This is a genomic window from Xanthomonas sp. SS, from assembly GCF_014236835.1.
Lineage (GTDB): Bacteria > Pseudomonadota > Gammaproteobacteria > Xanthomonadales > Xanthomonadaceae > Xanthomonas_A.
Genome location: NZ_CP051190.1, coordinates 1084329 through 1141999 on the forward strand (window position 1 = coordinate 1084329; position 57671 = coordinate 1141999).

46 protein-coding genes and 1 pseudogene (2 of these 47 cut by a window edge) are annotated in these 57671 nt (G+C 68.1%); 26 read left to right on the forward strand and 21 right to left on the reverse strand.

What is annotated here, in order from left to right; all coding sequences use genetic code 11:
• The 5 genes from HEP74_RS04580 to HEP74_RS04600 all read left to right on the forward strand — a co-directional run.
• Positions 1 to 318: the 3' portion of a RidA family protein gene (locus tag HEP74_RS04580; protein ID WP_185815390.1), read on the forward strand. The gene continues 66 nt to the left of window position 1, outside the view; the window shows 318 of its 384 coding nt (coding positions 67-384); its start codon lies off the left edge, out of view; the stop codon is at positions 316 to 318.
• 9 nt (positions 319 to 327) lie between these two features.
• Positions 328 to 2484 carry an ATP-dependent DNA helicase RecG gene (recG, locus tag HEP74_RS04585; RefSeq protein ID WP_185815391.1) on the forward strand — a complete coding sequence of 719 codons (2157 nt, stop codon included), beginning with the start codon at positions 328 to 330 and terminating at the stop codon, positions 2482 to 2484.
• Between the two features lie 132 nt (positions 2485 to 2616).
• Positions 2617 to 3555, forward strand: a complete 939-nt coding sequence (locus HEP74_RS04590; protein ID WP_185815392.1) for a nucleoside hydrolase — start codon at positions 2617 to 2619, stop codon at positions 3553 to 3555.
• Positions 3556 to 3717: 162 nt separating this feature from the next.
• Positions 3718 to 3960 (forward strand): type B 50S ribosomal protein L31, encoded by a 243-nt coding sequence (locus HEP74_RS04595; RefSeq protein ID WP_046977672.1) that lies wholly within the window; start codon positions 3718 to 3720, stop codon positions 3958 to 3960.
• 289 nt (positions 3961 to 4249) lie between these two features.
• The gene (locus HEP74_RS04600) at positions 4250 to 5539 is read left to right on the forward strand and encodes a citrate synthase (protein WP_185815393.1); all 1290 of its coding nucleotides are present in this window, start codon (positions 4250 to 4252) and stop codon (positions 5537 to 5539) included.
• A gap of 375 nt (positions 5540 to 5914) precedes the next feature.
• On the opposite strand, the gene HEP74_RS04605 is transcribed toward HEP74_RS04600, so the two are convergent.
• The 3 genes from HEP74_RS04605 to HEP74_RS04615 form a co-directional block, all read right to left on the reverse strand.
• Entirely contained in the window at positions 5915 to 6733 is an 819-nt protein-coding gene (locus HEP74_RS04605) for a DMP19 family protein (RefSeq protein ID WP_185815394.1), read from the reverse strand.
• A gap of 64 nt (positions 6734 to 6797) precedes the next feature.
• Positions 6798 to 7445, reverse strand: coding sequence for a hypothetical protein (locus HEP74_RS04610; protein ID WP_185815395.1), 648 nt, complete (start codon positions 7443 to 7445; stop codon positions 6798 to 6800).
• A gap of 210 nt (positions 7446 to 7655) precedes the next feature.
• On the reverse strand, positions 7656 to 10085 hold the full coding sequence (locus HEP74_RS04615; protein WP_185815396.1) for a penicillin-binding protein 1A: 2430 nt from the start codon (positions 10083 to 10085) through the stop codon (positions 7656 to 7658).
• A 217-nt stretch (positions 10086 to 10302) separates the two neighbouring features.
• Here HEP74_RS04615 and pilM point away from each other — a divergent pair, with 217 nt between their 5' ends.
• The 6 genes and pseudogenes from pilM to HEP74_RS04645 all read left to right on the forward strand — a co-directional run bounded on the left by pilM (position 10303) and on the right by HEP74_RS04645 (position 16378).
• Positions 10303 to 11361: a pilus assembly protein PilM gene (gene pilM / locus HEP74_RS04620; protein ID WP_343203498.1), complete on the forward strand. Its 1059-nt coding sequence runs from the start codon at positions 10303 to 10305 to the stop codon at positions 11359 to 11361.
• Complete coding sequence (locus HEP74_RS04625) at positions 11361 to 12128, forward strand: PilN domain-containing protein (RefSeq protein ID WP_185815398.1); 768 nt, start codon at positions 11361 to 11363, stop codon at positions 12126 to 12128. The genes pilM and HEP74_RS04625 overlap by 1 nt, the downstream gene beginning before the upstream one ends.
• Positions 12125 to 12799, forward strand: coding sequence for a type IV pilus inner membrane component PilO (gene pilO / locus HEP74_RS04630; protein WP_185815399.1), 675 nt, complete (start codon positions 12125 to 12127; stop codon positions 12797 to 12799). Before HEP74_RS04625 ends, pilO begins: the two co-directional genes overlap by 4 nt.
• On the forward strand, positions 12796 to 13335 hold the full coding sequence (locus HEP74_RS04635) for a pilus assembly protein PilP (RefSeq protein WP_185815400.1): 540 nt from the start codon (positions 12796 to 12798) through the stop codon (positions 13333 to 13335). The genes pilO and HEP74_RS04635 overlap by 4 nt, the downstream gene beginning before the upstream one ends.
• A 20-nt stretch (positions 13336 to 13355) precedes the next feature.
• Positions 13356 to 15248, forward strand: coding sequence for a type IV pilus secretin PilQ (locus HEP74_RS04640; RefSeq protein WP_185815401.1), 1893 nt, complete (start codon positions 13356 to 13358; stop codon positions 15246 to 15248).
• A 354-nt stretch (positions 15249 to 15602) separates the two neighbouring features.
• Positions 15603 to 16378, forward strand: a pseudogene (locus HEP74_RS04645) (IS5 family transposase).
• Positions 16379 to 16391: 13 nt separating this feature from the next.
• Here HEP74_RS04645 and HEP74_RS04650 read toward each other — a convergent pair.
• A complete protein-coding gene (locus HEP74_RS04650; protein ID WP_185815403.1) occupies positions 16392 to 16922 on the reverse strand; it encodes a hypothetical protein in 531 nt (176 codons plus the stop codon).
• 1494 nt (positions 16923 to 18416) lie between these two features.
• Here HEP74_RS04650 and HEP74_RS04655 point away from each other — a divergent pair.
• The 6 genes from HEP74_RS04655 to HEP74_RS04680 all read left to right on the forward strand — a co-directional run bounded on the left by HEP74_RS04655 (position 18417) and on the right by HEP74_RS04680 (position 25551).
• Entirely contained in the window at positions 18417 to 19436 is a 1020-nt protein-coding gene (locus tag HEP74_RS04655) for an AAA family ATPase (protein WP_185815404.1), read from the forward strand.
• A 119-nt stretch (positions 19437 to 19555) separates the two neighbouring features.
• Entirely contained in the window at positions 19556 to 20488 is a 933-nt protein-coding gene (locus HEP74_RS04660) for a DUF58 domain-containing protein (protein ID WP_255427887.1), read from the forward strand.
• Positions 20485 to 20940 carry a DUF4381 family protein gene (locus tag HEP74_RS04665; protein WP_185815406.1) on the forward strand — a complete coding sequence of 152 codons (456 nt, stop codon included), beginning with the start codon at positions 20485 to 20487 and terminating at the stop codon, positions 20938 to 20940. The genes HEP74_RS04660 and HEP74_RS04665 overlap by 4 nt, the downstream gene beginning before the upstream one ends.
• Positions 20937 to 21968 (forward strand): vWA domain-containing protein, encoded by a 1032-nt coding sequence (locus HEP74_RS04670; protein WP_185815407.1) that lies wholly within the window; start codon positions 20937 to 20939, stop codon positions 21966 to 21968. Before HEP74_RS04665 ends, HEP74_RS04670 begins: the two co-directional genes overlap by 4 nt.
• A complete protein-coding gene (locus tag HEP74_RS04675; protein WP_185815408.1) occupies positions 21965 to 23779 on the forward strand; it encodes a vWA domain-containing protein in 1815 nt (604 codons plus the stop codon). Before HEP74_RS04670 ends, HEP74_RS04675 begins: the two co-directional genes overlap by 4 nt.
• Positions 23776 to 25551 (forward strand): BatD family protein, encoded by a 1776-nt coding sequence (locus HEP74_RS04680; protein WP_524540764.1) that lies wholly within the window; start codon positions 23776 to 23778, stop codon positions 25549 to 25551. The genes HEP74_RS04675 and HEP74_RS04680 overlap by 4 nt, the downstream gene beginning before the upstream one ends.
• A gap of 643 nt (positions 25552 to 26194) precedes the next feature.
• On the opposite strand, the gene HEP74_RS04685 is transcribed toward HEP74_RS04680, so the two are convergent.
• On the reverse strand, positions 26195 to 27184 hold the full coding sequence (locus tag HEP74_RS04685) for a hypothetical protein (RefSeq protein ID WP_185815409.1): 990 nt from the start codon (positions 27182 to 27184) through the stop codon (positions 26195 to 26197).
• Positions 27185 to 27935: 751 nt separating this feature from the next.
• On the opposite strand from HEP74_RS04685, the gene HEP74_RS04690 reads away from it, so the two are divergent.
• The gene (locus HEP74_RS04690; protein ID WP_185815410.1) at positions 27936 to 29249 is read left to right on the forward strand and encodes a dicarboxylate/amino acid:cation symporter; all 1314 of its coding nucleotides are present in this window, start codon (positions 27936 to 27938) and stop codon (positions 29247 to 29249) included.
• Positions 29250 to 29381: 132 nt separating this feature from the next.
• Positions 29382 to 31382, forward strand: a complete 2001-nt coding sequence (tkt, locus tag HEP74_RS04695; protein WP_185815411.1) for a transketolase — start codon at positions 29382 to 29384, stop codon at positions 31380 to 31382.
• 194 nt (positions 31383 to 31576) lie between these two features.
• Here tkt and HEP74_RS04700 read toward each other — a convergent pair whose 3' ends face one another.
• The 9 genes from HEP74_RS04700 to HEP74_RS04740 form a co-directional block, all read right to left on the reverse strand.
• Positions 31577 to 32302 carry a DUF2894 domain-containing protein gene (locus HEP74_RS04700; protein WP_185815412.1) on the reverse strand — a complete coding sequence of 242 codons (726 nt, stop codon included), beginning with the start codon at positions 32300 to 32302 and terminating at the stop codon, positions 31577 to 31579.
• On the reverse strand, positions 32292 to 32942 hold the full coding sequence (locus HEP74_RS04705; protein ID WP_185815413.1) for an OmpA family protein: 651 nt from the start codon (positions 32940 to 32942) through the stop codon (positions 32292 to 32294). Before HEP74_RS04705 ends, HEP74_RS04700 begins: the two co-directional genes overlap by 11 nt.
• Positions 32939 to 35275: a DUF802 domain-containing protein gene (locus HEP74_RS04710; RefSeq protein WP_185815414.1), complete on the reverse strand. Its 2337-nt coding sequence runs from the start codon at positions 35273 to 35275 to the stop codon at positions 32939 to 32941. Before HEP74_RS04710 ends, HEP74_RS04705 begins: the two co-directional genes overlap by 4 nt.
• A gap of 10 nt (positions 35276 to 35285) precedes the next feature.
• On the reverse strand, positions 35286 to 36017 hold the full coding sequence (locus HEP74_RS04715; RefSeq protein ID WP_185815415.1) for a DUF3348 domain-containing protein: 732 nt from the start codon (positions 36015 to 36017) through the stop codon (positions 35286 to 35288).
• A 304-nt stretch (positions 36018 to 36321) separates the two neighbouring features.
• Positions 36322 to 37032 carry a M23 family metallopeptidase gene (locus HEP74_RS04720; RefSeq protein ID WP_185815416.1) on the reverse strand — a complete coding sequence of 237 codons (711 nt, stop codon included), beginning with the start codon at positions 37030 to 37032 and terminating at the stop codon, positions 36322 to 36324.
• Positions 37033 to 37036: 4 nt separating this feature from the next.
• Positions 37037 to 37996, reverse strand: coding sequence for a L,D-transpeptidase family protein (locus HEP74_RS04725; protein WP_185815417.1), 960 nt, complete (start codon positions 37994 to 37996; stop codon positions 37037 to 37039).
• A gap of 174 nt (positions 37997 to 38170) precedes the next feature.
• Positions 38171 to 40894, reverse strand: coding sequence for a TonB-dependent receptor (locus tag HEP74_RS04730; RefSeq protein ID WP_185815418.1), 2724 nt, complete (start codon positions 40892 to 40894; stop codon positions 38171 to 38173).
• A 135-nt stretch (positions 40895 to 41029) separates the two neighbouring features.
• A complete protein-coding gene (locus HEP74_RS04735) occupies positions 41030 to 42199 on the reverse strand; it encodes a phosphatidylinositol-specific phospholipase C1-like protein (RefSeq protein ID WP_185815419.1) in 1170 nt (389 codons plus the stop codon).
• A 205-nt stretch (positions 42200 to 42404) separates the two neighbouring features.
• Positions 42405 to 44351, reverse strand: a complete 1947-nt coding sequence (locus HEP74_RS04740) for an acetyl-CoA hydrolase/transferase C-terminal domain-containing protein (RefSeq protein ID WP_185815420.1) — start codon at positions 44349 to 44351, stop codon at positions 42405 to 42407.
• A gap of 112 nt (positions 44352 to 44463) precedes the next feature.
• On the opposite strand from HEP74_RS04740, the gene HEP74_RS04745 reads away from it, so the two are divergent.
• The 3 genes from HEP74_RS04745 to HEP74_RS04755 are packed head-to-tail and all read left to right on the forward strand — an operon-like array spanning position 44464 to position 46944.
• Complete coding sequence (locus HEP74_RS04745; RefSeq protein ID WP_185815421.1) at positions 44464 to 44832, forward strand: BlaI/MecI/CopY family transcriptional regulator; 369 nt, start codon at positions 44464 to 44466, stop codon at positions 44830 to 44832.
• Positions 44822 to 46354 carry a TonB family protein gene (locus HEP74_RS04750; protein ID WP_185815422.1) on the forward strand — a complete coding sequence of 511 codons (1533 nt, stop codon included), beginning with the start codon at positions 44822 to 44824 and terminating at the stop codon, positions 46352 to 46354. Before HEP74_RS04745 ends, HEP74_RS04750 begins: the two co-directional genes overlap by 11 nt.
• Positions 46354 to 46944, forward strand: coding sequence for a hypothetical protein (locus HEP74_RS04755; RefSeq protein ID WP_524540765.1), 591 nt, complete (start codon positions 46354 to 46356; stop codon positions 46942 to 46944). The genes HEP74_RS04750 and HEP74_RS04755 overlap by 1 nt, the downstream gene beginning before the upstream one ends.
• A 211-nt stretch (positions 46945 to 47155) precedes the next feature.
• On the opposite strand, the gene HEP74_RS04760 is transcribed toward HEP74_RS04755, so the two are convergent.
• The 7 genes from HEP74_RS04760 to HEP74_RS04790 form a co-directional block, all read right to left on the reverse strand.
• Entirely contained in the window at positions 47156 to 47713 is a 558-nt protein-coding gene (locus tag HEP74_RS04760) for a flavin reductase family protein (protein WP_185815423.1), read from the reverse strand.
• 68 nt (positions 47714 to 47781) lie between these two features.
• Positions 47782 to 48399 carry a molybdenum ABC transporter ATP-binding protein gene (locus HEP74_RS04765; protein ID WP_185815424.1) on the reverse strand — a complete coding sequence of 206 codons (618 nt, stop codon included), beginning with the start codon at positions 48397 to 48399 and terminating at the stop codon, positions 47782 to 47784.
• 85 nt (positions 48400 to 48484) lie between these two features.
• A complete protein-coding gene (modB, locus tag HEP74_RS04770) occupies positions 48485 to 49180 on the reverse strand; it encodes a molybdate ABC transporter permease subunit (protein ID WP_185815425.1) in 696 nt (231 codons plus the stop codon).
• A 10-nt stretch (positions 49181 to 49190) separates the two neighbouring features.
• Positions 49191 to 49967, reverse strand: a complete 777-nt coding sequence (gene modA, locus HEP74_RS04775; protein ID WP_185815426.1) for a molybdate ABC transporter substrate-binding protein — start codon at positions 49965 to 49967, stop codon at positions 49191 to 49193.
• A gap of 115 nt (positions 49968 to 50082) precedes the next feature.
• The gene (locus HEP74_RS04780) at positions 50083 to 50916 is read right to left on the reverse strand and encodes an MBL fold metallo-hydrolase (RefSeq protein ID WP_185815427.1); all 834 of its coding nucleotides are present in this window, start codon (positions 50914 to 50916) and stop codon (positions 50083 to 50085) included.
• Positions 50913 to 51263, reverse strand: coding sequence for an ArsR/SmtB family transcription factor (locus HEP74_RS04785; protein ID WP_185815428.1), 351 nt, complete (start codon positions 51261 to 51263; stop codon positions 50913 to 50915). Before HEP74_RS04785 ends, HEP74_RS04780 begins: the two co-directional genes overlap by 4 nt.
• A 5-nt stretch (positions 51264 to 51268) precedes the next feature.
• Positions 51269 to 51631: a rhodanese-like domain-containing protein gene (locus tag HEP74_RS04790; RefSeq protein WP_185815429.1), complete on the reverse strand. Its 363-nt coding sequence runs from the start codon at positions 51629 to 51631 to the stop codon at positions 51269 to 51271.
• Positions 51632 to 51767: 136 nt separating this feature from the next.
• Here HEP74_RS04790 and HEP74_RS04795 point away from each other — a divergent pair, with 136 nt between their 5' ends.
• The 4 genes from HEP74_RS04795 to HEP74_RS04810 form a co-directional block, all read left to right on the forward strand.
• Positions 51768 to 52850, forward strand: a complete 1083-nt coding sequence (locus HEP74_RS04795; RefSeq protein WP_185815430.1) for an efflux RND transporter periplasmic adaptor subunit — start codon at positions 51768 to 51770, stop codon at positions 52848 to 52850.
• Between the two features lies 1 nt (position 52851).
• A complete protein-coding gene (locus tag HEP74_RS04800) occupies positions 52852 to 56076 on the forward strand; it encodes an efflux RND transporter permease subunit (RefSeq protein ID WP_185815431.1) in 3225 nt (1074 codons plus the stop codon).
• Positions 56077 to 56328: 252 nt separating this feature from the next.
• Positions 56329 to 56553, forward strand: a complete 225-nt coding sequence (locus tag HEP74_RS21885; protein ID WP_255427888.1) for a hypothetical protein — start codon at positions 56329 to 56331, stop codon at positions 56551 to 56553.
• 250 nt (positions 56554 to 56803) lie between these two features.
• Positions 56804 to 57671, forward strand: partial view of a trypsin-like serine peptidase gene (locus HEP74_RS04810; RefSeq protein WP_185815432.1) — the 5' portion only. The gene runs 128 nt beyond the window's last position; 868 of the gene's 996 nt are visible here — the first part of the coding sequence; its start codon is at positions 56804 to 56806; its stop codon lies off the right edge, out of view.

Sequence of the window (57671 nt, forward strand, 5' to 3'; positions counted from 1 at the left end):
CGTGCCGGCAACACCGTGTACTTCTCCGGCCAGATCCCGCTGGACCCCGCCACCGGTGAGGTCGTGCCGGGCGATATCGGCGCGCAGGCGCGCCGCGCCTTCGACAACCTCAAGGCGGTGGCCGAGGCGGCCGGCGGTTCGCTCGACCGGATCGTGCGGCTGGGCCTGTACCTGACCGATCTGTCGCAGTTCGCCCAGGTCAATGCGGTGATGCAGGACTATTTCCAGGCGCCGTTCCCCGCGCGTTCCACCATCGAAGTGTCCGGCCTGCCGAAGGGCGTCGGCTTCGAGGTCGATGCGGTGATGGTGCTCGACTGACCCTCGCCCGTGCCGCGCGTGCAGGTTCCGGCGCCGGCGCTGTCGGCGGCAGGCGAGGCGCCGTTGTCGGCGCTGCCGGGCGTCGGCCCGAAGGTCGCCGAGAAGTTCGCCGCGCGCGGCCTGCTGACCCTGCAGGACCTGTGGCTGCACCTGCCGCTGCGCTATGAGGACCGCACCCGGCTGACCCCGGTGGCGGCGCTGCAGCCGGGCGTCCCGGCGCAGGTCGAAGTGCGGGTGGAGGCGGTGGATCGCGGCTTCCGCTACCGGCCGATGCTGCGCGTGGCGGTGGCCGACGACTCGCGCGCCACCCTGGTGCTGCGCTTCTTCCAGTTCCGCGCCGCGCAGGTGGCGCAGTTCGCGGTGGGCGCGCGGCTGCGCGCGTTCGGCACGCCCAAGCCGGGCCAGCACGGCCTGGAGATCGTGCATCCGAGTTACCAGATCCTCGCTGGCGATGACCTCGCAGGTCTGGACGACAGCCTCGACCCGGTGTATCCGGCGGTCGAAGGCATCGGCCCGGCGACCCTGCGCAAGCTGATCGGGCAGGCGCTGGACCGGCTGCCCGACGAAGCGTCGCTGGAACTGTTGCCGGCCGCGATGCTGGCCGAACTGGGGCTGCCGTCGCTGCGCAGTGCGCTGCTGATCGCGCACCGGCCGCCGCCGCAGGCCGACCTGGGCGCGCTCGCCGCCGGCCTGCATCCGGCGCAGCAGCGGCTGGCGCTGGAAGAATTGCTTGCCCACCATCTGAGCCTGCGCCGCCAGCGCATCGCGCTGCAGCGGCAGCGTTCGCCGTCGTTGCGCGGGCGCGGCCTGCTGGCCAAACGCCTGCAGCAGTCGTTGCCGTTCCAGCTCACCGGCGCGCAGCAGCGGGTGTTCGCGCAGATCCGCGCCGACCTGGAAAAGCCCTCGCCGATGCTGCGCCTGGTGCAGGGCGACGTCGGCAGCGGCAAGACCGTGGTCGCGGCGCTGGCGGCGATGCTGGCGGTGGACAAGGGCAAGCAGGCGGCGCTGGCGGCGCCGACCGAGCTGCTCGCCGAACAGCACCTGGCGAACCTGCGCGCCTGGCTGGAGCCGCTGGGCATCCGCGTCGCCTGGCTGGCCGGCAAGGTCACCGGCAAGGCGCGCGCCGCGGTGCTGGCGCAGATCGCCTCGGGCGAGGCGCAGGTGGTGGTCGGCACGCATGCGCTGATGCAGGCGGCGGTGGCGTTCCACGACCTGGCCCTGGCCATCGTCGACGAGCAGCACCGCTTCGGCGTGCACCAGCGCCTGGCGTTGCGCGACAAGGGCGCCACCGGCGCCGGCGTGCCGCACCAGCTGGTGATGACCGCCACCCCGATCCCGCGCACGCTGGCGATGGCCGCGTACGCGGACCTGGACGTGTCGGCGATCGACGAGCTGCCGCCCGGGCGCACCCCGGTGCAGACCATCGTGCTCAGTGCCGAGCGCCGCCCGGAGCTGGTGCAGCGCATCCGCGTGGCCTGCGCCGAAGGCCGCCAGGCGTACTGGGTGTGCACCCTGATCGACGAGGCCGAGGACAGCGACAAGCCGGCGCAGGGGCAGAGTGGCGGCGCGGGCAACCGCATCGATGCCAGTGCCGCGCAGGCCACCTACGAAGCCTTGTCGGCGCAACTGCCGGAGTTGAAGGTGGGGCTGGTGCACGGGCGCATGAAGGGCGCCGAGAAGCAGGCGGCGATGCGCGCGTTCAAGCAGGGCGAGATCGACCTGCTGGTCGCCACCACGGTCATCGAGGTCGGCGTCGACGTGCCCAATGCCTCGCTGATGATCATCGAGAACGCCGAGCGGCTGGGCCTGGCGCAGCTGCACCAGTTGCGCGGCCGGGTCGGGCGCGGCGCGGCCGCGTCGAGCTGCGTGCTGATGTACCAGGCGCCGTTGTCGGCGATGGCGCGGCAGCGGTTGCAGACCATGCGCCAGACCAACGACGGCTTCGTCATCGCCGAGAAGGACCTGGAACTGCGCGGCCCCGGCGAATTGCTCGGCACCCGCCAGACCGGCCTGGCCGCGTTCCGCGTCGCCGACCTGGCGCGCGATGCAGGCCTGCTGCCGCGGGTGCATGCGCTGGCCGAACGGCTGCTGGCCGAATCGCCGGGGCTGGCCGATCGCATCGTCGCGCGCTGGGTCGGCGGCGCGGCGCGGTTCGCGGGGGCGTAGCCGTGGCTGGCGCCACGGCTGGGATTCGGGATTCGGGATTGGGGATGCGCCAGAGCCGTGGAAGCCCCGGCTTTCCACGGCCGCGCCGCGGTGCCAGACTCGGCGGCCGAACGGACTGACGAAGAATCACGCATGAGCGACAAGATTCCCCTGCTGATCGACACCGATCCCGGCGTGGACGATGCCCTGGCCCTGCTGATGGCCTTCGCCGACGAGCGCCACGACGTGGTCGGCCTGACCATCGCCGCCGGCAACGTCGGCCTGCAGCACACCGTGCGCAATGCGCTGAAGCTGTGCGAAGTGGCCGGGCGCGAGGACGTGCCGGTGTTCGCCGGCTGCGCCGATCCGCTGCTGCATCCGGCGGTGGACGCCGCCCACGTGCACGGCCTGGACGGTTTCGGCGATGTCGGCCTGGCGCCGGCGGCGCGCGGCGCCGAGTTCGAGCATGCGGCGCTGGCGATCCTGCGCCTGTCGCACCAGTACGCCGGTGCGCTGTTGCTGGTCGCGCTCGGCCCGCTGACCAACATCGCGCTGGCGCTGAAGCTGGATCCGACCCTGCCGCAGCGGGTACGCCGCTTCGTGGTGATGGGCGGGGCGATCACCTGCCACGGCAACATCACCCCGGCCGCCGAGTTCAACATCGCCTTCGATCCGGAAGCGGCGCACATCGTGTTTTCCGGGTTCCCGCACATCGAGGTCGCCGACTGGGAGGCCACCGTCGCGCATGGCCTGCCGCACCGCGAGGTCGAGCAGTGGCTGGCCGCGGACGCCGACAAGGCACGCTTCTACGAGGAGATCTCGCGCAAGACCCGGCTGTGGTCGGAGGATTCGCGCGGCGAGCACTGGTATGCCGCCGATGCGCTGGCGATGGCCTGGGCGCTGCAGCCCGAGGGTGCGCTGGAGGTGCAGTCGCGGCCGCTGCAGGTCGAACTGGCCGGGGTCCACAGCCGCGGCGCCACCCTGGTCGACTGGAACCGCCAGCTCGGCCTGGCCGACAACGCGACCATGCTGATCCGCTACGACCAGACCCGTTTCCAGGCGCTGGCGTGCGCGGCGGTCGGCGCCGGTTGAGCCGGGCAGGGGCGGCGGCCCGGGCGCGGGCCGCCGTGGTCGGGGCCGCTGCGTCCACGCTTCGGCGGCGGACGTGAATTCGGCGCAAGTTGTTCTTGCGTGCAGGCCGGGTGAGTTGCTATAGTTTCCCTCTTGTCCAGCAGCCCCCTACGGTGCGAGCCCATGAAGGCCGACATCCATCCCAAGTACCACAACGTCGTGTTTCACGACGTCACCTCCGATTTCAAGATCCTGACCCGTTCGACCATGTCCTCGAAGGACAAGGTCAAGTGGGAGGACGGCGAAGAATATCCGCTGGTCAAGGTCGAAATTTCCTCGGCTTCGCACCCGTTCTATACGGGCAAGCACAAGGTCATCGATACCAGCGGCCGCATCGACAAGTTCCAGAAGCGCTACGCGCGCTGATCGAGCGGTCGAAGTGATAAAGAAGGCCGCGCCCTGCGCGGCCTTCTTTTTTTGGCGTCCCCGATGCATCGATTCCCGGCCGTGATGCCGGCGTAGATTCTCCCGTCCTGGCGGCGGCGAGGATGCAACGCTGTGTCGCCGCCGCGCCCTCGCTCTACGACTTCAGTACGAGCGACTACTCAAATGTTGCTGTGCGATAATGGCGCGATCCGTGGTAATTGCCGTGGACTTCCTTCACGCGTCTGTTCGCAAAGCACGGACAGGCGCCTTCCACTGAGGAGCGCACACTGTGTCCGATCTTGATCAGGTCACGCTGAATGCCGGCGACAAGTCGGTCGTTCTGCCGGTACTCAAACCCACCTTGGGCAACGATTGCGTCGACATTTCCAAGTTGACCAAAGAAACCGGTCTGTTCACCTACGACTCGGGCTTCACCGCGACCGCCAGCTGCAAGTCGGCGATCACCTACATCGACGGCGACAACGGCGTGCTGCTGTACCGCGGCTACCCGATCGAGCAGCTGGCCGAGAAGTCCAACTTCCTCGAAGTGGCCTACCTGCTGATGAACGGCGAGCTGCCCACCGCCGACGAATTCAAGACCTTCGACCACGAAGTGACGCATCACACGATGATGCATGAGTCGCTGAAGAACTTCCTCGGCGGCTTCCGCCACGACGCGCACCCGATGGCGATGATGGCCGGCACCGTGGCCTCGCTGTCGGCGTTCTACCACGACACGCTGGACCTCAACGATCCGGAACAGCGGCGCCTGGCCGCGATCCGCCTGATCGCCAAGGTGCCGACGATCGCCGCCGCGGCGCACCGCTATTCGATCGGCTGGCCGATCCGCTACCCGCGCAACAACCTCGGCTACGTCGACCGCTTCCTGCACATGATGTTCGAAGTGCCGAGCGAGCAGCTGGAGATGAATCCGGTCGTGGCCAAGGCGCTGGACCTGCTGTTCATCCTGCACGCCGACCATGAGCAGAACGCCTCGACCTCGACCGTGCGTCTGGTCGGTTCCACCGGCGCCAATCCGTACGCTTCCGTCGCCGCGGGCATCACCGCGCTGTGGGGCCCGGCGCACGGCGGCGCCAACGAAGCCGTGCTGAAGATGCTGGAAGAGATCGGCACCGCCGACAACGTCGAGAGCGCCGTGGCCAAGGCCAAGGACAAGAACTCGAGCTTCCGCCTGATGGGCTTCGGCCACCGCGTCTACAAGAACTTCGATCCGCGCGCCAAGATCATCCGCGAGATGACCCACAAGGTGCTGGGCGAACTGGGCGTCAACGATCCGCTGCTGGAAGTGGCGCTGAAGCTGGAAGAGGCCGCGCTGAAGGACGACTACTTCGTGCAGCGCAAGCTGTACCCGAACGTCGACTTCTACTCGGGCATCATCTACAAGGCGCTGAACATTCCGGTGGAGATGTTCACCGTGATGTTCGCCATCGCGCGCACCGCGGGTTGGGTGTCGCATTGGCTGGAACAGCAGGTCGATCCGGAAATGAAGATCGGCCGTCCGCGCCAGATCTACACCGGCTACGACAAGCGCGACTACAAGGCCGACGGCCAGCGCTGAGTGCGCTGCCGCTGTTCTGTCGCAATCGAACGCCCCGCTTTGCGGGGCGTTTTTTATGGGCTGACCACAGGGCGGCTGCCTTTCCAGAGGCCTCGCGTCGCGGCTGATGATCTTAGGCCGCCCCGAGTCGCTCCCACAAACATGTATGCATTCACCGCGCTGAAGCGCTTTTCATGTGGGAAGGGTTTCAGTCCCGACAGTATCTGCAGCCGGAAGGTCTGCCGCTTCGTTCGTCGCGGCTGAAGCCGCTCCTACAGAGACTCGCGGCCAACTCACTGGATGCACCGTGGGAGGGACTTCAGTCCCGACGCTTTTCCGCAGCCGCGCCGCGACGCTGGCCGGATTCGGAATTCGAATTCATTGCCGAGAAGCCCGCTAATGCTCGGCCGGCACTTCGATCTGCGCCACCAGCGCATGGCTGTCGGCGTCGTGCATGCGCGCGATGCCGTCGAGGTCGAGCAGGTAGAAGTGGCCGCGGTCGGTCAGGAAATGCCAGGCCAGCACCTGGCTGCCGTTGTGTTGGTGGCTGGGGTCGCCGGCGGTGATGCGGTCCAGCGTGTGCCCGCTGTCGGCGCACAGGCGGCGGATCAGTTTCATGTAGCGCGGCTCGTTTTGCAGCGCTGCGGCGATGCGTTCGAGGCGATCGGGCAGGGCGGCGCCACGGCGCTCGACCTCGGCCTGCATCTGCTCGATCGACAGCGCCACCAACCGCGGATGCGCGCGCAGCCAGGCCGAATTCAGGGCGATCAGGTCTTCCTCTTCGGCCAGCGCGAAGAACGCATCGCCATGCCGGTCGAGCGCGTCACGCGCGGGGTTGTCGCCGAAGTAGTCGCCGTCCATGAATGCCTGCAGCGTGTCCTCGTCCATCTGTTCGAGCAGCGCGCGGCTGGCCGCGTACAGCGCTGCATGCCGCGGCGCCTGCATCGCCTGCAGGCCGCGCCCGACCTGGTCCAGTACCAGCGGATCGGCGTTGCAGTTGTAGACGAACTGGGCGAAGCCGCCGTTTTCTACCTGCGCCACGTAGAAGTCGACGTAGTAGCTGCACATCGCATCGGCGGCGATCTCGTCCGGACGCAGCCACTGGTCGAGCTGGGCGTTGATGAAGCTGATGTTGGACTGGATCGGCGCGTACGCGTCGTCGCTAGCGAGACTGTTGCGCGAGACGACGATGGCGTCGGGCGGAATGGCGGGCATGCAGCGGGGTCCGTTGGCGGAAAGGAAAAGGAATCGGTGCGCCGGGCGCGGCGCGCGCGGGCGCTCAGCGGCGCTGCTGATAGTCGGCGATGTCCTGTTCGGTCAGCAGCTGTCGCAGCTGGCTTTCCGAGGCGCGCCGCATCGGCTTCTCGTCGACCTGCGACAGCGGCGCCTGGCGCAGCGCGTCGTAGGGCAGCACGGTCAGGTCGAAGGTCAGCTCTTCGGCGGCGAACAGCCACACCGGGAAGTCCTCGCTGCGTTCGCGGTCCAGGCGCAGCCGGCGCGTGCGCGATTCGGCCGGGATCCGGTGTTCTTCGAGGAAGCGCGCCACCGCGTCGGCGTCGTCGCTGTGCAGGTGCAACTGCACCGGGCTGTTGCCATCGGCGGTGCCGTCGTGCACCGGGCCGACCAGGCGCGGCGCGAAGCCATGCAGGAAGTCCATCGCGCGCAACGCGGCCTCGCGGCGCAGGCGCAGGCCGCCGGCGTGGTCGGGTCCGGCGAACAGGCGCTGGTACTCGCGCAGCGCATCCTCGATCTCGCGGTTGCGCGGCAGCGAGGCGTCGTCGTGGATGCCGAGCCGCTCGGCGGCCTTCAGCTTGGCCTGGTGGAAGTCGCGGATGCCGCCTTCGGCCATCAGCCGGGCGGCTTCGTGGGCCAGCCGGCGGCGGCGTTCGTGCGTGCGGGTCTGGGCATGTTGCCGAGCGTGGTGCATGGGGCCGCCTCCCTCAAAGCCTGCCCCGACTGTACAACAGGGCGGTGACATCGGCATGCAGCGCGATCGACGCGCCGGACAGCCGCTGCAGTCCGCTCGACCGACCTCGGCGAAGCGGCATCCGCCCCGTGGCGATCCCGCCAGCCATCGCCGCCTCGGCACCGGGACCCGCCGCGTCCCGAGTCCCCGGTCCCGAGTCCCGAACGTCGATCAGAAAATATCGAACGCCGCGTCGTCGGTCTTCTGGTCCTGCAGGCCGTAGTCGAACTCCTGGATGCGATCCATGTCCTCGACCTTGACCCACTCGGTGGCACCGTTGAGCGTGGCCTGGACCATGCCGGCCGGCGGGTCGTTGCTGGCGATGGGCTTGTCCTTCAGCGCCACGCGCATGTAGTCGATCCAGATCGGCAGCGCCGCCTTGCCGCCGTACTCGCGGTAGCCGAGCGAACGGAAATCGTCGCGGCCGACCCACACGGTGGTCACGTACGGGCCGCCGAAGCCGGAGAACCAGGCGTCGCGGTGGTCGTTGGTGGAGCCGGTCTTGCCGCCAATGTCCGCGCGCCCCAGTACCTTGGCCGGCGTGCCGGTACCGCGCTGGACCACGTCGCGCATCATCGAGACCAACTGGTAGGCGGTGCGCTCGTCGATCGCGCGCGGCGCCACCTTGGCCTCGGGATCGGTCGCCGGCGCAGTCTCGGCCGGGGTCGCTGCGGCGGTGGCCGCAGGCTTGGGTGCCGGCGGCGGCGCCGCACTGCCGAAGTTGAAGCCGTCGACGACCTGGCTGGCCGGAGTGGCGACACCGCCGACGCTGCCGCAGCTGCGGCAGGCGGTGGGCGGATGCTCCTGGAACAGCACGTTGCCGTCGCGGTCGGTGACCTTGTCGATGATCCAGGTGTCCACCCGCGAGCCGCCGTTGGCGAACACCGCATAGCCGCGCGCCACCGACAGCGGGGTCAGCGAGGCGGTGCCCAGCGACATCGACAGGTTGGGCGGCAGCTCGGCCTCCTGGAAGCCGAACTGGCTGATGTACTTGCGCGCGAAGTCCACGCCGATGCTGTCGAGCAGGCGCACCGAAACCAGGTTGCGCGACTGCACCAGCGCCTCGCGCAGGCGCATCGGGCCACGGAAGCCGCCGCCGTCGTTCTGCGGCGACCAGGTCTTGCCGCGGCGGTCGCGGAACACCACCGGCGCATCGAGCACGATCGAGGCCGGATTGAAGCCCTTCTCGAACGCGGCCGCGTACAGGAACGGCTTGAAGCTGGAACCCGGCTGGCGCCGCGCCTGGGTGGCGCGGTTGAACTTGTTGCCGGCATAGCTGAAGCCGCCGACCAGGGCGCGCAGCGCGCCGTTGTTGGCGTCCAGCGAGACCAGCGCCGACTGCCCGCGCGGCAGTTGGGTGACTTCCCACTCGCCTGGCTTGTCGCCGGCCTGGATCCGCACCAGGTCGCCGCGCTTGAGCAAGGTGGCGGGGCTGCGCCCGGTCCAGCGGCTGGACGCGACCGGCAGTACCAGTTCGCTCTTGTTGGCCAGCACCACGCTGGCGCTGCCGTCGCTGCCGGTGGCGGCGACGATGCTCGGCAGCATCCCGCCCTGCGCGTTAATGCCGGCCAGGTGGCTGGCCAGCGCGGCCGCGTCGGCATCGGCGGCGACGTCGAAATGCTTCTCCACGCCATTCCAGCCATGGCGGCGGTCGTAGATCACCAGGCCCTGGCGCACCGCGTGGTTGGCCGCGGCCTGCAGCTCGGGGTCGATGGTGGTGGTGACGTGGTAGCCCTTGTCGAGCACGTCGCCGCCGAAGCGGGCGATCATTTCCTGGCGCACCAGCTCGGCCACGTAGGGCGACTCGACCTCGACCGGGCGCTCGTGCGGGGTCGCATGCATCGGCACCGCCTTGGCCGCGTCGGCCTCGGCCTGGGTGACGAAGCCCAGCGCGGCCATGCGGCTGAGCACGTAGTTGTCGCGGCGCTGCTTGGCGCGCTCGGGGTTGCTGATCGGGTTGCCGCTGGACGGGAACTTGGGAATGCTGGACAGCGAGGCCATCTCGTCCAGGCTCAGTTCGTTGAGCTTCTTGCCGTAGTAGTACTCGGCCGCGGCGGCGACGCCGTAGGCGCGGTTACCGAAGAAGCTCTTGTTGAGGTACAGCTCGAAGATCTCGTCCTTGCTCAGTTCGGCCTCGATCTTGCGCGCCAGCAGGATCTCGGCCAGCTTGCGGGTATAGCTGTATTCGGAGCTCAGGAAGAACTGGCGGGCGACCTGCTGGGTGATGGTCGAACCACCCGGCACGCGCTTGTCGCTGGTGGTGGCGAGCAGCCATACCGCGCGGGCGATGCCTTTGTAGTCGACCCCGCCGTGCTGGTAGAAGCGCGCGTCCTCGGTGGCCAGGAACGCCTGCTTCAGCCGCTCCGGCACGTCCTTCATGGTGATCGGATAGCGCCGGGTCTCGCCGAACAGGGCCATCAGCTTGCCGTCGCTGGCATAGACGTACATGGGCTCCTGCAGCTCCACCTGACGCAGCGTCTGCACGTCGGGAAGCTTGGAGGAAACGACGTAATACAGCCCGCCGGCGGCGGCTGCTCCGATCAGGGCGAGGACAACGAACGTGACCAGCGCCCAGCGCAGCCAACGACGAAAACGGGGCATCGAGAGAGATTCCGATTGCAGATTTCTTGGGCGCAGAGTATAGAGTACGCCGGGGAAAGGCTGGGGCCGATTCCGGGGATGCGACCGGTTTGCTGCCATGGGATACGTTGTGACGTAGGTCGCGACATGTCTGCGGCGGTTGCCATTTGCAAAAAATTTGTTATTAATGCGTGGGCGCAGCATTGCCGTCCAAGTGCCCGTCGGCAGGGGAAAATCCGTGGGGCTTATTCCAAAGAGTCAGCAACCGCTGATCGGTATCGACATCAGTTCGACCGCGGTCAAGCTGTTGCAGCTGTCCCGTAGCGGCAACCGGTTCCGCGTAGAGCACTACGCCGTGGAACCCTTGCCGCCCAACGCCGTGGTCGAGAAGAACATCGTCGAGGTCGAGGCCGTGGGCGAGGCGATCCGCCGCGCCGTGACCCGTTCCGGCACCCGCGCCAAGCATGCCGCCGCGGCGGTGGCCGGCTCGGCGGTGATCACCAAGCTGATCCCGATGCCGGCCGAGCTCGACGAGAACGAGTTGGAAGCGCAGGTCGAGCTGGAGGCGGTCAACTACATCCCGTACCCGATCGACGAAGTGAACCTGGACTTCGAGGTGCTGGGGATCATCCCCAACAATCCGGAAATGGTGCAGGTGCTGCTGGCCGCGTCGCGCTCGGAGAACGTCGAGCTGCGCCAATCGGCGCTGGAACTCGGCGGCCTGGTCGCCAAGGTCATGGACGTGGAGGCCTTCGCGGTCGAGAACGCGTTCGCGTTGGTCGCCAGCGAGCTGCCGGTGGCCGCCGACGGCGTCGTCGCCCTGGTCGACATCGGCGCCACCATGACCACGCTCAACGTGCTGCGCGGCGGACGCAGCCTGTACAGCCGCGAACAGGTGTTCGGCGGCAAGCAGCTGACCGACGAAGTGATGCGCCGCTACGGCCTGACCTACGAGGAAGCCGGCATGGCCAAGCGCCAGGGCGGGCTGCCGGAAAGCTACGAGATCGAGGTGCTGGAGCCGTTCAAGGAAGCCACGGTGCAGCAGATCAGCCGCCTGCTGCAGTTCTTCTACGCCGGCAGCGAATTCAATCGGGTCGACCATATCGTGCTGGCCGGCGGTTGCGCGGCGCTGGCCGGGCTGCCGGAGATGGTCGAGGAACAACTGGGTGTGGCGACCGTGGTCGCCAACCCGCTGGCGCAGATGACCCTGGGGCCGAAGGTCCAGGCGCATGCGCTGGCCCAGGACGCACCGGCGCTGATGATCGCCACCGGCCTGGCTCTGAGGAGCTTCGACTGATGGCAAAAATCAATCTGCTGCCCTGGCGGGCGGAGCGGCGCAAGCAGCGCGAGCGCGAGTTCTACGCGATGCTGGGCTTTGCCGCACTGGCCGGCGTGCTGCTGGCGCTGCTGATCTGGTTCTACTACGACCGCCAGATCACCGGGCAGAACGAGCGCAATGCCTACCTGCAGACCGAGATCGACAAGGTCAAGGCGCAGAACAAGGAAATCGACAAGCTCGACGAGCAGAAGCGGCGCCTGCTGGCGCGCAAGCGGGTCATCGAGGAACTGCAGGCCAAGCGCTCGCAGATGGTGCACCTGTTCGATTCGCTGGTGCGCACGATCCCCGACGGCGTTGTGCTGACTGCGGTCAAGCAGGAAGGCGACATCCTGACCCTGGAAGGGCGCTCGCAATCCAATGCGCGGGTCAGCGCCTACATGCGTAACCTCGAGGGCTCGGGCTGGATGACCAATCCGGAGCTGTCGGTGATCGAGGCCAAGGCGCAGGAGAAGGAGGTCAAGGGGCCGATCGTCGACGCCAAGGCCTTGCCCTACGTGTTCACCCTCAAGGTCAAGCTGCCGGTGCCGGGCGATGCCGCGGACGCCATGCCTGACGCTGCCGCGCCGGTGCCAGGCGCGCCTGCCGCAGCTCCGGCTCCGGGCGCCGCCGCCGCGCCGGCACCCGCTGCCGTTCCCGCGCCTGCTGCACCGACCGCACCCGCGCCGCCGGCCGCCGCGCCGACGACGCCAGCTGCCACGCCAGCGCAACAGGGACCGGCGTCATGAGCAAGAAATTCAACGTAAAAGACCTGGACTTCAACAATCTCGGCAACTGGCCGCAGCAGGCCAAGATCGGCTTCTGCGTGCTGGTCACGCTGTTCATCCTGATCCTGTCCTGGTTCCTGCTGCTCAGCGACAAGCGCGACGAGCTGGGAACGTTGGAGCAGAAGGAAACCGAACTGCGCGCTTCGTTCGAGAAGGAGCAGAGCCGTGCGGTCAATCTCGAGCCGCTGAGGCAGCAGCTGGCGCAGATGGAGCAGGTGCTGCAACAGATGCTGCGGCAGCTGCCGAGCAAGACCGAAATGCCGGACCTGATCATCGACATCTCGCAGACAGCGTTGTCCAGCGGCCTGGCCAACGAACTGTTCCAGCCGGGCCCGGAGTCGCCGAAGGAGTTCTACGCGGAGAAGCCGATCGCGCTGCGCATGGTCGGCAGCTATCACCAGTTCGGCGCCTTCGTCAGCGGCGTGGCGTCGCTGCCGCGGGTGGTGATCCTGACCATGCACGACATCAATCTCAAGCCCAAGGACAAGAAGGTCGGCATCACCGCGCGCGGCGAGCTGGAGCTGTCCGGCACGGTCAAGACCTACCGCTATCTCGACGACAAGGAGATGGCGGACCAGGAAAAGGCGGCGGCTGCGGCGAAGAAGGGTTCCAAGCAAGGCGGTGGCGCATGAAGCGGCGGACCAGGGCATTCAAGTGCTTGGCGGGGCTGGCGCTGGTGGCGCTACTCGGCGGTTGTGGTCGTAGCGTGACCAATGGCCCGGGCGAAACGTCGAACCTGGAGAACTGGGTCAAGGAAGTGCGCGCGCGGCCAGCGCAGCCGCTGGAGCCGCTGCCGGTGATGCAGCAGTTCGAGACCTTCGAATATGCGGCGCAGGGCCTGCGCGATCCGTTCAGCGACGCCTGGACGAGTCCGGACGGCAACAACGGGCTGCGTCCGGATCCGAACCGGCGCAAGGAGCCGCTGGAGCAGTTCCCGCTGGACGGCCTGAAGATGGTCGGCACGCTGGGCAACGGCGCGGGCCTGGTGGCGCTGGTGATGGCGCCGGACAAGGTGACGTATCGGGTCCGTCCCGGCATCTACATGGGGCAGAGCGATGGCCGCGTGACCGGGGTGCACGAGGATCGCATCGATTTGATTGAACTGGTGCCGGATGGCGCTGGCGGTTGGCTGGAACGTCCGGCCGCCGTGGCGCTGGACGATCAATGATTGATTATGGGGATAGCACGATGACTTTTTCCAAAGCCCTGAGCCTGCGTCCCATCCGGCGCCACGCGACGGTGCGGCTACGCGCATTGGGGTTGGCGGCGCTGCTGGGGAGTTCGGCCGCGATGGGCGCGGCGCTGGCGGCAACGCCTGCGGCGGGTCCGGCGCAGGCGACAGCGCAGGCACCGGCCAAGCTCACGGTGTCGAAGATCGACTTCAAGCGCGGCGACGGCGATGCGGGGCGGCTGATCCTGCACTTCAGCGGCGCCGGCGCCAGTCCCGACCTGCGCACCCAGGGCAACAACGTGGTGGTCGATGTCGGCAACGCCGCGTTGCCGGCGGAGCTGCAGCATCCGCTCAACGTCACCGATTTCGCCACCCCGGTGCAGCGCATCGATGCCAAGCCGTACGCCGGCGGCGCGCAGCTGGTGCTCAGCACCAACGGCGCGTTCGAGTCGATGGCCTACCAGTCCGGGAACGAGTACGTGGTGGAGATTTCGCCGCGGACCTCGGCGCCGGCGGTGGGCGCGGTCAGCGCGGCCACGGTCAGCCAGGCGGCGGCGCAGGTCGCCGCGCGCGGCTATAGCGGCCGCCCGGTGACGTTCAACTTCCAGGACGTGCCGGTGCGCACCGTGCTGCAGCTGATCGCCGAGGAATCCAATCTCAACATCGTCGCCTCCGACACCGTGCAGGGCAGCGTCACCCTGCGCCTGGTCAACGTGCCGTGGGACCAGGCGCTGGACATCGTGCTGCGCGCCAAGGGCCTGGACAAGCGCCGCGACGGCGCCGTGGTCTGGGTCGCGCCGCAGCAGGAGCTGGCCAAGTTCGAGCAGGACAAGGAAGACGCGCGGATCGCGATCGAGAACCGCGAGGACCTGAGCACCGACTACATCCAGATCAACTACCACAGCGCCAGCACGATCTTCAAAGCGCTGACCGAGGCCAAGGGCATCGGCGGCGGCTCCGGTGGTGGCGGTGGCGGTGGCGGTGGCGGTAGCAGCCAGACCGACAACGGCTTCCTGTCGCCGCGCGGGCGCATCGTCGCCGACGAGCGCACCAACACGTTGATGATCAGCGACATCCCGAAGAAGATCGCGCAGATGCGTGAGCTGATCAATGTCATCGACCGCCCGATCGACCAGGTGCTGATCGAGGGCCGCATCGTCATCGCGACCGATACTTTCGCCCGCGATCTGGGCGCCAAGTTCGGCATCGGCGGGACCAAGGCCTATGGTGGCAACACCGCGACTATCGGCAGCGGCGCGACCGGTGGCAATACTTCTGCCACGCGTGGGCTCAATGTCGATCTGGGTGGCAATACCTTTACTACTCCGGCAACGCTGCCGGGCTTGGCCTATACATTGCTTGGGTCGAATTTCAACCTCGATCTGGAGCTGTCGGCGCTGCAGGAGGAAGGTCGTGGCGAAGTCATCTCCAATCCGCGCATCGTGACCTCGAATCAGCGCGAGGCGGTGATCAAGCAAGGCAAGGAAATCGCCTACGTCACCATCACCGGCGGTACCGGCGGCACGGCGGCGACGCCGAACGTGCAGTTCAAGGAAGTGCTGCTGGAGCTGAAGGTCACCCCGACCATCACCGATGACAGCCGCGTGTTCCTGAACATGAACGTGAAGAAGGACGAGGTGGACCATTACGTGACGCTCAAAGACTACGGCACCGTTCCGGAAATCAACCGCCGCGAAATCAATACGGCGGTGCTGGTGGACGACGGCCAGACCGTGGTGATCGGCGGCGTGTACGAGTTCACCGACCGCAACAGCATTTCCAAGGTGCCCTTCCTGGGCGACATCCCGTTCCTGGGCAATCTGTTCAAGAAGCGCGGCCGCAGCAAAAGCAAAGCCGAGCTGTTGATCTTCGTGACACCAAAAGTTATGCGAGTCGCTAAAAAATCTTAATTTCTAATTAATGATTTCAAAAGGAGATTTTAAGGCAAAGGGAGTTGTTGACCGATTTCTGGATTTTCTATTTTTCTGGCTTGTGTTTTTGGGTTGGAGCCTGAGGTTTCTCAACACTTTTCACGTCATGAACCACATGTTTTGGCTGGCCTCGGGTGATAACTGGCGTAGCGTGTGGAGCATGGCGTGAAGAGGCCGTCCCAACCATCTGAGCCTCAAGGCTTCTTGGCTAGCCGCATCAGGTAATACACTCTAGGCCGAATCAACATTCATCCGATACATTTTTTGAATGGAGAAGAAGCAACAGGCACGGCGCCCTAGGCCGAATCGACATTCATCCGCTACATTTTGTGGATGGAAAAGAAGCAACAGGCGCGGCGTCCCAGCCGTTACGAATTGAGTCAAACCCAGTGGGAGCGGATCGAAGATCTGCTCCCGGGCAAAGCCGGTGATCCAGGGCGCACGGCGCGCGACAATCGCTTGTTCGTCAATGCGGTGCTGTGGGTCTTGCGCTCTGGCGCGCGCTGGAGCGACCTGCCGCCACGTTACGGCGCCTACAAAAGCGTGCATAAGCGATTTACGCGCTGGGCCGCCAAAGGCGTGTGGGAACAGGTCTTCCAGGCATTGATCCGGGATCGAAGTAACGAGTACCTGATGATCGACAGCAGCATCGTCCGGGCGCACGCACAGGCGGCGACCGGAAACGGGGGGAGCTGGACTCGGCTCTGGGGCGCTCCCGAGGAGGTCTGAGTACCAAGATTCACTTGGCGGCGGATGGTCAGGGCCGGCCGCTGCGCTTCGTGCTGACCGGCGGGCAGCGCAACGACATCACCCAGGCCCGGGCGTTGTTGGCCGGCTTCAGCCCTCGGTATGTGCTGGCGGACAAGGGCTACGACAGTCGGGAATTGGTGGAGCTGATCCGGGCAAAAGGCGCAGAGCCGGTCATTCCACCGCGCAGTTGCCAGCAGCCACGGTTTTACGACCGCACACGTTACCGGCAACGCAATTGCATTGAGCGCTGCTTTGCCAGGCTCAAGCAGTTCCGACGCATCGCAACCCGATTCGATCGCAAACCCTCGCACTTTCTGGCATTCCTCTACCTCGCCCCGATCCCGCTATGGCTGCCTTGAATGTCGATTCGGCCTAGGGTCGGGGGCCATCCCCGATGCCGTTCATACGTGGATCGGCAGCGAACACAAAGCGATGCTCGACCATTTCGCCATCCTCCCCAAGAGGCACTTCGATCATCGAATAGGCAGGCGTTCCCCCGGCAGGCGAAAGAGCCTGCTGGAAGCGGAGATATTGTTCTTTACCAACGTCACCGTATGTTCTGATCGAACCAACGCAGATGCTCAAGCCACAGCCGAATTTGTCGATTGATATTGATTCACCGTCGCTTAGAGCATTCTTAAGCGCTTGATCGTAAATCTCAGTCATGTGAGAGGCTTCCAGGTCCCTTTCTGACTGCCACAGAACATCCTGCATGTAGCTATCGAAATGCTTGCCCTGAAGCATCTTTGCGGCCTGGTTGTACGAAATCTTCCCGCCCATCAACAGAGTTCTCTCAAATTTGAGAGTCAATGCGATGTTAATGCCACGACCTGACGACGTTGGCTCACCAAAGCCGCTTGGACTGACCGGATCTAAAGATGTAGGAACGCTACGGGAAGGCATGGGCGCCGGGCCTTGGGCAACGGTGGATTCTCTTCTCGACACGGCAACGAGAGAGGGCGCCTCCTTGTGCCTGAAGAAGTACAACCCGGTTAGTATCATTACTCCCGCAACAGCTCCTCCCCAATAGCGTCCCTTACCCACTTAACCTCCGTGACCGTCGTCGCTGGGAGCAGTAGCCCATGTCAGCCATTCTGGAATTTACAACTCTTAGATTGAGTCATAAAGTTCTTTTGCACGCTCTGTCGGTAACTAGGAGAGCGCCACTTGCTTGAGAAATCAGCGCCCAAAGTCTTGGCCTAATGCTGGAGAAACTCCCGCGCTTCCAATTATCTGTATAAATGAGGTCTCTATCACGGTAATTGCTGCCCGCGAAGACCTATTGACAGACCAGGAGCGCAGTCGCAGTATACGCCACTATCGAGGCTGCGGTAGGTCCTCATGAAGAACCAATCATTAAGCATCAGTCATTGGATTTCCTTCATGCATGCTCTCTATCTAAAAATCATTGGAAGATTTTTCACCCCGGGAGTAAAAGATGAAGAGTCAAATAATTTTCTGCTCACTTGCAATACTGATCTCTGGTCTTCTAGCGGCTGGTTCGGCAAGGGCAGTCACTCAGACCATCACTGCTAGCGCGCGCAACGGCGGCTCCACCAATGGCACGGCCGCAGTTTCAACAGCCTCTACAGTTACGTGCATCCAGGCCTCGGGCGGAGGGGACACCAGCCGATGCAGCATCCAGGCGCCAGGTTGGACAGGCGCGTTAACCGCTGGCCAGTCCATCGGCACAACCGGCGCTGGCACCGTAGTCCTCAATTGTAGCGGCGTGTATGCTGCCAACGGCGGGGGGCTAACTTGCAGTGCAAAAGTCGAGGATACTGTTTGCACTTCGTCTCAATCGCTTACAGCAACTGCCAGATCGGGTCAAACAAGTAGAGGCTTTGCCCCGATCAAAAATGCATCCACTGTTACTTGCACGCAGGCATCTGGTGGCGAGTTCGGCACAACCTGTGGAATTATCGCCCCAGGGTTTACTGGTGTTGTTGTTCCTGTTGGGCAGTCGGTCACAGCTACCGGAGCAGGCACTGTTAGCCTCGGCTGCAACGGATCGTATTCCGCCAATGGCGGTGGCTTGACGTGCGCCGCAACTATTTCTCAGACTTGCCCCTGATGGCGCTTGGGCAGGACGTAAAGAAGGGGCCGTTTGGCCCCTTCTTCGTCGCTTTTCAATCTGTAGATGCCAGAGGGCTGACAGGAAACCAGAACTTTAGGCTTGTTTGGCCCTGCCCTTGTTCAAAGGGACAGCTGCCCCGCTACATGTATGATTCTCAACGACTAAGCGACTGGCACACCAGCCGTGCTGGTATCGAGACGGGAGAAGCATCTGCTTCTCCCGTCCTCGTTTGTGCCGGCGGATGAGGCAAATCTGAATTTGCGGCCGATTGTTGCGCACGACGCAGAACCATTTCACCGCCGATGGGTCAAACTCGGCACATGAACACCACGCCCTCCAGCTTCGATCCCACTCCCGTCGCGCCCGAGCAGCAGCGCCTGCACGCGGCGTTCCTTGCCCTGCGCGACGGCCTGTCCGAAACCATCGTCGGCCAGTCCGCGTTGGTGGAGCGCTTGCTGATCGCGCTGCTCGCCGATGGACACCTGCTGGTCGAAGGCGCGCCGGGCCTGGCCAAGACCACCGCGATCCGCGCGCTGGCCGCGCGGCTGGAAGCGGACTTCGCCCGTGTCCAGTTCACCCCGGACCTGTTGCCGGCCGACCTGACCGGGACCGAGGTATGGCGTCCGCAGGAAAGCCGCTTCGAGTTCCTGCCCGGGCCGATCTTCCATCCGATCCTGCTCGCCGACGAGATCAACCGCGCGCCGGCCAAGGTGCAGTCGGCGTTGTTGGAAGCCATGGGCGAGCGCCAGGTCACCGTCGGCCGGCACACCTATGCGCTGCCGAAGCTGTTCCTGGTGATGGCGACGCAGAACCCGATCGAGCAGGAAGGCACGTTCCCGCTGCCGGAAGCGCAGCTGGACCGGTTCCTGATGCACGTGCGGATCGGCTATCCGGAGGCCGCCGCCGAGGCCGAGATCCTGCGCCTGGCGCGCGAGCGCGCACGCGAAACCCTGGACCACGGCGAAGCGCCGCCGCCGCGGATGCCACTGGACGACGTGTTCGCCGCGCGCCGTGCGGTGCTGTCGCTGCACATGGCGCCGCCGCTGGAGCGCTATCTGATCGAACTGGTGCTGGCCTCGCGCGACGCCAGCGGCTACGACCCGGCATTGGCGCGGCGCATCGCCTGGGGCGCGAGCCCGCGCGGCTCGATCGCGCTGGAGCGTTGCGCGCGCGCACGTGCCTGGCTGGCGGGACGCGATTTCGTGACCCCGGACGACGTGCGTGCGGTGGCGCCGGACGTGTTGCGCCATCGCGTGCTGCCCAGCTACGAGGCCACCGCCGAGGGCTGGGACGGCGATCGTCTGGTCGCCGCGCTGCTGGACAAGGTGCCGCCGCCTTGAGCGGGCGGCAGGGCGAATCCGCGCGGCCGCAGCGCCTCAGCACGCCGGCGTATCGCGCCGCCGTGCAGCCAGTGCGCGGCAGCGTGGCGCAGGCGGGGTAAGCGACGATGGTGGTGCAGGTGACGCCTCCGCAGACGCCACGCGCCGATGCCGCGACCGGCGCGGACGGCGTGCGGCCGACCCTGGCCGAGTTGGTGGCGCTGCGCGCGGCAGTGGCGCGGGTGCCGCCGCCGCGGCGCGGGCGCCATGGCCTCAGCGGCAGTGCGCCGGCGGCGCTGCGCGGTCGCGGCATGGAGTACGCCGAGTCGCGCGAATACGTGGCCGGCGACGACGTGCGCCACATCGACTGGCGGCTCACCGCGCGCAGCGGGCGCACCCATACCAAGCTGTTCCAGGCCGAGCGCGAGCGGCTCAGCCTGATCGTGGCCGATACCGCACCGACGCTGTATTTCGGCACCCGCGTGCGCTTCAAGTCGGTGCAGGCGGCGCGTGCGGGGGCGGTGGCGGCGTGGACCGCACAGCGCCAGGGCGACCGCCTGGCCGCCTTGCGCGGCAGCCGCAGCGAGGCGCCGGTACCGCCGGCGGCCGGGCCGCGCGGCGCGTTGCGCGTGCTCGACGCGCTGGCGCGCTGGTACGCGCAACCGCCGCAGGACGATGCCGGCCTCGGCGTGGCGCTGGAACACGCGGCCAAGCTGCTGCGGCCGGGCTCGCGGCTGGTGGTGCTGGCCGATCCGGCCAGCGCGCATGCGATTCCGGCGGCGCGCTGGGCCGGGTTGGCGCTGCACAACGATGTGGTGTTGCTGCTGTTGGCCGACGCGCTGGAACTGCAGCCGCCGCGGGCGGCGCTGCCGTTCTGGGCCGGCGGGCGCCGGGTGGAAATCGATTTGCAGGCGGCCAGCGCGCAACAGCGCTGGCACGAACAATTCGTCGCGCCGCTGGAAACGCTGGCGGCCGAGCTGCCCGGCCGCGGCGTGCAGGTGCGCGTGCTGCGCAGCGATGCGGCCAGCGAATCCTGGCTGCTGCCGGTGCCCGGCGGGAGCGCGCCGCGATGACGCCGCAACAGCTGCCGTTGCGCGATGTGCATCTGCCGCCGGCGCCACCATGGTGGCCGCCGGCGCCGGGCTGGTTGCTGCTCGGCGCAGCGCTGTTGTTGGCGCTGGGTGTGGCGCTCGGCCTGTGGGCCTGGCGGCGCGCGCGCCTGCGCCGCTGGCAGCGCCAGTTCGATGCGGCGCTCGGCAGCGGCGCTGCGCCGGCGCAAGTGGCCGCGGTGTCGGAACTGCTGCGCCGTGCGGCGCGGCGGCGCGACCCGTCCGCGGCCGCATTGCAGGGCGAGCCATGGCTGCGCTTCCTCGACGGCGGCAAGCGCCAGGACTTCTCTGCGGGACCCGGCCGCGTGCTGCTCGATGGCGGCTATCGGCGCGACCTGGAGCATGCGCAACTGCAGGCGCTGCTGCCGCTGGCGCGGCGCCGCTTCCTCGAGCTGATGGGCGGGCGCCGCGCATGATGGCGATGGGCACGCTCTCGCAGCACTGGCAAAACCTCAGCGATCTGCTCGCCGGGTTCGCCTGGCCATGGATGTGGCTGGCGATGCCGTTGCCGCTGCTGGCGCGCCTGCTGCTGCCGGCGCAGCGCGGTAACGCGCCGGCCTTGCGCGTGCCGTATGGCGCGCAGCTGCAGGCGGTGGCGGCTGCAGCTGCGCGCGGCGGCCTGTGGCGGGTCGGCCTGTGGCTGACATGGCTGGCCTGGTTCTGCCTGTGCGGTGCGGCGGCGCGGCCGCTGCAATTGGGCGAGCCGATCTCGCCGCCGCAGCAGGCGCGGCAACTGATGCTGGCGGTGGATCTGTCCGGCAGCATGAGCGAGCCGGACATGACCCTGGGCGGACGCGTGGTGGACCGACTGACCGCGGCCAAGGCGGTGCTGGCCGACTTCCTCGATCGCCGCGACGGCGACCGCATCGGCCTGCTGGTATTCGGCCAGCAGGCGTATGCGCTGACCCCGCTGACCGCCGACCTGGCGACGGTGCGCGATCAGTTGCGCGACAGCGTGGTCGGCCTGGCCGGACGCGAGACCGCGCTCGGCGACGCGATCGCGCTGTCGGTCAAGCGCCTGCGCGAGCAACCGCAGGGCGACCGGGTGCTGATCGTGCTGACCGATGGCGTCAACACCGCCGGCGTGCTGGAACCGAGCAAGGCGGCGGAACTGGCCAAAGCCGAACACGTTCGCGTCTACACCATCGCCTTCGGCGGTGCCGGCGGCTATTCGCTGTTCGGCTTGCCGATGCCCGGTGGCGGTGGCGACGACCAGGTCGACGAGGACACCTTGCGCAAGATCGCGCAGGACACCGGCGGGCGTTTCTTCCGCGCCCGCGACACCGAGCAACTGGTCTCGATCTATGCCGAGCTGGAGCGCCTGGAACCGGTGCGTTCGGCCGGTCCGGCGGTGCGCCCGCGGATCGAGCGTTATGCGTGGCCGCTGGGCGCGGCGCTGCTGCTGGGACTGATCGCCTTCGTGTGGCCGTGGAGGCGGCAATGAACGCCGTGCTCGGCTTCCTGGAGGCGTTGCATCTGCTGCGTCCGCAGTGGCTGTGGGCGTTGGCGTTGCTGCCGGTGCTGGGCTGGAGCTGGCTGCGCCGGCGCCGGCGCAGCAACGTGTGGCGGCACGCGGTGGACGCGCACCTGCTGCCGCACCTGCTGGCGAAGGAGGACGGGCGGCAATCGCTGTCCGGGTTGTGGCTGGCCGCGCTCGGCTACGTGCTCGCGGTCGTGGCGTTGTCCGGGCCGAGCTGGCGCCAGGAACAGCAGCCGCTGTGGCAGTCGCGCACGCCGCTGGTGATCGCGCTGGATCTGTCGCCGCGGATCGAGGCCGGCGACCTGCCGCCGTCGCGATTGCTGCAGGCGCGCGCCAAGCTGGCGACGCTGCTGCGCGAGCGTGCCGGCGGCGAAGTCGCGTTGCTGGCCTACGCCGGCGAACCTTACACCGTGGCGCCGTTGACCGACGACGCGGCCAACGTCGCCCTGTTCCTGGACGCGCTGTCGCCGCAGGTGATGCCGGCGCCTGGACAGCGCAGCGACCTGGCCATCGATTGGGCGGCACAGCTGCTGCGCCAGGCCGGGTTCACCCGCGGCGACATCCTGCTGCTCAGCGACCAGGCCGACGCGCAGGCGCAGCAGGCCGCGGCGCGCGCGGCCGGGCAGGGTTACCGGGTGTCGGTGCTGGGAGTGGGAACTGCGCAGGGCGCGGCCTATCGCGACGGTCAAGGCGGCGTCGGCCACGCGCAGCTGGATGCCGGTTCGCTGCAAGCGCTGGCGAGCGCCGGCAACGGCCGCTACGCCGCGCTGACGCCCACCGATGCCGATCTGCGCGGCCTGGGCGTGCTGCAACCGGCGCAGCAGCAGGACGCGACAGCCGCCGGCGAGCACAGCGGCCGGGTCTGGCTGGACCAGGGCTACTGGTTGCTGCCGCCGCTATTGCTGCTGGCCCTGTTCGCGTTCCGCCGTCGCGGTGGCGCTGCGTTGCTGCTGGTGTTGCTGCTGCCGTTGGCGATGCCGCTGCCGGCGCATGCGGCGGCGGCTGAGGCGGTCGCCGGCGATTGGTGGCGGCGTCCCGACCAGGTGCGCCAGCAGCGCCTGGATGCGGGCGTGCAGGCCTACCGCAAGGGCGATTTCGCCGCCGCGCAGCAACAGTTCGAAGGCATCGACAGCGACCAGGGCTGGTACAACCTGGGCAATGCATTGGCCCGCCAGGGCCGCTACGACGAGGCGATCGACGCCTACGACAAGGCGTTGCGGCAGCATCCGCAGATGCCCGATGCGATCGCCAACCGCGCCGCAGTCGATGCCGCGCGCAAGCGCCAGTCCGGGCAAAACGGCTCCGCGCAGAACAAGCCGGGACAGCAGGGCAAGGACCAAGCGCAGCAGAACCAGAAGGGCCAGCCGCAATCGGGCGCCGGCGGCGCGCCCAAGGGCCAGGACCCGTCGCAGGCCAAGGCGCCGGCGCCGGCGGATGCGCAAGGCCAGCCAGGGCAGAAGAATGCGCAGTCGCAGGCGGGGACCAAGCAGAAGGATGCGTCGCCGCCGGGACCACCGAAGCCGGGCGATGCGCAGGCGCAGCAGCAGGCCGACGCGGCGCAGCGCCAGCAGATGCAACAGGCGATGGCGCAGCAGGGCGCGGCAGGCAAGGAGGCGGCCGCACGCGCTGCCGCCGCTGCCGCGGAAACCCCGCAGCAGCGCGAACAGCGCCAGGCGGTGGAGGCATGGCTGCGGCGGGTGCCGGACGATCCGGGCAACCTGCTGCGCGCCAAATTCAAGCTCGAACACGAACGCAGGCAGCGGGAAGGACCATGATCGAACGCAAGCAACGCCGCTGGCGCGGGGGCGTGTCCGCGATGCGGATGCGATCGGCACTGCTGACGGTGTGGGCAGCGTTGCTGCTGACCGCGCTGACGCTGCCGGCCACGGCCGCCACCCGTGCCTGGCTGGACCGCGACAGCATCGGCGCCGGCGAGAGCGTCACCCTCAACATCGAGACCGACCAGGGCCTGGCGGCGCCGGAGTACGCGCCGCTGCGCGCGCAGTTCGCGCTCAGCGACGAGGTCAACAGCCGGCAGATGCAGATGGTCAACGGCCAGGTCATCGCCAAGTCGCTGTTCGGCGTGGCGCTGACCCCGCGCGACACCGGCACGATCGACATCCCGTCGTTGCGGGTGGGCAACGAGCGCACCGCGCCGCTGCGGCTGCAGGTCGCCGCGGCCGCGCCGGCGCCGGCCGGCAGCACCCGCGCCGGCGATCCGGCGCAACTCGGCAATGCCGACGTGTTCGTGCAGACCGTGGCCGACGACGCGCAGCCGTATGTGCAGCAGAGCGTGGGCGTGGTGGTGCGGCTGTACCTGGGCGTGCCGCTGACCTCGGGCGAACTGGATCTGGATCCGCCGGCCGGCGCCGCGCTGCAGCGCATCGGCGACGATGTGCAGAGCCGGCGCGAAATCGACGGACGCATGTTCACCATCGTCGAGCGCCGCTACCTGCTGGTGCCCGAGCGCAGCGGGCCGTTGACGCTGCCCGGCGCGCGCTTCCGCGGCCGCGGCCCCAGCGGCTTCTTCGACGATTATTTCGGCCGCGGCGGCGACCTCAGCGCGCGCAGTGCGGCGCAGACCCTGCAGGTGCGCGCGCAACCGGCCAATGCGCCGCAGCCGTGGCTGCCGCTGCACGACCTGCGCCTGCGCTACACCGCCACGCCGCAGCGTGCGGCGGTGGGCGAGGCGGCCGACATCGTGGTCGAGGCCAGCGCGCGCGGCGCCACCCAGGCGCAGTTTCCGGAGCTGCCGACGCCAAGTGTGGATGGCGCGCAGGTGTTCGCCGAGCCGCCGCAGTTCGATGAGAAGTTCGTCGACGGCAGCCCGCAACTGAAGATCACCCGGCGCTACTCGATCGTGCCGCAAACCGCGGGGCCGTTGCGGGTCAGCGGGCTGCGCGTGCCGTGGTGGGACGTGGCGGCCGGCAGCGCGCGCGAGGCCAGCTTGCCCGATCTGGACCTGCAGGTGCTGCCCGGGCGTGCCGCACCCGCTGCGCCTGCGGCGCCGGCCAGCGCAGCGGCGCCGAGCGTGGACACGGCGCCGGCCGGCAATGCGGTGACGCCGACTCACGCAGTGTCCGGATGGCGCGGGTCGTTGCCGCTATGGATGGCGCTCGCCGCGCTGTTCGCGCTGCTGTGGCTGGCGACGCTGGTGTGGGCTTGGCGCCGCGGCCGCAACCGCGGTGCGCCTGCACCGGCCGGCGCATACGCTGCGCCGGCTGCGGTGGGGGCTGCGCCACGCGCGCGCTACGGCCTGCCCGACCTGCGCAAGGCGCTGGATGCCGGCGGCCTGGACGAGGTCGCCGCGATCCTGTGCGCGCAGGCCGGCGTCGCCGACCTCGATGCCCTGCTGACCCGCCTGGACGATCCCGCGCAACGCGAAGCGGTGCTGCGCCTGCAACGCGCGCGCTGGGGCGGTGCCGGCGATGTGCCCGGCGCGCGCGCCGCGCTGCGCCAGGCGTTCTGGGCCGGGCCGCGTTGGCGCGATACGCCGCGCAAGCATGGCAAGGACGAGCTGCCGCCGCTGTATCCGCGCGACGCGTAAGGCGTTTCTCGCGGACAAGATAATCTGGCGCGAGGTAGCGCCTGGCTGCACGCCTTGGCGCCCGGCGACGTTGGTGTCGGTGATTTCCCGCATGCCGCCGCGGCACGGGCGCCAGTCTCGCGCCTGCGCTCGCCGCCTCGTGCGGCACGCCACGGCCGAGATGGCGCTGGTACGCGGCAACTACGACCGCTATGCAAGCGCCCCGCTAACGGCCCTGGGCACAGCGGCGGTGGATGCGCTCTGGTCCGCCGGCCGCTCGCGTGCTGCCACCGTCCGCAGACCCCATCCCACGCCATGTGCTGGCCAGTCACGTGCGCCCGTCCGCGGTGCTGCGGGGCCGCGCGCGACGCCGTGCGTTAGCCGTGCTTCGGCATCGCCCCCGCAGCCGACGCTGCTGCCGGGGTTCGGCTTCTTCACCGGCACCGCCCACGTTGAAGTCTGATACGGCGCAGCGGCTGTTCGCCTTGGAGGGCGGGCCGGTCTCGCCGGCACCGCCCGTCCGCGTCCAAGGAGATGATTCGAACATGGCTGTTGTCGGCCATTGCCTCGATCCGACGTCCTGCGTCTATGCCGGATGCGAGCGTTGATGGCTTGTAAGCGGCAAGGCGCGCTCATCAGCTACGGTAGGGCAAGGCGCCAAATTTCAATACCGGGTGATGACCGAATGGTCCGACCAAAGAACACCCACTTTCAGCATGCCTTCCTGCCTGACTGGCCCCAGCACCCAAGTGTTGGGATCATTGCCGGCTGCGATGTGCCGCAGGTCCATGGCCTCGGTCTGGGCAAATACCCCGTCCACCCGGTAATCGTTCAAATCCCAGCTGGCTTTCAGCTGTTCCGGCAGGCCTTCGTTGTAAGCCTGGACCATGTTCGCGAGGTTTTGACGGGTGATGCAGGTGTGGTAGAAACGCTCTTCGTTGAGCGGGACCCGGCCGATGACGGAATCGTCCGAACCAGGCGCTTTCGTCGTGAATAGACCATTCTCCTTGGCCAGCGAATACATGTAGCGGCCTACTTCGGCGTTGCCCCAGCCTTCACCGGTGCCTTCGTTCCGGTTGGCCCAAAGTTTGATCGTCAAGTTGATGTTCTTGCCCAGCCTGGTGTCCTGGATGAAGACCGAAAAGTAGCTTTGCACCTTGGGGTCGCTCTCTCCGGAGAAGTAGGTCACCTTGTGCCGCGCCGCAAAGCACACTCGACTATTGGGTCCAAAGGACCAGTTGTGGATCTGGTTGTTGTCCAGCGAGCCCCCGAATGCGCCGTCCATCTTGTAGTCGACAGCGCCGTCATGCGCGTAGGTATTCAAGAATACGCCCGCCTTGCCTCCTCCCATGTTGAAGCTCGTACTGCCATAGTGGGTGGCATTGAAGCTGGCTTGATTCGCCGCTTGTACAGGTGCGCCGGCCTGAGTGAAGGCATTCACGTCCCACAGTGCGTGCAGCGGAAAGTCCACCGCGCTGCCGTGACCTTCATTGAATAGATAGTAGCCCTTGGGTTGGTGCGCCTTGCCCGCCAACCCGCCTGCCCACTCGGTACCGGATGCGCGTTGCCAGATTTCATTCTCGGCCTTCGCCGTCGTTGCTGTGCCAGTCAAGGCGGCGGTAGCCAACGTCAGGGCGAACAGAGTCTTCTTCATGGGTTTCCTTTCTTTGTGCCGATATTGGCGTCGAGCGAAATGCTCGAGGGGACTGATTCCAGTGCTGTCCCCGCGCTTCAATTTAGCTATCCAGCAATGCCGGAAATAAGATTTCCGGCACAATAAAAAGATTCGGCTGCCAATTATTCCAAGCCGTGTGCCAGTTTCTAGTTGCAGCATGGCCGATACGCCCAGCTATGGCCGCATCTCTGCGTACGGGGCACGGTTGGCGGCATGTGCGATGCACTGCTGATCGCCGGCTGCGCCTCCAGCGATGGTCGCTGCGATCGAGGAATTACGTCGAATCGCCTCGCTGCGACCTGCTCCCAAAGAGGTACGCCCTGCGCTTGCACAGGTTGCGCGAGTTCTCGGCGAATGTCTGCTGGACGATGCAGGACGCGTAGTGGATGTAGTTCGGCAGCGAGCGCGGACGGCGCCGCGGGTCCAGCGGCAGGCGCGGTTATCGTGCGTCCAGGCCAACTACGCGCCACGTTACCGGCATGCCTTCGGCGCGAAGCACTGCGTGTGACGGTAGAGCGCGGGGCTGCGCGGAAGATCGACGCGGCAAGAGCGGGATGGTGAGGCCGGTCGGCATCGCGCATTTCTGCGTGGTGGACGACGTGACCACGCTCTAGGGCACGGATCGGCATGCCACCGCGCCTGTGCGCGCCTCGCTCGCCGCCCGCGCACGCTTGCGGGCCACCGGTGCGGGTTTGTTAAGCTCGCGGTTCTTTCCTGCAAGGCACACACCATGACCGACACCCCCGTGAAGGCCAAGACCGGCATGCCTTTGCATTGGAAAATGGCGATCGGCTTCGCTTTCGGGCTGGTGTTCGGCCTGGCCGTGCACATGAGCGTGGGCGGCGATGCGGCCTGGGTGCAGGCGTTGACCACGTACCTGACCACGCCGTTGTCCAAGCTGTTCCTCAGCCTGATCTTCATGCTGATCGTGCCGCTGCTGTTCTCGGCGCTGGTGATGGGCATTTCCGAGATGGGCGACATCCGCGCGCTGGGCCGGATCGGCTGGAAGACGCTCGGCTATACGGTGGTGCTGTCCGGCATCGCCGTGCTGCTCGGGCTGGTGCTGGTCAACGTGCTCAAGCCGGGCATCGGCGTGGACCACGCACTGGCGCAGCAACTGCTGCAGCAGAACGCGGAGCGTGCCGCGCAGATCGTCGACCAGAGCAAGCAGCAGCCGCGCGGGATGGACATGCTGCTGTCGATCGTGCCCGACAACGTGGTCGCCGCCGCCTCCAGCAACGGCGCGATCCTGTCGCTGATGTTCTTCGCGGTGATGTTCGGCGTGGGCATGGTGCTCAGCGACGACGCCAAGGTGGCGACGCTGCGGCGCGGCATCGAAGGCGTGTTCGAGATCTCGATGACCCTGATCGGGCTGGTGATCCGCCTGGCGCCGTACGCGGTGGCCTGCTTCATGTTCAACCTGGCGGCGCTGTTCGGCTTCGAACTGTTGATCCGCCTCGGTGCCTACGTCGGCGTGGTGGTGCTGGCGCTGGGCCTGCACATGGTGGTGACCTACGGGCTGGCGGTGAAGTTGGCCGGGCGCTCGCCGCTGGCGTTCTTCCGCGCCACCCGCGAGGCCACGGTGATGGCGTTCTCCACCGCCTCCAGCAACGCCACCTTGCCCACCGCGCTGCGCGTGGCCGACGAGATGGGCCTGCCGAGCAAGGTGTCGCGCTTCGTGCTGACCGTCGGCGCCACTGCCAACCAGAACGGCACCGCGCTGTTCGAGGGCGTCACCGTGATCTTCCTCGCCCAGTTCTTCGGCGTGGAGCTGAGCATCGCGCAGCAGTTCATGGTGATGCTGGTGTGCATCCTCGGCGGCATCGGCACCGCCGGCGTGCCGTCCGGCTCGCTGCCGGTGGTGGCGCTGATCTGCGCGATGGTCGGGGTGGACCCGGTTGGCATCGGCATGATCCTGGGCGTCAACCATTTCCTGGACATGTGCCGCACGGCGCTGAACGTGACCGGCGACCTGGCGCTGACCACCCTGGTGGCGAAGGGCGAAGGCAACGACGCCGCGCCACGGGCGGCTGCAATCGGCTGATCGGCCTAGTGCGGCGGCGTCCGAGGCCGCCGCCGTCGCGCGTCCAGGTCCGGTGACTGTCCTGCGCTTCGGGCTGTGGGACAATGGTGGACCCGACGCCCCCGCGCCCGTTCCCTGTCCAATAGAACTCACATGACCACGCCTACTCGCCGCCAGCTCGCCAACGCGATCCGCTTCCTCGCCGCCGATGCGGTCGAGGCCGCCAAGTCCGGCCATCCCGGCATGCCGATGGGCATGGCCGACATCGCCGAAGTGCTGTGGAACGACTTCCTCAGCCACAATCCGAACAATCCGAAGTGGTTCAACCGCGACCGCTTCGTGCTCTCCAACGGCCACGGTTCGATGCTGCAGTACGCGCTGCTGCACCTGTCCGGCTACGACCTGCCGCTGGAGCAGCTGAAGCGTTTCCGCCAGCTTCACAGCAAGACCGCCGGCCACCCCGAGCGCAGCGAGACCCCCGGGGTGGAGACCACCACCGGCCCGCTCGGCCAGGGCTTCGCCAACGCGGTCGGTTTCGCGCTGGCCGAGAAGCTGCTGGCGCAGCGCTACAACCGCCCCGAGCACCAGATCGTCGACCACCGCACCTGGGTGTTCATGGGCGACGGCTGCATGATGGAAGGCATCTCGCACGAAGCCGCCTCGCTGGCCGGCACCTGGGGCCTGGGCAAACTGGTCGCGTTCTGGGACAACAACCATATCTCCATCGACGGCAACACCGCCGGCTGGTTCAGCGACAACACCCCGGCGCGGTTCGAGGCCTATGGCTGGCACGTGCTGCGCGATGTCGACGGCCAGGATGCCGACGCGATCAAGGCCGCGATCGAGGCCGCCATCGGCGAGAGCGACAAGCCGACCCTGATCTGCTGCCGCACCACCATCGGCTTCGGTGCGCCGAGCAAGGCCGGCAAGGAATCCTCGCACGGCGCGCCGCTGGGCAAGGACGAACTGGAAGGCGCGCGCAAGGCGCTGGACTGGCCGTACGGCCCGTTCGAGATCCCGCAGGAGATCTACGACGGCTGGCGCGCCGGTGGCGCCGGCACGCTGCGCCAGGCCGAGTGGGAGCAGGCGTTCGACAAGTACGCCAAGCAGTTCCCGGCCGAAGCCGCGGAGCTGACCCGCCGTTCGCACGGCGAACTGCCGGAGGACTTCATCGCCCAGGCCGACGCCTACATCGCCAAGCAGGCGAGCGAAGCGCAGACCATCGCCTCGCGCAAGGCCTCGCAGATGGCGATCGAGGCGTTCGCGCCGCTGCTGCCGGAACTGGTCGGCGGCTCGGCCGACCTGGCGCATTCCAACCTGACCCTGTGGAAGGCCAGCAAGTCGGTCGCCACCGACGACCCGAACGCCAACTACGTGTACTACGGCGTGCGCGAGTTCGGCATGACCGCGATTGCCAATGGTCTTGCGCTGCACGGCGGCTTCATCCCGTTCGACGCCACCTTCCTGGTGTTCAGCGACTACGCGCGCAACGGCGTGCGCATGAGCGCGTTGAACCCGGCGCATGCGATCCACGTCTACACCCACGATTCGATCGGCCTGGGCGAAGACGGCCCGACCCATCAGCCGGTGGAACACCTGGCCTCGCTGCGCTACATCCCCAACAACGACGTGTGGCGCCCGTGCGACACCGTCGAGTCGGCGGTGAGCTGGAAGGCCGCGATCACCCGCCAGGACGGCCCGAGCTGCCTGGTGTTCAGCCGCCAGAACCTGCCGTTCCAGGCGCGCAGCGACACGCAGATCAAGCAGATCGAACGCGGCGGCTACGTGCTGGCCGATGCCGAGGGCGGCGCGCCGGACGTGATCCTGATCGGCACCGGTTCGGAAGTGGGCCTGGCCGTTGAGGCGAAGAAGGTGCTGGATGCCGCGGGCCTGAAGACTCGCGTGGTGTCGATGCCCTCGACCGACGTGTTCGACCGCCAGGACGCGGCCTATCGCGAATCGGTGCTGCCGAACGCGGTGCGCAAGCGCGTGGCGGTGGAAGCCGGCGTCACCGGTTTCTGGCGCAAGTACGTGGGCCTGGACGGTGCGGTGGTCGGCATCGACACGTTCGGCGCCTCTGCACCGGCCGACGAGCTGTACAAGTACTTCGAGATCACCGCCGAGCACGTGGTCGCGGCGGCGAAGGCGTTGTAACGCGGCGTCTTCCGCGGTACGGAAAAGGCCGGCGCAGCCGACCTTTTTCTTGTGTGCGTGCTTGCGTTGTCGCGGTGTAGTGGCGCGGCTTCTGTAGGAGCGGCTTTAGCCGCGACAGGCATTGTCGGTAACGCGGGTCGCGGCTAAAGCCGCTCCTACAAGGGATCTATGCGCCAATCGGGCGCGGCCGCGTTTCAGCTGCGCTTGCGCGGCTTGCCGCGCGTCGGCTTCTTGCCGATGGCGCCGCCGGGCTTCTGTTGCGTCGCGAGAACGTCATGGTCGTGCATCTGCTGCAGCCACGACAGCGCGTCGACGTAGGCCAGGAAATGCTGCAGATAGCCCGGCGACAGGGTGCGCATCAGCGCCAGCGCGCGGTGCACCAGCACGCCGGAATTCAGCGGGCCGGCATCGGCAGGGGCATGCTGCAGCGATTGCCGCAGCTGGCTGCGGCTGCGCAACTCGGTCCACAGTCTGCGCGCATCATCGAGTGCGGGCAGTGGCTGCGCAGGCTGCGGCGGCATGGCATTTGCCGCGCCACTCGCGCTACTCGCGTGATTCGCGTCATGCGCGTCATGCGCGGTGCCGCCGGCGAACCGCTGCAGCAGTTCGCCGAGCGGGCTGCGCGCGGTCGCGGCATCGGCGACGACGGCGACGGCGACAGCCTCGCTGTCGGTATCGATAGCGTCATGGGCATCGACGTCGGCGGTCGTCGCGGCCGACATCCTGGCCAGGTCCGCGGCATAGGCGTCGAGCAGCACGGACAGTTTCTGCTCGAGCAGGCGCCGCGCTTGGCCATGATGCGCATCGACGCGCCGCGCCAGCGCTTCGATGAAGCGGAAGCGCAGCGGATCCATGCGCTCGGCGTGTCGCTGCCGCCATGCGCCGAGCAATTCGCTCGCGGATGTCGCGTTATCGCGCATGCGCTCGCGCGGCAGAGGTGGACAGCTTCGGCAGCGGCGCCATTTCCACGCGCCGGTTGCTGGCGCGTCCGGCTTCGTCGGTGTTCGGGCTGACCGGTTGCTGCGCGCCGAACGCGGCGGCGAACACCGCGTCGGCCGGCACGCCTTCGTCGATCAGCGCACGGGTCACGGTCAGCGCGCGCTGCGCCGACAGTTCCCAGTTGTCGGCGAATTGGCGGTTGCTGTCGCGCACCTGGCGGTCGTCGGTGAAGCCGCTGACCATCAGGATCTCGCCGCGCGCCTTGAGGTAACCGGCCAGCGGCGCGGCCAGGCTCTTGAGCACCTCGCGTCCCTCCGGCTGCAACTGGTCGGAATTGAGCGCGAACAGCACGCTGCCGCGGATGCCGATGCGGCCATCGACCAGGGTCACCCGGCCTGCCGCCAGCGGCGCGGCCAGCGCCTGTTCCAGGGTCTTGCGTTGCCGCGCCTCGGCCTGCCGTTGCCGGACTTCCTCGTCCAACTTGTTCGACAGCTGCAGTTGCACGCCGATCACGCCGATCAGGATCAGCACGAACGCACCCAGCAACACCGACATCAGGTCGCCGAACACGGCCCAGATCGGCGCGCCTGATTCGGCGTCGATTTCCAGCTCGTCGCTCATGCCGCTTCGGCCCCGCCGTCGGCGTGCTGGCCGGGCAGCTGGCGCAATTCCTCGATGATCTGCTTCTGCGACAGCATGCTCAGGTCGATGACTTCGCGCGCCTGGGCCACGTAATAGGCCAGTTGCTCGTCGCTGCGCGCGAGCGACTTGTCCAGCGCCTGCTCGATGCCCTGCAGGCGCTCCAGCAGTGCCGCGTTCGATTGCCCGAACGCCTCCACCGCGCCGCCGAATGCATCACCCAGACTCGCCACCTCGGTGGCCCCGACCGCGACCTGCGCGGCGACCGATTCGAGCTTGCCGGTCTCCGCTTCGATGTGGTCGGTGAAGCGGGTGCCGACGCGTTCGAGCAGGTCGGCCGAGGTGGTGACCAGGGCGTCCACCGCGGTACGTTGCTCGGTGGAGGCGTGGTTCACCGCGTCGAGCAAGGTGTGCAGCGTGTCCAGCAGGCGGCTGCGCTCTTCCAGCATGGCGGTGTCGCGGACCATGCTCTCGGAGAGTTTCTGGCGCAGTTCGGCGACGACATCGGCGGCGGCCTTGGGCGCTTCCGAGGCGGTCTGCACCAGGCGCGAGATCTCGGCGATGGTCTCGCTGGCATGCGCCTGGGTCTGCGCCGCGATCGCGCCTGCGGTGCGTTCGAGGGTGTCGCAGATGTCCTGCTGGCGCTGCGCGATGCGCTCGCCGTTGCGCTCCCAGTCCGCGTTCAAGCCGGCGACCATCGCGGCGAACGTGTCGGTCCACGTGGCCAGGCGCGCGTGGTCGCGCGCTTGCAGCGCGTCCTGCGATTGTTCGTGGGAATGCTGCATGGCCTCGACCAGCGCCGCCGCGCGTTGCTCCAGCGTCGCCGCGGCCGCGTCCAGCGCCTGCGCGTTGCGCTTGGCCAGGGCGGCGTTGACGTCCTCCTGGCGCGACAGCGCATCGCCCCAGGCCTGCTTGGCGCCATCGGCGGTGGCGTCGAGGCGTACCGAGATCGCGTCCAGCGCCTGTGCGTTACGTTCCGCCAACTGCGCGTTGATCGCTTCCTGGCGCGACAGCGCATCGCTCCAGGCCTGCTTGGCGCCATCCGCCGTGGCATCCAGGCGCACCGAGATGGCATCCAGCGCCTGCGCGTTGCGCTCCGCCAATTGCGCGTTGATCTCTTGCTGGCGCGACAGCGCATCGTTCCAGGCCTGCTTGGCGCCATCCGCAGTGGCGTCCAGGCGCGCCGACACGGCATCCAGCACGCCGTTCGAGCGCGTCGCGAAGCTGTCGCCGAAGCCTTCCAGCGCGCTGCGCAGATCCTGGACCAGCGCCTGGTTGGTATCGCGCTGGCCGGCCAGTGCGGCATCCCACGCCTGTGCGGCGCGCGCGGCGGCGTTCTCGAAGCCGCTGGCCAGGCCGTCCAGCTGGCGCTGCACGGCCTGGCCGACGTGCTCGTGCAGCGTGGCGGTTTCGCGCGCCAGACCGTCCAGGGTGGCCTGCATCACCGGCTGCAGTGCCGCGCCGAGCGCGCGCGCGTTCTCCGCGACGCCGGCCTGCAGCGACTGCTCCACCGCGCCGGCCAGGCGCGTGTAGGCGGCCTCGGTCCTGGCGTGGAAGGCGTCCTGGTTGCTGGCCAGGCGTTCGCCGCTGGCCGCGCCCTGTTGCTCGATGCCGGCTGCCATCGCCTGCAGCCGGTCGATCAAGGCCGGCATCAATTCGGTCTGCCGCTGCAGCAGCTTGAACGCTTCGCTGCGCTGGAACGCCTGCGAATGGACGTGCAGCGTGGTCGCGATGGCCAGGTCGAGCGCTTGCACCGCCTGCAGCCGCTCGCGCCGGCAAAGTGCGGCGAGCAAGCCGAGCATCGCCGAGCTGGCCACGCCGGCGATGGAGGTGCCGAACGCGAAGCCCAGGCCCTTGACCGGTGCGGCCAGCGAGTCGCGGATGGCCTGCAGGTCGGTCGCGCTTTCCAGCGCCAGGCCGGTACCGCGCAGGGTCGCCATCATGCCCAGGAAGGTGCCGAGCATGCCCAGCAGGACCAGCAGGCCGACCAGGTACGGGGTCAGCCCCGGCGCCGGCAAGGCCACGCGCTCGCCGTCGATGCGCAGGCGCACCGCGTTGCGCAGGCTCGGATCCAGGCGTTGCAGCCAGCCGCCCAGGTCGGACCGCGCCGCCTCCGCGTCGTCCACGGCATGGACCAGCGTGACCGTGGCCTGCTGGTAGCGGTACAGCTCCAGCGCGCCGGCCACGTAGCACGCGCCGATCAGCAGCGCGAAGGAGACGCCTAGCGGATTGTTGCCGAGGTAGCCCACGCCGATCCAGCACACGGCGGCGAGGCCGGCCAGGAACACGACGGAATTGAAGAAGTTCTTGAACATGATGTCTCGGTCAGCGGGGGCGCAGCGCTGCGAGCAGCGCGTCGATGGGATGGAAGCGGACGTCCAGCTCGGCGCGCAGCACGTTGCGCATGTCCTGGCGGAACACGTCCAGCCAGGCGTTGGCGGTCGGTGCCTGAGCGGTGTCCGCCGTGTGCGTATCGGCCGCCGCGGCGGGCTCGGTGTCGCGCAGGCGTTCGAAATGCTGTTGCAGCAGCGCCGGCACGGCCGCCAGCAGGGTCTGTTCGCGCGGACTCAGGGTCAGCTCCATGACCGCATCCACGTCCGCCAGCCGCGCCATGTCGGCCGACGTGCGCGCCAGTGTGTCGCGCAGCTGGCCACGCAGGCGGCCGGTCGCGGTCAGCATCGAGCGCTGCAGCGCCAGGTAGCGCTGGCGGAACGGCGCATAGTCGAGCGGCGCGTTCGCGTCGGCGGCGTGGCCAGGCCGGGGGCCTTGCTTGCCGGCGTCCGCGGCGGTGTCGCTGGAAATCGCCTCCTCCAGCGCGCTGCGCACGCGCGCGCACTCGTGTGCGTCGACGCCCTCGAACGGCGCGTCGGCGTCGATGGCGGTCGGCCTGCCGTCCAGCGCCCTGGACACGGCCACGGCACGCGTCCAGTCGATCCATTGGCCGAGCCGGTCGGCCAGCGCGGGGCTGGACGGCGCGATGTCGGCGTCGGTGAGACGTGCGAGGAGGCGAATGAACGCCGGGCCCGGGACAGGCGGCCGTGGAAGAGCTTTCGCCATTGCTTCTGGGTAAAACCGGGAATTTTACACGCGAATGACATGGCGGGCCGGCCGGCGACCCCGGCGGCGGCCCGAAAGCCGGCTCACCGGTCCGGTGCGGTTCAAGCTGCGGTTTTTCGATTGCCGCCGGCAATGGCGCAGAGCGCCTTGCGTGGGCGTACTGCGGGAGCGGCTGCGCAGGCAAGCGTCGGTGGGGCGGAGGCCTGCGTTTCAAGGCGTTCGGCCATCGGCGGATCCAGACACGATGCGGACGTGCCTGCGCTCGCGCAGCCTGTGGAGACGCAACTTCAGGCCGCGCCTGCGCCTACAACCGCTGCTCGCCGCGCAGCAGCGGATACGGATTGAGCGATTCGCCCTTCCACCACTGCTTTTCCGGGCCCAGCCGGTGGATCTCGAAATGCAGGTGCGGCGCGCCGGGATCGGCATTGCCGGTGCTGCCGACATAGCCGAGCACCTGGCCGCGGCGGATCGTCTGTTTCTCCGCCAGTCCATCCGCGTAGCGCTGCAGGTGCGCGTAATAGTAGGCGTAGCGGCCGCTGGGTTCGAACTGGTACACGGTGAGGCCGCCGCGTTCGCTGTCGAACAGCTTCTCCACGCTGCCGTCGGCTACCGCCAGCACCGGCGTGCCGGCCGGCGCCAGGATGTCGATCGCGTCGTGGCGGCGGCCCTGGCTGCGCGCGTCGGTGAAGGTGTCCTGCAACTGGTCGCGGCGCACGCCTTGTACCGGGATCAGCAGGTCATCGGAAGCGTTCGCCGGCGCAGCCGCGGGGGCCTCTGCGGCCGCGGCAGGCTGCGCCGCCGGTGCGGCGTCCGTCGCCACGGGGGCAGGCACCAGGGTAAGCGCCTCCCGCTGCGCCGGCGCCGTTGCCGGCGCTGCGGCGGGCGACATCGCCGGCGTGGCCGCCGCATCGTCGGCATGGGCAGCGCTGGGGCGCACCTGCACGCCGGCGCGCAGCACCCAGTAGCCGAGCGCTACCGCCATCACCAGCGCCGCCAGGCTGAGCAGGGTCTTCATCCGCTCACTCCTGCATCGTCACCGGCACCGATGCGTTCACCGCAGCGGCCACGGTCAGCGCATCCCAGTTGGTCAGGCGCACGCAGCCATGCGATTGCGCCTTGCCGACCCGCGCCGGATCCGGCGTGCCATGCAGGCCGTAGTGGTCCTTGGACAGATCGATCCACACCTCGCCGACCGGATTGTTCGGGCCTGCGGCCAGTGTGGCCTTCTTGTCGGACTTGTCGGCGTCCCAGAACAGCTTGGGGTTGTAGTGGAAGGTCGGCTGCCGCACCACGCCCTTGATCTTCCAATCGCCGATCGGCAGCGGGTCGTGCTCGCTGCCGGTGGATGCGGGGAACTGGGCCAGGATCGCGCCGCCGGCGTCGAGCAGGCGCACGGTGGAGTCGGATTTGTCGACCACCAGCTTGGCCGCCTTCGGCAGCGCGGCGGTGCCGAGCACGTTCGGCACCTGCACGCTGCCGCCGGCCTGGCTGAAGTCGACCGACGGGTTGAGCGCGCGCAACAGCGCAGGCGCGGAGTGGAAGCGTTCGCCCAGACGCTCTTCCACCGATTCGTAGCCCAGCGCCGGCAGCTTGGCTTTCTCCGCGGTGTCCTCGGGAATCTTGGGGAACGGGCCGGCGACGTCCTCGGCGGTGAGCGTGTAGGCGACCAGCGCGGGCGCGGCGTCCTGCGCCAGCGCCTGCCAGGTGGCGTCGTCGAGTTCGCCGTTTGCGGTCAGCCCGCGCGCCTGCTGGAAGCCGGAGACGGCGCGGCGCTGGTTGGAGCCTGGCTGGCCGTCGATCTCGCCCGGGGAGAAGTGCGCGCGGTCCAGCAGCACTTGCGCGTGCAGCGGCGAACGCTCGCCGCTGTCCGGGGCTGCGCTGGAGGCCGCGGCCTTGGCGGGCGGTTGCGCCGATGCGTTGCCGACTGCGCTTGCGAGCAGCACGGCAAGGCAGGTAAGTGGAAGCGATAGGCGGGACATCGGCGACTCCGGCATGAATTCCCGCCACCATGCCTAAGCGCCGCGACTAGCCAGCGTGAAATGACTGGCTGTCCGCTGACCGAAGCGCGGCCGGCACTGCCGGGCCGCGCATCCGTCGCCTTCGAGATCGAAGGCGCGAGGCCTCCGGCGCGATACGCCGGAGGCAGGCAGCGCTCAGTAGGTGTAGCCCAGCGTCAGCATGTACACCCGGCCGGTCTCGACATAGGCGCCGTCGGCGCCGGGATCGTAGGCCATGTAGCGCGTGGACTTGCCCTGGGTCTCGTAGAACGTGGCCGCATTGAGCAGGTTCTTGGCCGACACGCCCACGTCGATGCCGTGCGGCAGGTGGTAGGTGGCGTTCAAGTCCAGCGACTTCACCGGCTGCAGGTAGTAGTTGAGTCGGTCGCTGGTCAGGCCGAGCAGTTGCAGGCCGGTGTAGTTGTAGCTCAGGTCCGCACGCAGCTTGGTGTCGTCGTAGAACAGGTCCAGGTTGTAGATGCGCTCCGGTGCGCGCGGCAACCAGGTGTTTTCCGGCTGGTCGGCGCGCTTGCTGTCGGCCGAGCTGTGCTGCAGGGTGAGGTTGGCGGTGGCGCCGAAATTGCCCCAGAAACCGGGCAGATCCTGCAGGCGCTTGCTCAGCGCCAACTCCACGCCGTAGAGCTTGGCGGTGCCGCCGTTCTGCGGCATGGTCACCGGCACGCCGTTCTCGAACGTGGTGCCGGTGGGAACCAGGCCGCCGAGCGTGTTGTCGTTGCTGGTGGCCGACTGCGAGGTGTAGACGAAGCCGGTGATGCGCTTGTAGTAGGCCGCCGCGCTGAGCACGCCGCCGTGGGCGTCGTAGAACTCCGCGGACAGGTCGGCGTTGTCGGCCTTGCTCGGATTGAGGTCGGGATTGGGCTTGGAAATGCCGATGACCGTGTTGTTGGGGTCGATGGTGTAGACCGTCTCGCCGGAAATCAGGCCGAACGCCGGGCGGCTGAAGCTGCGCCGCAGCGAGGCGCGGTAGACGGTGAGGTCGTCCGGGCGATAGTTGAGGCTGATGCCCGGCAGCACCTCGCCGTAGGTGCGGCCGTTGCCGACGAACTGGCCATTGACGCCATCGCCGCTGGATTGCCAGGAATCGGCCGAGTAGCGGGTCAGTTCGTAGCGCACACCGGGCAGCACGGTCACCTCGCCGACGTGCAGCGTGGCCATCGCATAGCCGGAATAGATCGCTTCGGTGCTGGAGGTGGTGTTGGCGTTGTAGTCGTTGGCGGTGTAGACGCCGGCGCCCTTGGGATCGTCGATGTACTTGTAGGGCACGGCCTGCGCCAGCATCCAGCTGCGGTCCAGGATCTTGAACGGGCCGGCATAGTGGCCATCGAAGGCGCCGTAGGTCACCCGCCCCGGGATCGCGCTCAGCGGCGGGCCGCCGGCGGTGGGGAAGGCGTAGTTGGGGCCGCCGAAGTAGGGGCCGTTGGAGACGAAGTTGCCGTCCTTGTGGAAGAACGGATGGTCGTAGGCGCCGCGGTCGGCGTGGTCGGCCGACAGCCCGACCTTGACGCTGTCCAGCACGCTGTCGTCCACCCGGTAGGTGATGTCGGTATGCGCATTGATCCGGTTGTCGTGGCTGCCGGCATCATGGCCCTGCACCTTCCACAGCAAGGACGAGTCCAGGTTGTAGAAGTAATTCTTCAGCGCGTCGGAGCTGGGGCCGATGCCCGGATAGGTCGGATCGCTGAGGTCGAAGGCGAAGCTGCCGGGGGTGAAGCCGTACAGGCTGGCCGAGACGTAGTCCGGCCGGCTGCGGGTGCCGCGGCCGAACGAGGTGCCGTAGTCGAATTGCAGGCGGTCCAGCGTGGTCGTGCCGCCCAGTTGCAGCGTGGCCAGTTTTTCGCCGATGTCGTGCGTGTTGAAGTAGCCGCCGCGCACCGCCGTGGGCTGGTTCAAATAGGTTTCCAGGCGCGCGCTGGACTGGTCCTGCTGCCCGCTGACATCGTAACTGCCGTAGATGGCGCGGGCGTACAGCTTGCTGTGCTCGCCCTGCCAGTCGAACGCGAGATTGGCGCCATAGCGCTCGATCTGGCTGGTGTAGACGCTGTACTTGTAGCGGGTGCTGACCAATGGCCCCACGTCGCGCAGATCGACGGCATTGGCCTGCGCCGGATCGACCGGGACGTATTTGCTGTTGGGCGCCGGCGCCTGCGCCATGTTGTTGTTCTTGCCGTAGTAAGCGGCGACGTAGAGGCCGAAGGCCTGGTTGTCGCCGAACTTCCAGGCCAGTTCCTGTTGCAGCGTGCCGCCCTTGTCCTTGCCGCCCAGGTCCGAGGCCAGCGCGTTGAACTGGCCCTGCGCGGTGGTCTTGCCGTAGAAATCGCCGTTGAAGTCGAACGCGCTGGGGGTGCGCATATCGATCGCGCCACCGATCGCGTCGCCGGGCATGTCCGGCGTCGGCGCCTTGGACACCTGCACCGACTGGATGCCGAACGGGGCCAGCATGTTCAACGAGATCGCACGGGTCGACGAATCGGTTTCGGGCATGCCGAAGCCGTTGAGGGTGTAGGCGTTGTAGCTGGCGTCCATGCCGCGGATGCTGACGTAGGCGTTCTCGCCGGTGGTGGCCTGGCCCAGGTGCATGTCGCTGTAGGCCGACAACCCCGGCATGTGCGCGAGCACGTCGGCGATGCCGGCCGAGGGAATCGCGTCGATCTGCTCCTTGTCCATCACGCTGTTGACGCTGGCGGACAGGCGTTGTTCGTTGATCGAACCGGGCGCGGGCGCCTGGTCGGCCTGCACGTTGACCGAGTCCAGCGTGGTGGGGGTACGTGGGCTCGCGTCCTCCGCGAAGGCGGGTGCGCAGAACGTCAGGGCGATACTGATGGCGTAGGTCAGGCGGCTGATGGAACGGAAGGACGGCATGCAGAGAACTCGCGGTTGGTGAGCTTGGGTACCCTGGCCCCGGCTAAGCGGGCGCAGGCGATTGCATCGCCCATGCGTTCCATTGCGACAGGTGTGTGGAGGTGGTGCGGTACGAACGGCGCGAGCGGCGCCGATTCAATGCGTCAGATCGGTGCCGTCGCAGCGTGCGTTCGGGAATTGCGGATTGCAGCGCGCGGCCGCGTCGCCATCGAAACGCACCACGTAGCCGGAAGCGGCCGGCTCGCGGTCGGGGAAATCGGTGCTGAGCAGCTGTGCGCCGCTGGCGAGCATGCCGTCGCGGCGCGTGGTGTCGTTGCTTGCCGGTTCTTTCAGGTCCGCATCGGTGCGGGTGCGCACCAGATATCCCGCTTTCACCAGGCGCGCGATCTCTTCGGCGCTGCCGTCGTTGCGCTCGGTGAAGGCGGCATCGTCTTCGCCGGGAATGGCATTGGTGAAGCACACGCGGCCGCGCAACGACGCATGACCGGGCAAGTAGTGCCGGCCCACCGAATGCTGGTCGAGCAGGAACACGATCTTGCCGCGCGCCTCGTCCAGGGATGGCCAGCCATGTTCGAGGATCGCGGCATTGAGCGTGGCTGCGCTGCCGCGCACCTGGTCGGGACTCAGGTACTCGCCGCGCCGGAATACCGAGCGGATTTCCGCATCCAGCGCGTCCATCGCCTTGGCATCGAAGGGTTCGGGCTGCACGGTCGGGAACGCCAACTGCAACGGCGACTCCTCGGTTTCCAGCAGCACGAATATCGGCAGATGGCGCGGATGCCGCTTGGACCAGGCGCTCACTTCCTGCAGGCAGGCGATGAGCGGCTGGCAGGTGCTGCGCTGGTCAAGATCCTGCACATGCATGACCTTGAATCCCGGCTTTTCCATCACGCCGGGCGCGGCGTGGGCCGGCGCCGGCGGCAGTCCGGCCTTGGCGATCTGCTCGGCGATCGCCGGATGCGCATAGCGGCCGCCCTCGGCGTCGGCATAGATATCCAGTTCGATCTGCCTGACGCCGTCGTCGAACTGCTGCGTCAGCGGCGGATGGCGGTAGTCCAGCTTGGCGAACACCGCCGGATTGGTCTGCTTCCACAGTGCCGCTTCGCTGGGCGCGAAACCGGCGTGGTAGCTATTGTGGCTGCCGATGTACTGCAGCTCGTTGAGCCGCGGCGCGGCATGCAATGCGAGCGGGACGATCGTCAACAGGCCGAGCAGGACGCGTCGGAGACGGTGCAGGCGCGCGGCAGGCGGCAGAGCGGGGCAGGCCGTTTCCAGCGCCGGGGATACAGGTGAACAGGGGCGCATGCGGCAAAGCCGAAGAACGTGGTGCGATCATCATCGCGGGTCAGCTTGACGCGCATCTTTCCAAACTATTGCTGCATTGCGTCATTCAGTGCGACCGCAACGCGGCAAGCGACAGACTGCGACGGAAATTGCGATGCGGCGACCTCGGCGCTGGCCGGGGCGCAGACTCGCCGTGCCGTTTCGCCGCGCCGCTGCGGCTAGGTTCTCAGGGCGACCTGGTCTGGCGCAGGGCGTAGGCCAGCAGACGCGCTTCCACGCGCTCACCGATACTGCGCGGCGCCTCCAGCGCCATGCGTTGCAGGCTGGCCGGATCGCCGGGCTCGCGCGACAGCAGCGCGCGTGCGACGGTGGCCAGCTTCGTGCCGGTGCTGGCGGTATTGCGCTTGAGCCAGGCCAGCGCGCGCAGCAGGCGCTGTTCGACCTCGGTGAAATCGCTGCCCAGCGGATAGTCGGGCAGGGTGCCGTCGGCGCGGAACGGGGCCAGCGCGGCGCGCACGCGTTCGGCGCGGTTGCGCTGCCAGTGCGGCCGCACGAAGGCGTCGGGGCACAGCTTGCCGGCCTGTTTGGCTTCGGCCAGCAGCGCAGGCTGGAACGCCGCATCGGCGATGCCGATCATCCCGACGATGCAGTCTTCGTCGGTCATGCTGCGCAGGTCGGCGATGCCGTATTCGTTGAGATAGATGTCGCGCAGGTGGCGCGGGATCGTGGTGTGGCCGTAGTTCCAGCGCACGTTGGAGTGCAGCGCGGGCGCTTCGCCGCGGATGGCGCGGAACATCAGCACGCTGCGCGCGTCGTCCAGCGCGTGCGCCATCGCCACGAAGTTGTACTGGCCGCCGACCCCGGACACCACGCGGCCGTCGTCCAGCGCATCGGACACCGCCGCGCCCAGCGCGGTGGCCATCATGCACGAGTTGAAGAAGCGCGCCTCGCGGCGTTGCAGGCGGCGCAGGCGCTCGTCGCCGTACAGCTGGTTGATCGCGCTGATGCGGTGCATGCCGATGCCGGCGAGCGCCTCCGGCGCCATCTCGCGCAGCCAGGCGTAGAACTCGGGCGAGCCGAGGTAGAACGCGCCCTGCAGGTATTCGCCGTCGCGCTGCAGCCGCGCCTGGTCGCCGGCATCGGCGCTGCCATCGGCCACGCGCTGCATCAGCTCCGCGTCGTCGAGTACCTTGCGCTGGATCACGCCGCACTGGACCAACTGGCGGAAGCCTTCGTTGAGCATCTCGCTGCAGCCGAACAGGCCGATCGAAAACGGCGCGAGTCCGCCGCATTCCTGTACCGCGGGGTGTGCTGCCAGTTCCGGATCCAGCGCCGCCAGCACCTGCCGGTAGCGCGCGTTGTCGGTGTGCCGCAGCACCAGTGCGTGGCACAGCGCATCTGCCAGGGTGCCGATGCCGATCTGCAGCGTGCCGCCGTCGCGCACCAGCGTGCTCGCATACAGCCCGATGGCGTAGTCGGCATCGGCCACCGGTTGCCGCGGCAGTCCGAACAGGCGCGGATACGGGCCCGGCGGGGTCACCACCACGTCGAAGAACGATGGCTCCACCGCCGCGCTGCCACCGATCCAAGGCAGCTGCGGATCGACCTCGGCGACCAGCAGCGGCCGCGGCAGGCCGCGCCGGCGCACCGCGTCCAGCGTGTCCTGGGTGATGTCGTTGTTGCACGAGAACGACAGGCGGGTGCTATCGGGTTCGCGCGCCACCTTCTGCACGATCAGGTTAGGCGCGCGCTGCGCCACCGCATCGGCCGCATGCGTGTAGTTGAGGCTGGTGTAGTTGCGCTGCGCCTGCGTCGAGCGCAGCAGCGCGCCGGATTGCATGTAGAACTCTTCCACCTGGATATGCGCCGGCAGCGCATCGCGCTGCAGGGCCTGCACGTACCTGAGCTGGGGGAAATCGTCGCCGAAATGGCGCTGCACGAACGGGCGCAGGAAGCGGCCTTCCAGCCCGCCGCCGGGCGCCGGCGCGTTCAGCGACAGCGCGGTGTAGAGCTGCATCGGCCGCTGCGGATCGGCGGCGACCCGGTCGTACAGCGCGTTGAGCAGGCGGTGCGGCTTGCCGATGCCCAGCGGCGCGCCGATGCGCAGTGGGCCGGGGATGCGCTGCAGGATCAACTCGACAGCGGCGTCGAGGTCTTCGAGGGAGTCGGTCATAGCGGCATAGCTTAGGCGAGCGCCGCAATCGCGTGTTTCCGCGGTTGGCGAAAGCGCTTGACAACGGATTCGATTACTCATGTAATCGATAAAAATTACAGGCGTAAACGATATGTCGATCAGCGATGCCGAAGCCGTTGTGATGGAGGTGCTGTGGAACCGGAGCCCGCTCGGTGCCGAGGAGGTGTTCGCGGCCCTATCCGGGCATGGCGGCTGGGCCGAACCCACGGTCAAGACCTTGCTCAATCGGCTGCTCAACAAGGGCGCGATCCGCGCCGACAAACAGGGCCGCCGCTATCTGTACGCGCCGCTGCTGCAGCGCGAACAGTGGGTGCAGCAACAGAGCGAAGGCCTGCTCGAACGCCTGTTCGGCGGCCGCGTCGCGCCGCTGGTGGCGCACTTCAGCGAACGCGGCAAGCTCAGCGACGCCGATATCGCCGAACTCAAACGACTGATCCAGGAGCTGGACGATGAGCGTTGAAACCTTCGTAGCGGGGATGTGGGCCACGGCGCTGTCCGGCAGTGTGGCGATCGTGTTGGCGTTGGCGCTGCGTGCGCCGTTGCGGCGCGCGTTCGGTGCCGGCGTCGCCTACGCGGTATGGGGTGTGGTGCCGTTGGCCATGCTCGCCGTACTGCTGCCTGGCGACGTGCGTCCGGCGCTGCCGGCGGCATTGGCGATGCCGCAGGTCTGGGTCGGGCTGCCGCAGGAATCCGCTGGCGCTGCCGGTGCGATGACGCTGGCGAGCAGCCATGCCGCCCTGTGGATGGCTGCCCTCTGGCTGCTTGGCGCGGCGGCGATGGCCGCCGCGTTGTGGCGGCAGCAGCAGCGCTATCGGCATAGCCTGGGCCAGCTGTCGCCCGGCACAGATGGGGTGCTGTACGCACAACATGCCTTGCACGGTCCGTTGGTGCTCGGCGCTTGGCGCCCGCGGGTGGTGCTGCCGATGGATTTCGCGCAGCGCTATCCGCCCGCGCAGGCGCAACTGGTGCTGGCCCACGAGCGCATGCACATCGCCCGCGGCGACACCCGCCATAACCTGTTGCTGGCGGCCTTGCGCTGTGCCTACTGGTTCAACCCCTTGCTGCACTGGGCCGCGGCGCGGTTCCGCTTCGACCAGGAACTGGCCTGCGATGCGGCGGTGCTGGCACGGCATCCTGCCTCGCGCCGCAGCTACGCCGAAGCGATGCTGCAGACCCAACTGGATGCGACTGCATTGCCGGTGGGCTGCCATTGGCAGGCCGGGCAGACCCTGCGGCAGCGGATCGGCATGCTGCAGCGGCCGACCGTGCGCGGCTGGCGGCGGCGTGCGGGCATCGCCGTGGTGGCGATGGCGACGCTGTGCGGCGGCGGCGCGGCATGGGCGTTGCAACCGCTGCCGGCATCCGCGCTGGCGGGAAGCGGCATTGCGCCTGCGCTGGCGGATGCGCAAGCGCCGGATGCAGGCGCGCTGGCGGGGACCACTACCGCCGCGGGCGCAGCGCCGGCCGATACTGGAACGCGCTTGCCCATGCTGCTCGCTTCGACAGCCGATGCTGCGACCACATCCGCCAAGCGCGCCACCGTGGATGCCAAGCCAATGGCCATGCCGCCACCGGCCTATCCGCGCGACGCACTGCGCGAGGGCGCCTCGGGAAAACTGTCGCTGTTGGTGAGCGTGGATGCGGCCGGCGCCGTCAGCGATGTGCAGTTGCTTGATCGTGGTACGGGCAATGTGGCGCTGGACCAGGCGGCGATTGCCGCCGCCAGGAAGTGGCGCTTCGTTCCGGCGCAGAAGCAGGGACGGACGGTGGCGTCGCGGTTGAAGATACCGGTCAACTTCGAATCCGGGAGGGAGCCTGTGGATGCGCCATCGGGGGTCCCCAATGCATCGAACTATCGCTGGTATCTGGTGGATACGGAGGCGGATGATGCGCCTGAGCAAACCTGCGACGTTGTCTCTGTCGATGGGCAAGGGCCGACCCGGCGCGTGTATTGCGGCATGTCCATCAAGACGGCCAAGTGATGAGCCTGCGCAGGATCTGCCTGGCCAGCCTGTGCCTGTGCCTGGCCGGCTGCGCCAGCCAGCCGCCGCGCGGGCAGACCCAGCGGCTGGATTCCGTGGACCAGCGCTTGCTTGCGCCACGCGGCGATGGCGCCCTGGGCGGCGCCATCGCCGCCTACACGATGCAGCCGCAGCAGGTGTTCCGCATGCCGCAGCCGCTGGACGCGGCGACGCCGCAACTGCCGGCCGACTCGCCGCGGCGCACGCTGGCACCGACCACGGTGTGCGTGCGGGTGGTCCTGTCCGCGCAAGGCGCGGTACAGCGCAGCGAGTCCTTGCACGATCGCGAGGAATGCCGTGCCGGTACGCTGGCGGACAACGCCGATCTGCTGCAAGCGGTGCAGCAGGAGGTCGCGCGCTGGCGCTTCGTGCCCGCGGCGATCTGCACCTATGCCGATCCGGCGCAGCGGCCGGCAGTGGAGGGACGCTGCGACGATGCGGTGTCGGTGGAAGAGGTGCCGGTGACGCTGGCCTACGCGTTCACCTTCGAGGTGCGCGAGGGCAAGGCCAGCGTGCAGGCCGGGCGCGTGGGCGGTCGAAGTGCGCGTTGAGTGTTTGATGCCGCACCGTGAGCGCCGGAAAGTATTTCTCTGACGATTGACGATTGACGATTGAGGGTTACGGAAGCGATCGGTTAGTTTCTGGCCATCGATTGCGATAGGCGTCGCCACAGAGTCTGTCGCGACTGAAGTCGCTCCTACAAGGGCGGTATCTCTCAGGGGCATGTGGCAGCAGGATCGCTGCCGCGCGTTGTCTTCGCCGCTACAGCATCTCCGGCTTGAACAGGCGCCGCCGCGAGACCTCCGCGCCGGACAGCATGAACTTGCCGTCGCCACGGTAGTGCACAGTCTTGGGCAGTTTCGGCGACGTGGCGACATGTGCCTTGACCACCTCCCAGACGAACAGGTTGTGCCTGGCGATCTGGCGGCCGTCGTGCAGGCGGCACTCGAAGCTCGCATAGCACTCGGCGATCGACGGCGCATCGACGTGCGTGCCGGCCACCGCGGTCAGGCCGAAGTGGGCGAACTTGTCGAGTTGCGCGCCGCTGCTGTTGCCGATGCCGACCACGGTGTCGAGCAGGTCCGCGGTCGGTAGATTGATCGTGCATTGCTTGCTGCGCCGGACCAGTTCGAAGCTGTGGTTGGCGCTGGAGATGCAGCAGGCGATCAGCGACGGCGAGAACTCCAGCACCATGTGCCAGCCCATGGTCATGATGTCGCGCTGCCCTTTCCATGCCGAACCTACCAGCACCACCGGGCCGGGTTCCAGAAACCGACGCACCTGGTCGAGCGGGAAATCGTGCTTGCGGTAGCGGCGCATGGCGGCGGCCTCGCTTCGTTGCGATGGCGCATAGTCTGGCCATCGGCGGTGAACGCGGCGTCGGCGCGCTACTCCAGCCGATGGATCGCGTCGGCGATGCGTTCCACTTCCTCGGCCTGATGGCTGACGTAGAGCATCGGCAGCCGCACTTCGTCGCGCACGCGCTGCAGGTACGGGATCAGTTCGCTGCGGCGTTGCGCGTCCAGCGCCGACAGCGGTTCGTCGAACAGCAGGATCGCCGGCTGCGACAGCAATGCGCGGCCGATCGCCACGCGCTGCGCCTCGCCGCCGGACAGGTTGCCCGGGCGCCGCGCCAGCAGGGGCGCGATGCCGAGCAGCTCCACCACCGCATCGAAGCCGAAGCGCTCGGCCTGGCCGCGGCCGTGGCGGCCGTAGCCGAGGTTGCGGCGTACGTCCATGTGCGGGAACAATCGCGCGTCCTGGAATACGTAGCCGATGCGGCGGCGGTGGGTGGGCACGTCGATGCCGGCGGCGCTGTCGTAGAGCACGCGCTCGTCGATGGCGATGCGTCCGCTGCGCGGCCGCAACACGCCGGCGATGGCGTTGAGCATGCTGGTCTTGCCGGCGCCGGACGGGCCGACCAGCGCGACCACGCGCGCCGTTTCCTCGACCCGCAAGCGGCGCTGGAAGCGGCCGCGCTGCACTTCGATATCGATGCTCAGCATCGGCGCATGCTCGCGTCACGTTGCGAATGCGGCGCGCCATGGACACGCGTCGCGGGCCGATCGCGCGCAGCGTTGCGGAGCCGGCTCACGCGTCCGCCTCCGGACCGCGCTGGCGCCGCACCAGCCATTCGGACAGCAGCAACGCGGCCAGCGAGATCGCCAGGGCCACTGCCGCCAGCCGCCAGATGCCCGCTTCGCCGCCGGGCACCTGCAGCAGGCCGTAGATCGCCGACGACAGGGTCTGGGTTTCCCCGGGAATGTTCGACACGAAGGTGATGGTGGCGCCGAATTCGCCCAGCGCCTTGGCGAAGGCGAGCGCGGTCCCGGCGACCAGTCCGGGCCAGGCCAGCGGCAGGGTGATGCTGAAGAACACCCGCCATGGCCCGGCGCCGAGCGTGGCCGCGGCCGCCTCCAGGCGGCGGTCGGTGGATTCCAGCGCCATGCGGATCGCGCGTACCATCAGCGGGAATCCCATCACCGCGCTGGCCAGCGCCGCGCCGGTCCAACGGAACGCGAACTGCACGCCCAGGTGCTCGAGCAGCCAGGCGCCGACCGGCCCCTGCGTGCCGAACACGATCAGCAGCGCATAGCCGGTGACGATCGGCGGCATCACCAGCGGCAGGTGCAGCAACGCATCCAGCAGCGCCTTGCCGGGGAAACGGCGCCGCGCCAGCAGCCAGCCGCAGGCCACGCCGAACGGCAGGCTGCCCAGCGCCGCGACCAGCGCGACCTTGACGCTGAGCGCGATCGCGGTGAGTTCTTGCGGCGTGAATGCGAACAACGGCGATGGCTCAGTGCGCGAGCGAGAAACCGCGGCGCTGGAAGATCGCCTGCGCCGGCGGCGTACTCAGCCAGCGCACGAAATCGGCCGCGGCCGGATGCTTGCCGGCGCGCAGCGCCGCCACCGGATACACGATCGGCGCGTGGCTGTCGGCCGGGAACACCGCCACCACCCGCACCTTCGGTTCGGCCTTGGCGTCGGAGCCGTAGACGATGCCCAATGGCGCCTCGCCGCGCGCGACCAGCATCAGCGCGGCGCGCACGCTTTCCGATTCGGCCAGGCGCGCCTGCACGCCGTCCCACTGGCCGAGTGTCTGCAGCGCGGCGCGCGCGTACTTGCCGGCCGGCACGCTGGTGGTCTGGCCGACCGCAAGGCGGCCCTGCGCCCCGAGCGCGGCGGCGAGCGTGCCGGGTCTGCGCAGATCGACCTTGGCGGCGCTCGCCACCGGCGCGACCAGCACCAGCGTGTTGCCGAGCAGGTTGCGGCGCTGTGCCGGATCGACCAGCTGGCGCTGCTGCAGATAGTCCATCCACTCCAGGTCGGCGGAGAAGAACACGTCCGCCGGCGCGCCTTGTTCCACCTGCCGCGCCAGCGCCGAGCTGGCCGCGTACGACACCTGCACCGGCGTGCCGCTGGAGCGCTGGTAGGCAACCGTGGCCTCGTCCAGGGATTCCTTCAGGCTGGCCGCGGCGAATACGGTCAGCGGCGTCTGCGCCCAGGCCGGCGGCGCGGCCATGGCAACGGTGAGCGAGAGCAGGCACAGCAGGCTGCGTAGCGAACGGGACATGGGGCGCTCCGAGGAATCAGGGGACGGGCGGCGATCGGCTGGACCTGGCGCAGTGGCGCGCAGGCCGCTGCGATGGCAGCGCGATCGTGCGCGGTACGCCCGCATCCTACCGTCTTCAGCGCGGCGCGGCGTGCAGGTCGTCGGTGCGGCCGGCCTGGATGTTGGCGCGTACCGACGTTTGCATCAGCCGCGGCTGCGCCAGGGTCGCGTCGCGCGCCTGCCGCAACGCGACGAACTCGGCTTCGCCGATGCCGTCGCGCACGTGGATGTTGTCGCGACGCTGCGCGCCGATGCTGGTTTCGCAGGCGACCGCGCGGCCGCCGGCACCGTAGTCGTGGCAGACGAACACGCGGGTGGCGGCCGGCAGCGCGTACAGCCTGTGGATCGAACGGAACAGCGTGGCCGCGTCGCCGCCGGGGAAATCGCAGCGTGCCGTGCCGCTGTCGGGCATGAACAGTGAATCGCCGGGAAACAGCGCATCGCCGATCAGGTAGGCAATGCTGTCGTCGGTATGTCCGGGCACCGCGATCACCTGCGCCTGCAGCGCGCCGATCGCGAAACGCTCGCCGTCGGCGAACAGGTGGTCGAAGCCGCAGCGCGTGTCGCCGGCGTCCTCGGCCAGGCCGAACTGCGGCGCGAAGCGCGCGCGCACCGCGCGGATGCCGGCGCCGATCGCCAGCGTCGCCTGCGGCCAGCGTCGCTTGAACCACTGCGCGGCGGAGACGTGGTCGGCGTGGGCGTGGGTTTCCAGGATCCAGCGCAGTTGCAGGCCGTGTGCGGACAGCAGCTCGGCCAGGCCCTGCACCGGCGCCTCGCGCAGGGTGAAGGTGTCCGCATCGACGTCCAGCACCGGATCGATCACCGCGGCGTCGAAGCCGTCTTCGACCAGATAGCTCCAGGTGCCGGAACCGGCGTGGTGGAAGGGGTGGACGTTGGGAATCTGGCTCATGGGCCTGCCTTGGCGGGAGAGGAAGCGCCGGCGCTGCAATAGATGCCGTGCAAGGTATCGAGGATGCGCTGCGCCGGGCCGGGGACCAGCGAATAGTAGATGGTCTGCCCGTCGCGGCGGGTCTGCACCAGGCCGTCCTCGCGCAGCACCGCCAGGTGCTGCGACAGCGCCGATTGGCTCAGGTCCAGGCGCGTGTTGAGTTCGCCCACCGAGTGTTCGTGGTCCACCAGCAGGCACAGCAACAGCAGCCGCTTTTCGTTGCCGAGCGCCTTCAGCAGGCGCGCGGCTTCGCCGGCATGCGCACGCATCGCCGCAGGATCCATCGCGGGTTGCAGGCGGCGGGCCATCGGACTCAGAAGGCGACCGGCAGGCCGGCAGCGGTCCAGCCAAGGAAGCCGCCGTTCAACGAGCGCACCGCGCTGTAGCCGAGTTGCTGCAGGCTCAGCGCGGCCAGCGTGGAACGGCCGCCGCTGGAGCAGTACAGCAGGATCGGCTGGTCGCGCCGGGCCAGCGCCGGATCGGCGTCGAGGCGGAATTCGAGGATGCCGCGCGGAATGTTGATCGCGTTGGGCAGGTGGCCGACGGCGAACTCGCCGGGTTCGCGCACGTCGATGATCCATTCGCCGGGCAGCGGCGTGGCGGCGGCGTCGGTATCGACTTCTTGGATCTGCGGGCGCGCCCTGTCGACCAGGGCTTGTGCGGAGGAATGGGGCATTGGGGGGCTCCGGTGGATGAACGGCGCTCATAATATCAGTTGACTCTAATATAAGAAAGTTCTAATTTATCTCGCAGCCAGCGAAGGTTCGCTGGCGCCGACCGGGTTCGGTCGAACCCTCGTCCCGGAGTCCTGCGTGAAACCGTTTATCCTCTCGATCACGCTGGCCGCGAGCCTGTCGCTAGCGGCGTGCCGCCACGAATCCGCCTCGCCGATGCCGCCGCCGCTGCCCGCGCTGCAGACCGATCCGGTGGCGTTCGCCGATTCCGCCGCGCGCGCCTGGGATGGCGTGGTCGCCGCGGTGGAGCATGCCGACCTGTCGGTGCAGACCGACGGGCGCGTGCGCGAGGTGGCGGTTGACGTCGACGATCGCGTCGTCGCCGGCCAGGTGCTGCTGCGGCTCAGCGCGGTGGAGCAGCGCGCCAGCGTGGACAGCGCGCAGGCGCAGCTGCGTTCGGCCGCGGCCAGCGCCGACGAGGCCGAGGCCAGCTACCGCCGCTACGCCGCGCTGGCCGGCGCGCAGTACGTGTCGCGGGCGCAACTGGACCAGGCCCGGGCCACCCGCGATGCCGCGGTCGCGGCGCGCCAGTCCGCCGCCGCGCAACTGGCGCAGGCGCGGCAGCCGGCCGACTACACGGTGATCCGCGCGCCGTTCGCCGGCGTGGTCAGCGCGCGCCAGGTGCAGCCCGGCGAAGCGGTGGCGACCGGCCAGGCGCTGCTGTCGCTGTACGCGCCTGGCACGCAGCGCATCGACGTGCAGGTGCCGCAGTCCGACGCCGCCGCGATCCGCGCCGCGCCACGCGCGCAGGTGCGGCTGGACGACGGCCGCATGCTGACGGTGGCGCAGGTGGTGGTGTTCCCCACCGCCGATCCGAACAGCCATAGCGTGACCGTGCGCGTGCCGTTGCCCGCGCTGCTGCCGGCACCGGCGCCGGGCACGACCGCCAAGGTCGCGTTCGCGCTGCCCACCGATGGCGCAGACGCAAGCGCGGCCACGCTGTGGATGCCGCGCGCGGCGTTGCTGCAGCGTGGCGAACTCAGCGCGGCCTATGTGCTCGCCGCCGGCACGCTGAGCCTGCGCCAGCTGCGCGTGGGCCGGCAGGAGCCGCAGCGGGTCGAGGTGCTGGCCGGATTGCGCGCCGGCGAGCGCGTGGCGCGCGATCCGGTCGCCGCCGGGCAGGCGCTGGCCGCGCAGCGGCGCGCGCTGGCGGAGCGCTGAGATGGCGGCGCGACTGGGTGTGTCCGGGCGGCTGGCGGCGGCGTTCCAGGCCAATCCGCTGACTCCGTTGCTGGCGCTGCTGGGCCTGCTGCTGGGCCTGGCCGCGGTGGCGATCACCCCGCGCGAGGAAGAGCCGCAGATCGACGTGACCATGGCCACCGTGTCGGTGGCCTTCGCCGGCGCCGATGCGCGCGAAGTGGAGCAGCTGCTGAGCACGCCGCTGGAGCAGAAGCTGGCCGAGATCGAAGGGGTCAAGCACGTTTACTCGGTCAGCCGCCCGGGGCAGGCGCTGCTGACCGTCGAGTTCCAGGTCGGGGTGCCGCGCCAGGCGGCGCTGGTGCGCCTGTACAACCAGGTGTATTCGAACCTGGATGCGTTGCCGCAGGGCATGGGCGTGGGCACGCCGCTGATCAAGCCCAAAGGCATCGACGACGTGCCGGTGATGGCGGTGACGTTGTGGAGCGACGATCCGCAGCGCAGCGCGGTGGACCTGGGCGAGGTCGCGCACACGCTGGAAACCGAGCTCAAGCGCATTCCCGGCACGCGCGACATCTACAGCATCGGCGCGCCGCAGCGGGTGTTGGCGCTGACCCTGGATCCGGCGCGGCTGGCCGCCTATGGCCTGACCGTGTCCGACCTGAGCCAGTCGCTGCAGGCGGCCAATGCGGTGCGCCAGCTCGGCGAGCGCATCGGCGGCGGCCGCGCGGTACCGGTCGCTGCCGGTACCTTCCTGGCCGATGCGGACACGGTGGCGGCGCTGGTGATCGGTGTGCACGACGGCCAGCCGCTGCATCTGCGCGACGTGGCGCAGGTGCGCGCCGGCGCCGACTTGCCCAGCAGCTATGTCTGGTACGGCGCGCCGGCAGCCCGCGGCGGTCCGGCGCAGGGCCGCGCGCCGGCGGTGACCCTCGCCATCGCCAAGCAGCCCGGCAGCGATGCCGCCGCGATCACCCGCGCGGTCGCCGCGCGCCTGCAGCAGCTGCGCGGCGAAACGATCCCGCAAGGCGTGCACGCCGAGGTGACCCGCGACTACGGCGCCAGCGCCGACGCCAAGGCCGCCAAGCTGATCCACAAGCTGGTGTTCGCGACCGGCTCGGTGGTGCTGCTGGTGCTGTTCGCGCTGGGCTGGCGCGAGGCCGTCGTGGTCGGCAGCGCGGTGGTGCTGACCCTGGCGCTGACCCTGTTCGCGTCGTGGGCGATGGGCTTCACCCTCAACCGGGTGTCGCTGTTCGCGCTGATCTTCTCGATCGGCATCCTGGTCGACGACGCCATCGTGGTGGTGGAGAACATCCACCGGCACATGCGCGCCGGCGGCAAGACGTTGCGCGAGGCGATCCCGCCAGCGGTGGACGAGGTTGGCGGGCCGACCATCCTCGCCACCTTCACCGTGATTGCGGCGCTGATGCCGATGGCCTTCGTCAGCGGCTTGATGGGGCCATACATGCGGCCGATCCCGATCAACGCCTCGGTCGGCATGCTGCTGTCGCTGGCGATCGCGCTGATCGTGACCCCATGGCTGTCGCTGAAGCTGCTGGCGCGGCATGCGCCGGCGGTAGCCGATGCCGCTGCCGACAGCGCGACGGCGTCCGCATCGCCGCGCCTGCAGCGCTTCTTCTCGCGCTTGCTGCATCCCTTCCTCGCCCCCGAGCGCGGCGCGCGGCGGCGCGGCTGGCTGTTCGCCGTCATCGCCGCGCTGCTGGTGCTGGCGGTGTCGCTGGTCGGGCTGCAATGGGTGGTGATGAAGATGCTGCCGTTCGACGACAAATCCGAACTGCAGATCGTGGTCGATCTGCCCGAAGGCAGCACCCTGCAGGACACCGATGCGCTGCTGGTCGAACTGTCCGGCGTGCTCGACCGCACCGCGGACGTGCACGACTACCAGGGCTATGCCGGCACCTCGGCGCCGGTCAATTTCAACGGTCTGGTGCGCCAGTACTACCTGCGCAGCGGCAACAACGTCGGCGAACTGCAGGTGAACCTGGTCGACAAACACCTGCGCACGCGGCAGAGCCACGCCATCGCGCGCGCGTTGCGTCCCGAACTGGCGGCGATCGCACGCCGCCATGGCGCGGCGCTGAAGGTGGTGGAGGTGCCGCCGGGTCCGCCGGTGCTGGCGCCGTTGGTCGCCGAGGTATACGGCCCGGATTACGCGCGCAGCCGCCAGCTGGCACTGGCGTTGCAGCAGCGCTTCCTGCGCACGCCGAACGTGGTCGATGTGGATACCAGCGTGGAAAGCGCCGCGACGCGCGAGGTGATCGTGGTCGATCGGGGGCGCGCGGCGCGGCTGGGCGTGAGCCAATCGGCGATCGCCGATGCGCTGGCGACGTCGGTGCAGGGCGTGGATGCGACCTGGCTGCACGATGGCGCCTCCAAGTACCCGCAACCGGTGCGCCTGCGCCTGGCCGCGGCCGACCAGGCCGGCGTCGCGCGCATGTTGGCGCTGCATGTGCGCGGCGGCGACGGCCAACTGGTGGCGTTGTCGGAGCTGGTCGCAGTGCAACGCTTGCCCTGGGACGGTGCGATCTCGCACAAGGATCTGCGGCCGGTGGTGTACGTCACCGGCGACGAGGCCGGGCGCCTGGACAGCCCGCTGTACGGCATGTTCGACCTGGTCGGGCAACTGCGCCGACAGCGCGTCGGCGGGCAGGCGGTGGCGCAGTATTTCATCGCGCAACCGCTCGACAGCGGCGACTTCGCGGTCAAGTGGGATGGCGAGTGGCAGATCACCTACGAGACCTTCCGCGACATGGGCATCGCCTACGCGGTCGGCCTGCTGCTGATCTATCTGCTGGTGGTGGCGCAGTTCCGCAGCTATCTGGTGCCGCTGGTGATCATGGCGCCGATTCCGCTGACGGTGATCGGGGTGCTGCCAGGGCACGCGCTGCTCGGCGCGCAGTTCACCGCTACCAGCATGATCGGCATGATCGCGCTGGCCGGCATCATCGTGCGCAATTCGATCCTGCTGGTGGACTTCATCCGCCAGGCGCTGGCTCAGGGCCGCAGCGCCGAGCAGGCGGTGGTGGAGGCCTGCGCGGTGCGCGCGCCGCCGATCGTGCTGACCGGGCTGGCGGCGATGCTGGGCGCCTTCTTCATCCTCGACGATCCGATCTTCAACGGCCTGGCGGTGTCGCTGATCTTCGGCATCCTGGTCAGTACCGCGCTGACCCTGCTGGTGATCCCGCTGCTGTACTACCCGCTGGCGCGCCGCGCTGCCAAGCCGGCGTGAGCGGAATGCGCATGCGCGTCCACGCCGTCTTTGCGCCGCCGGCGTAGAGTCGGCGTTCCCGTTGTCCACGTCAGTGGAGACCTGCATGAGGAGTTCTGCATGAGCATCGGCGATCCGATCCGCGTCACCCTCGAACAGGAGGCGGATTTCGCGTTCCGCATCCAGTTCGACGAAACCGATCTGGCGCCGTAGCTGGGCGACGAGACCGCACCGCTGGGCCACGAGCGCGGGCCGAACCCTTCGCGCATCCCGTTGGCCAGCATCGCCAATTGCCTGGCGGCGAGCCTGCTGTTCGCGATGCGCAAGTTCAAGAACGATCCGGTCGGCGTGGTCGCGCACATCACCGCCACGCCGATGCGCAACGCGGAAGGGTTCTGGCGCATTCCGCAGGCATCGGTGGAGTTGCAATTGCCCGACGGCAACCAGTACTACGCGCCATCCGGACGACGCACGCAGGCTGCGGCTTCGTTGCAGTAGTTAAGAAAAACGTCAGGGGCATGAAGCGCTCCTGTTAGTCGGACACGAGCTACAGCGGAATGCGAAGAGGCTCCGTCCGATCGCCGGATGCATGACGAGTGTCGGAAGCGATCCCAGAATCGGTCGAAACTCTGCCGTTTTCACGACTTTCTAACGAAAGCCGGCGTAGCCGTCGATTGGCGTGGCTGGCATGGGATAGCAATTGCCGATCACGCTGCTAAGGATCATTCAACCAACAACGGAGATTGTTATGAAAAATCTAGCCGTTCTGAGTTTGGTGTTGCTGGTTTCGGCCCCCGCGGTGAACACGGCTGTAGCAAAGGAAGCTACATTCGAGAAGTTGAACAAGAAAGCCAGCTTCATACATGGCGACAATCTGGTGACAAACGTTCTACCGGAAAGGGGTGCGTCGGCTGACGACCGTCTGCAGTCACCGCAGCAGAAGGCCGCCGGGCTGAGTGCTGTCATGGTCACCCGCAATGGCGACTTGTACGAATCCAGGATGGATCCGGAAGATGTCGCCATTTTCGAACAGGCCATCATGGACTTGCAGATGCTTGGCCGCACATCCACGACGTTCAGCACGCCTCCGAGGCTTCCAGCTTTCTACGGAAGCAGTCGCGTCAATCCCAATGTCGTTATCGGCACCGACGACCGGGTGCAAGTGTCGAATACCGTGGCGTCTCCGTACTGGCATATCGGTCGTATCGGAATCGGTTGTACCGGTACGCTGATTACGCCGAAACATGTCCTCACCGCGGGGCACTGTGTATCCAACGGAGCGGGTACTTTTTATTCCAGCTTGGATTTCACCACGGCGCAGAACGGTAGCTATCAGCCTTGGGGGACGACCACATGGTCGAGGGCCATCACCACGTCGGCATGGCACAACAGCGCGGACAGCAACTACGATTACGCGCTGATCGTGCTGAGCACGGCTCCGCATGGCGGTAACTCCGGCTGGGGCGTGTATTCGGGAGGTGCGCATACCATCACCGGTTATCCGGGTGACAAACCTCTGGGTACGATGTGGACGCATTCCGGGTCGGTATCGACCAGTGGTTCTTACAGGCTTTGCTATACCATCGATACCTCCGGCGGGAACAGCGGAAGCGGGA

Excerpts from the sequence above, each read along its gene's own strand:
- HEP74_RS04590 (WP_185815392.1), top strand. The coding sequence starts at position 2,617 with ATGAGCGACAAGATTCCCCTGCTGATCGACACCGATCCCGGCGTGGAC.
- HEP74_RS04595 (WP_046977672.1), top strand. The coding sequence starts at position 3,718 with ATGAAGGCCGACATCCATCCCAAGTACCACAACGTCGTGTTTCACGAC.
- HEP74_RS04605 (WP_185815394.1), bottom strand. The coding sequence starts at position 6,733 with ATGCCCGCCATTCCGCCCGACGCCATCGTCGTCTCGCGCAACAGTCTC.
- HEP74_RS04610 (WP_185815395.1), bottom strand. The coding sequence starts at position 7,445 with ATGCACCACGCTCGGCAACATGCCCAGACCCGCACGCACGAACGCCGC.
- HEP74_RS04615 (WP_185815396.1), bottom strand. The coding sequence starts at position 10,085 with ATGCCCCGTTTTCGTCGTTGGCTGCGCTGGGCGCTGGTCACGTTCGTT.
- HEP74_RS04625 (WP_185815398.1), top strand. The coding sequence starts at position 11,361 with ATGGCAAAAATCAATCTGCTGCCCTGGCGGGCGGAGCGGCGCAAGCAG.
- pilO (WP_185815399.1), top strand. The coding sequence starts at position 12,125 with ATGAGCAAGAAATTCAACGTAAAAGACCTGGACTTCAACAATCTCGGC.
- HEP74_RS04635 (WP_185815400.1), top strand. The coding sequence starts at position 12,796 with ATGAAGCGGCGGACCAGGGCATTCAAGTGCTTGGCGGGGCTGGCGCTG.
- HEP74_RS04640 (WP_185815401.1), top strand. The coding sequence starts at position 13,356 with ATGACTTTTTCCAAAGCCCTGAGCCTGCGTCCCATCCGGCGCCACGCG.
- HEP74_RS04650 (WP_185815403.1), bottom strand. The coding sequence starts at position 16,922 with ATGCCTTCCCGTAGCGTTCCTACATCTTTAGATCCGGTCAGTCCAAGC.
- HEP74_RS04655 (WP_185815404.1), top strand. The coding sequence starts at position 18,417 with ATGAACACCACGCCCTCCAGCTTCGATCCCACTCCCGTCGCGCCCGAG.
- HEP74_RS04665 (WP_185815406.1), top strand. The coding sequence starts at position 20,485 with ATGACGCCGCAACAGCTGCCGTTGCGCGATGTGCATCTGCCGCCGGCG.
- HEP74_RS04670 (WP_185815407.1), top strand. The coding sequence starts at position 20,937 with ATGATGGCGATGGGCACGCTCTCGCAGCACTGGCAAAACCTCAGCGAT.
- HEP74_RS04675 (WP_185815408.1), top strand. The coding sequence starts at position 21,965 with ATGAACGCCGTGCTCGGCTTCCTGGAGGCGTTGCATCTGCTGCGTCCG.
- HEP74_RS04680 (WP_524540764.1), top strand. The coding sequence starts at position 23,776 with ATGATCGAACGCAAGCAACGCCGCTGGCGCGGGGGCGTGTCCGCGATG.
- HEP74_RS04685 (WP_185815409.1), bottom strand. The coding sequence starts at position 27,184 with ATGAAGAAGACTCTGTTCGCCCTGACGTTGGCTACCGCCGCCTTGACT.
- HEP74_RS04690 (WP_185815410.1), top strand. The coding sequence starts at position 27,936 with ATGACCGACACCCCCGTGAAGGCCAAGACCGGCATGCCTTTGCATTGG.
- tkt (WP_185815411.1), top strand. The coding sequence starts at position 29,382 with ATGACCACGCCTACTCGCCGCCAGCTCGCCAACGCGATCCGCTTCCTC.
- HEP74_RS04700 (WP_185815412.1), bottom strand. The coding sequence starts at position 32,302 with ATGCGCGATAACGCGACATCCGCGAGCGAATTGCTCGGCGCATGGCGG.
- HEP74_RS04705 (WP_185815413.1), bottom strand. The coding sequence starts at position 32,942 with ATGAGCGACGAGCTGGAAATCGACGCCGAATCAGGCGCGCCGATCTGG.
- HEP74_RS04710 (WP_185815414.1), bottom strand. The coding sequence starts at position 35,275 with ATGTTCAAGAACTTCTTCAATTCCGTCGTGTTCCTGGCCGGCCTCGCC.
- HEP74_RS04715 (WP_185815415.1), bottom strand. The coding sequence starts at position 36,017 with ATGGCGAAAGCTCTTCCACGGCCGCCTGTCCCGGGCCCGGCGTTCATT.
- HEP74_RS04720 (WP_185815416.1), bottom strand. The coding sequence starts at position 37,032 with ATGAAGACCCTGCTCAGCCTGGCGGCGCTGGTGATGGCGGTAGCGCTC.
- HEP74_RS04725 (WP_185815417.1), bottom strand. The coding sequence starts at position 37,996 with ATGTCCCGCCTATCGCTTCCACTTACCTGCCTTGCCGTGCTGCTCGCA.
- HEP74_RS04730 (WP_185815418.1), bottom strand. The coding sequence starts at position 40,894 with ATGCCGTCCTTCCGTTCCATCAGCCGCCTGACCTACGCCATCAGTATC.
- HEP74_RS04735 (WP_185815419.1), bottom strand. The coding sequence starts at position 42,199 with ATGCGCCCCTGTTCACCTGTATCCCCGGCGCTGGAAACGGCCTGCCCC.
- HEP74_RS04740 (WP_185815420.1), bottom strand. The coding sequence starts at position 44,351 with ATGACCGACTCCCTCGAAGACCTCGACGCCGCTGTCGAGTTGATCCTG.
- HEP74_RS04745 (WP_185815421.1), top strand. The coding sequence starts at position 44,464 with ATGTCGATCAGCGATGCCGAAGCCGTTGTGATGGAGGTGCTGTGGAAC.
- HEP74_RS04750 (WP_185815422.1), top strand. The coding sequence starts at position 44,822 with ATGAGCGTTGAAACCTTCGTAGCGGGGATGTGGGCCACGGCGCTGTCC.
- HEP74_RS04755 (WP_524540765.1), top strand. The coding sequence starts at position 46,354 with ATGAGCCTGCGCAGGATCTGCCTGGCCAGCCTGTGCCTGTGCCTGGCC.
- HEP74_RS04760 (WP_185815423.1), bottom strand. The coding sequence starts at position 47,713 with ATGCGCCGCTACCGCAAGCACGATTTCCCGCTCGACCAGGTGCGTCGG.
- HEP74_RS04765 (WP_185815424.1), bottom strand. The coding sequence starts at position 48,399 with ATGCTGAGCATCGATATCGAAGTGCAGCGCGGCCGCTTCCAGCGCCGC.
- modA (WP_185815426.1), bottom strand. The coding sequence starts at position 49,967 with ATGTCCCGTTCGCTACGCAGCCTGCTGTGCCTGCTCTCGCTCACCGTT.
- HEP74_RS04780 (WP_185815427.1), bottom strand. The coding sequence starts at position 50,916 with ATGAGCCAGATTCCCAACGTCCACCCCTTCCACCACGCCGGTTCCGGC.
- HEP74_RS04785 (WP_185815428.1), bottom strand. The coding sequence starts at position 51,263 with ATGGCCCGCCGCCTGCAACCCGCGATGGATCCTGCGGCGATGCGTGCG.
- HEP74_RS04790 (WP_185815429.1), bottom strand. The coding sequence starts at position 51,631 with ATGCCCCATTCCTCCGCACAAGCCCTGGTCGACAGGGCGCGCCCGCAG.
- HEP74_RS04800 (WP_185815431.1), top strand. The coding sequence starts at position 52,852 with ATGGCGGCGCGACTGGGTGTGTCCGGGCGGCTGGCGGCGGCGTTCCAG.